Consider the following 56,380-nt stretch of genomic DNA (forward strand, 5'->3'; position numbering starts at 1 on the left):
GAAGATCGCGGAGTCGGCTACGCAATCCTTCGGGAGTTTCAGGCCGGGCTTCCGGTCGACGTATCCTCCGCTGATCCGCACGTCGGCGCCTTCCAAGAGCACGGGTCCGTTGCCTGGGAGGCGTGCGCCTCGCTTCCCGTCCTCCAGGAGCGGCTCGGTGCCCTCCGGCCAGAGGGGCACGACGATGTCCGGGTTCTTGACCACCAGGCACTTGGTCGCCGATATGTAGACGAGTTTCCCCGTGAGAAGGGCCTGCATTCCGATCTCGGAATGGGGGTGGATCAGAATCCGCGGGTCACGGCCTGCAACGGTGATGCGATCCGGATCGGATTCGCCGCTGGCGGCAAAGCCGACCGCGGCGGCAACGATCACGGGTAACGCCAGCCAGCTCATTATCCTTTTGATGCGTGGCTCCCTACGTAGGACTGTGCGTACGGCGTGGGTTCTGCCCCCGAGGCGCAGTCGAGTCTCAGGTCTCTGGAGGTGCCGTTCATGCGCTCCAGGAAAGCGAAGGTCCGGAGAGAGTGGCGCTGATCAGGCGCGCAGGGGTGAAGCGCGAGGTTTGCTCGGCGCCATAATCACAGAGGCCGAGGTGAATTCCCCAGGCGGTATTGTACTTGTACCACGGTCCGCCGCTGTCTCCGCTGATGGTGATGGATCCGTCCATGACGATGACGCCGGCTGATCGTGGATAGGAAACATCTACTTCTTTGATGTTCGCGCGGCTGCGTATTGCCGGACGTGCCCATAGTTGCAGATAGCCAAAGCGTCAAGTGAGACCAGACATGCAGTCGCCCTGCGTCGGGAGCCAACAGCCAGGGTGGCTATTCAGCCTAGGTCGGCCCGAGGCGGTCGGCCCGAGGCGGTCAGGCCGTTGCGGGCGAGTGGTGAGAGCGCGGGTGGCAGCCATGGTCGTCCGGTGGTGAACCGGGGTGGTGAACGGCATGCCATCGAATTGATGCGATCATGCAATGCCGGGAACCGCCGGCAGCGAACGTCCATCCGCGGATCGTGGTCGAGGCGATGATGCTGGCCTACATTTCCGACCCTGATCGTCAAGCGAGGAGTGCGGTGAAGCGCTGGTTACGGCGCATGGCGGGCGCGGCCGTCGTGGCGCTTTCAGGAATGACCGGGCCGGTCATGGCCGCCGAGGCGGGGCCGACCTCGGAGATCAACGTCAGCGACGACTGGGAGATCGCGGTCTTCCTGTGTACACCGTCCGCGGACGGGTGCCACAAGCGGTACGCCACGGCGAAGCAGAGGCGGGACGTCGAGACGTTCCTGAAGGGCACGCCTGAGGTGACCGAGGTGCGCTTCGTGAGCCGGGCCGCGGCGTACGCGAGCTTCCGCCAGGAGTTCGCCGGCCAGAAGAAGGTGCTGGCGAGTGTGCGTGCCAAAGACATGCCGGAGTCGTTTCGCGTGCGGGCCTCGGGAGCGGCCGACCGAACCCGGATCGCGCTCCTGGCGAACCGGCGGCCAGGGGTAGGGCTCGCCGTCGATCAGGCAAAGCATCACGTTGATGCTTTGTTGACGCCGGAAATATCGGTATTTCTATGCATGAAGAAGAGCACGGATAGGCCTGCCTGCCTGCATGGACGGGGCAAGGCGAGCAAGTCGGCGGTCACGGTCAAAGAGAGGAAGGCGATCGTCGCCGTCATCGAGCGGGTCCCCGGGCTCAAATCGTACGTATACGAAGACCAGCGGACGGCGTACCGGAACTTCGCCAAGGAGTTCGCGGACAACAAAGCACTCCTCGCGGCCACCAGAGTGTCGGACATGCCCGTGTCGTATCGGCTGTCGATGCGGCCCAAGGCCGACACGGAGGCCCCGAGCCGTCGGCTGGCGCGGATGCCGGGGGTGAGCGAGGTGTACGACGTGCGATGCCTGTTCCTGGAAGCGCGACTGTGGTCGGAATATGGGCTCCAGAAACTCGGCTCCCAGAAATGCGGGTAAGAGCTCCCGTCAAGAACCGCTGCTAACTAGCTGGCACGGCGGTAGACAGCGGCGGCGATTTGCCGGAATGAGCGGATGAGCGGGCTGGAGTCGGTGCTGTTCCAAGCGACCACCAGACGGCTGGGCGGCATGTCGAGCAGCGGAACCGCGACAAGACCCTCCGGAAGGGCGTGGGCGAGCGTGGTCAGCCCCACCGTGCCGTTCCACAGCACCGCCTGCAGGCACTCGTGGACGGTTCGCACCACCGGACCGTCCTGGCCCAGGCCGGCTGGGTGGCTCCAGAAGGCCCGCCAGACGGGGTCGATACCTTCCGGTAGCTGGAACCAGCGGCGGTCGGCGAGGTCGTTCAGGTGCAGGTGGTTACGGTCGGCCAGCGGGTCGTCGGCGCGGAGGACCACGCCGACCGGGTCGGCGCGCAGGACGTGGGTGGTGATGCCGGTTTCGTCGAACGGTGCCCGGGTGAGGGCGACATCGACGAGGCCGGAGCGCAGTCCGGTGGTCGGATCGGTGAAGTCGGCTTCGCGGATGCGGACGTGCAACCCGGGATGGCGCTGGCGAAAGGCGGCGGCGAGTTGGGTGCCGGCCTGTTCGGCGCTGTCGGCGAGGGTGCCGATGGTCATGGTGGCCGTGCCGGCCGCTGCGGCGACCCTGGTGCGTGCTTGATCGGCCTGCTCCAGCAGGGTGCGGGCCTCGTCGTAGAGTGCTGCTCCGGCCGGCGTGAGTGAGACTCCGGTGGGTGATCGGTGCAGCAGGACGGCGCCGAGGTCGGTCTCCAGTTGCTTGATGGCCCTGCTCAGTGGCGGCTGCGTCATGTGCAGGCGTACGGCGGCGCGGCCGAAGTGGAGCTCTTCGGCGACGGCCACGAAGTAGCGCAGCGTGCGTAAGTCCATCAGCGGCGACGATACCCGTACGGCATCGGGCGTGCGGAATCGGTGTTGGACGCCTCCGAGCGTCTCGCGATGGAGTGGGGAGACCGAAATCTGCCGCTTCTGAGGAGTCCGTATGGCCGAATTTGTGTTGCCCGACCCCGTTGTACAGGTCACGGACGTACAGGAGCTCGCCCGCGATCTGGTGGTGATTCCGAACCGGCGAGTGCCGCTGGTGCCGAACATCGGTCTCATCGGTGGTACGCATTCGGTCCTTGTCGTCGATACCGGTATGGGCACGGCGAACGCCGAAACCGTGTTGAAGTTCGCGGCCGACTTCGCTAACGGGCGCAGGCTGTACCTGACCACGACGCATTTTCATCCTGAGCACGCGTTCGGCGCTCAGGTGTTCGCGGGGGAGGCGACGTTCCTGATCAACCAGGCGCAGGCCGAGGACCTGAAGGTGAAGGGGCCTGGCTATATCGAGATGTTCAAGGGGCTCGGGGAGTCGGTCGCGCGTCGGCTTGAGGGGGTCCGATTGGCGACTCCCGATGTGGTCTACGACCATGAGTACGACCTGGATCTGGGCGGTCGGGTCGTGCGGTTGCGGGCCACCGGCCGGGCTCACAGTAAAGGCGATCAGGTGATCACGGTCCCGGACGAGGGGGTGATGTTCACCGGTGATCTGGTGGAGGCCGGGCAGTTCGCCATTTTCCCCTGGTTCCCGCCGCATGACACCGATGTGTCGGGCATCCGCTGGCTGGCGGTGATGGAGCGGCTGGCCGCCGAGAGGCCGCAGGTGGTGGTGCCCGGCCATGGCGATGTGGGCGGGCCTCAGCTCCTGGCCGACGTACAGGACTATCTTCAGCTGCTGCGTGACGAGACCTGGGTACGCCGTGACTCGGCTATGAGCGAGGACACGATCGCCGAAGAGGTGGCCGCCCTGATGATCGCGCGGCATCCGGAGTGGGACGGCCAGGAGTGGATCGAGAAGGGGGTCGGCTGCCTGTGCTCGGAGCGCGCCGCCTAGGCGGCGCGCTTGGGCAGCAGCGCCTCAGCCAGTCGCCGCCATTGCGGCATGGCCGATTGGCCGGGTTCGATGCCGAGAACCTGGATGCCGACGTGGTCGGCGCCGGCGTCCAGGTGGCCGTGCAGCTTGCCGACGATCGTGTCGAGGTCGCCCCAGTACACGAGGTCGTCGACGAGACGGTCGCTGCCACGGCCGCCGTCGATGTCGGCCTCGGTGTAGCCCAGGCGAAGGAACTTGGCGATGTTGTACTTCGTCGTGAAGTACACGTGCAGATGCTCGCGCGCGATCGCCCGCGCCTTGTCCGGGTCGCTTTCCAGGAGCACCGCCTGCTCGACGCCGAGGAACGGGCCGTCGCCCAGCACCTCCCGCGCCTGCGCCGTGTGCCGCACCGTCACGTGGTAGGTATGGGCGCCTTCGGACCGATCGCGGGCCATCTCGAGCATCTTCGGCCCGTACGCCGCCAGCAGGCGTCGCATCGGCGCCCGCGGCGCGGGATTGGCGCTCGTCGTCGCGTCCATCTCATCCAGATAGTCGCTCATCGCCTGCAGCGGCTTGGTCCCGGGCCGCTCACCCCCGAAGCCGAGGCCGAGCAGGTGGCGATCCGGGTAGGCGTCGGCCAGGAGCAACGCCGCGCCCTGGGTCCACCGCGGCTGGCGGGACCAGATCCGCGCGATGCCGTTGATGACGCTGATGCGTTCGGTGCACGACAGCAGGAATCCGGCGTGCGTCATCGCCTCACGTCCGTCCCGCTCCGGGATCCAGAACGCCGGCCAGCCGAGTTCTTCGAGCTCCTGGATGGACTCGCGCATCATGCTCGCGGGCTGGTCCTCGAAGTCGAACGTCCAGACCCCGAAGCGCCCTAGATCCATTCCATCGATCGCGCCCATGTCTCCTCCTGCTATCCGACGGTCATCAACAATCAGGAACGCAGCGAAGTATCGCATATTGTCGATATGAGGCAAAACGTCGCTGCGCAGAGAGCGTTTGGTGGGTCGTCAGAGCGAGTGTCCGAGCACGTCGACGAGCCGGGCGATGCGCTCCTCGTCGCGCCGGTAGTGCGTCCACTTGCCGACGCGAGTGGCGCGGACCAGCCCGGCACGCTGCAACGATGCCATGTAGGCGGAGACGGTCGACTGCGCGAGCCCGGTCTTGGCCTGGATGTGGCTCACGCACACGCCGACCTCGTGCGGGTCCGCGATCGCCTGCTCCATCGGGAAATGGTGCTCGGGGTCGCGCAGCCACTGGAGCACCTGGAGCCGTACGGGGTTGGCGAGCGCCTTGAACACGTCCACCAGCTGCGCGGAGGCGTCTTGTGAGGGTTCGGCGTGTGTCGTCATAGGTCGTCGAGCCGATTATAGGGTCAAATCACGAGGAAGTGCCGGGCGCGGTCCTCGCCCGGCCACAGCGTCAATCGGGCGGGATGACGGCGTCTCGGGGGCCTCCGTACACGGGGTTCTTGTCATAGCGTTCTGCCGTGACGAGCAGGCGAATCACGCCCTTGGCGTTCTCCTCCGCCTCCCAGACGATCCAGTCGTCGCCGACGGGCTCGGTCTGCGTACGCTCCTCGCCGTAGCCGCCGGGGTTCCCCGGCGGGATGGAAATGATCAGGAAGATGACCTTCTTGCCGCGCCGCTTCAGCTCCGGCAGTACCTCGCCGACGGTCTTCTCATCCACGCGGAATCCCTCGAGCGACCGTCCCTTGTCAGTCGCGGGAACGAATTCCGGCTTGTACCTCTTCGGCTTGGGAGCGGCCACGGGTTCGCAGGGCGCCACCGGGCCCTCCATGAGGTAGGTGGAGGTGCCGCTGCTTTCCCCGTTCGCATTGGCGCTGAGCGTCCAGACGAAGGTCTGGCCGGGTCTGAACAGCTTGGTGTCGATCCGCATCTGCCAGCCTTCCGTTTCGCCGGGAATGTTCTCCGGGAGGCTGTACAGACCTTGGGGAATGTCCATGACGAGCTTGCCGCGCGGTTCGCGGCACATCTGCCCGTACGGAACCTGATCGACGATGGCGGGAACCCCGAGAGCCCGCAGCCGCGTCCGCAGGCCCGCGGCATCATGGAAGTCACGGATCTGGATGGTCACCATCCCGTCGGCGGTCTTGGTGACGGCGTAGGACGCCGGCACGCCGGAACCGTCCGCCAGCATGACCGGGCCCACCACCACACCCGCGGCGAGCGCGACCACGGCCCCCAGCCCCAGGGCCAGTTTGCGGGGCTTTCTGAGCTTGCCGGGCAGCGCGCCGGGCTCTTCCGATGTGATGGCGGCCAGCAGCGCCCGCGCCCCCGCGTCGGACGGGCTGCCCCCCTGCCCACCGGGCTCGATCCTGGCCAGTGGCTTCATCGCGTCGATCTCGTCGATGTTCTTCACAGTGGCCTCTCCGCCGGAACGAACCGGCTCTCTGACGTGAAGTGGACATCCGCCTCGGCGAGCGCCCGGGAAAAGCGCTTGCGGGCGCGATGGAGCCTGATGCGTACGGCATTGCGCGACAGCCCGAGCGCCGTCGCGATCTCCTCGCGGTCCAAGCCCTCCCAGGCGACCAGCGACAGCATCTCCCGGTCATCGTCGGACAGGCTCTGGAGGACCTGACCGATCGCCGCGAGCTCGACCCCGCTGTCCGGCGACTCTCCATAGAGATCGGCCATCTCGGCATCGAGCTCGACGCTGCGCGCCCGCCGGCGATTGTCACCTCGGTAGTGGTTGGCCAGCACCTTGCGCGCCACCCCGTACAGCCAGAGCGTGGCTTCCTCTCCCTCCGGTAACTCCTCCACCCGACGCCAGGCGACCGTGAAGGTCTCCGCCACCACATCGGCCGCGTCCTGCGGCGACTCACAGCGGCGAACGGCGTATGCCGTGATCTGGCCATAGGTGCGGTCATAGACGGCCTCGAACCTGGCCAGCCGCTCGTCATCCACGGGCGGTTCCCATCGCAAGTCTCCTTATCAACTCACTTGACGGACAACCATGCCTATGTACGCGACTGGCCCATCATTTCCAGACATAAGGAAAAAGACGGTGGTGGGGACTTGCGCCTGTCAGGGCCATCGACAAAACGGGTGGATCATCGGCGTCCTGCCGTCCTACCGTGAGCCATGGAACCTCACCTGCACCGGCTTGGTCCCGCCCCTCAACGAGTTGGGCGACTGGTCTTCCTCAATGGAACCCCGAGCGCCGGGAAGACGACCGTGGCGAAGGCCCTGCAACAGGAACTGGCCGAGCCGTTCTTTCACCTGTCGCTGGACGAACTGCGTGGTGGCTACCCGCGCCAATGGTGGCAACAGGACCACGGAGGCGTGCTCTTCCGCCGACTGCCGCCACTTGATGAGCCGGTCCATGCGCATGGCTGCTATGACCTGGAGGTGGATACCTCCGTCCAGGGGCCGGCGGAAGTGGCCAAGCTGATCGTTGCCGCGCTGGCGGACCCGCCGGTGGTCTCGGCCTTCGATCGGTTGCGTACGGCTAACGAGTTCCCCCGCGCTTGAAACGGGGTCGCCGAAGTGGCATCGAGTCCGAGACCGAGTATTTCGGCTCCCACGCCCAGCAGGCGATGCTCAGCTTCCGTGTCCGCGACCTGGATGCGATGCTCGCGCAACTGCGCGCCAAGGCAGCGGGCGTGGACAAGGAGACTCAGGACCTGGAGGGTGTCGGCCGATTCGGCTGGGTCACCGAACCTGACGGCAATCGGGTCGAACTATGGCAGTCCAGCTGAAAGCGTCTTCACGCAGGTGGTGACGTGCTGGTAGCCGAACGCCGGTCTTCGTCGTATCCGTACTCGTCGATCCATATGTGAGCTCCGGCTTTGTGGAGGAACCCGATGGCTTCTTCGCTGAGGATGAGTCCCAGGCGGGTGGAGGCCGGCCCCGGCTCGAATGAGCGGAACATAACGAGGCCGACGCTGCACGGTCCTGGACATCGTTCGGGAACCTACTGATCAGAAGGTTGCTGGTCGGTTCGGCTCCAGATCTGCGTGCAGCGGGGGAGGTCTTCGATGCCGCCGCCTTCCGGGATCATGCCCCAGAGGAAGGGGATCAGGTATTGCGGCGGTTCGCCCAGGAGGCCGGGCAGTTCGTCCTCGGTAACGGTGAGGGTGAATGGTGCGCCCCGTTGGCTGGAGTTCCATCCCTGTTCGAGGGCTCGCTGGACGCATCCGGCGACGAGGACGGGGCGGATGGTGATTGTTCGCTCTCCTTGCCAGTTGTCCGGCCGGGCGCAGGGGAGGGACACCACAAGAACGTTCCCCGGCTGCTCGGCTCGCTCAACGGTGAAGGTGAGTGGAGACCAGGTGTCGCCCTGGCGGTAGGTGGGCTTGTGGCGGACGCGCCAGCGGAAGGCGGCGCCGCCGACAGTGATGAGCCGTGATCCCTTCTTGGGCATCGCCACAGCGGTCTCCAAGCTCCGTCCTGGTCCGTTGCCGCTCCGTCGGAGTACCGGAATCGGCTTGCTGCGAGCGTACGAGAAGTGATGCGAGACGTCGGAAGCATAACCGCCGCTCGTTCACGCTCATGTCGATCGTGAACGCGAACAGCTCCGTTTTTGCTACGTTGAATGTAGTATGGTCTTGCCGGTGAGACCCATGGGGCTTACGAGAGAACAGTGGCGTACCCGGAAGGACGAAGGATGCTGATGCGCACGAAACTTGCTGCCCTGGCAAGCACGGCCATGGTCGCTGCCTCGCTGATGGCGGGGGCCACGCCGGCCGATGCGGCCGGTCCTTGCGGCAGTGGGTACAGCAGGGTCGGCGTCTACGCCATCCCGGAGACCGGTGCGAGGGTGGGCACTCTGGAGGTCCACTACAACTCCAGCTCAAACGAGAACTGCGCCCTCACCTACGGCTACGGCTCCACGGCGGGGACCACCACCTGGAAGTCGGTGAAGATCATGGTTGCTGGTGCCGGCTGGTGGGCCGACGTCGACGCGGGGAATTATCCGCAGTACGCCGGGCCCGTGTACGTCTCGGCTCCCGGCAAATGCATCACTGTCGAGGCGGGCGTCAAGGATAAATCTCGCCTCTTGTCTGGTGTGCACTGCGGCTGATGATGCCTTGGGCGGGACCGCTGACGATCGCAAGCGGTCTCGCCCGCCATGCCCGCCCCGGTGGATCGTGCCCGGTTGACCGGCGGATAGGACGGCTCGTACGGCGCCGAATCGGAGGGGCCCCTAGCGGCGGCGTCTACGGTCAGCGCGCCGCCGCGTAGGGGTCCCAGGAGAGAGCGGCTCAGTGCTCCTCCACGGGTACGCCGGCGCTGCCGAAGAAGTCGACCATGGCGCGCGGCGAGTCCGGGGCGAAGCACATGTCCAGGCCTCGGGCGGACCCTTCGGCCGAGGCGGTCGCGCGGGGGAACATGGCCGTCTCGTACTGGGTCAGCGCGGCCTCCACGTCGTCCCCATGGGCGACGATGGCCAGCGCCAGCTCGGCGCCGTCGAGCAGGGCGAGGTTGGCGCCCTCGCCGGCGTACGGCGACATCACATGCGCGGCGTCGCCCACCAGCGTCACGCCGGGGGTCCGGGGCCAGGAGTGGCCGGTCGGCAGGGCGTAGATCAGTCGCGGGACGATCGTGTCGTCACAGTCGCGGATGAGGTCGGTCAGTTCGGTGCTCCAGTCGGCGAACTCCTTGAGCAGGGCTTCGCGGGCCGCGGGCGCGTCGGACCAGTCGACGCCGCGGGTGGTCGTCCAGTCCTGCGGCACCCGTAGTGAGGCCCCCAGGTGGATGTCGGTGCCGCCGTGTCCCATCAGGGCCTTGTCGTCGGACAGGGCGAACATGATGCCGGGACCGACGACGGTGGCCGATTCAGGGTGGTGGGTCGCGACATCGGTGAGTTGCAGCTCCAGATAGGAGATTCCGCAGTATCGCGGGGTGGCTGCCGAGACCAAGGGGCGTACCTTGGACCAGGTGCCGTCCGCGCCGATCAGCAGGTCGGCGGTGGTGCTGCCGCCGTTGGCGAAGGTCAGCCCGTGTCGGCCGTCGGCGAGCCGGTGGGCCGCGGTGACCCGGTGGCCCCAGGCGATGCGGCCGGGGTCGAGGGACTCGATGAGCAGGTTACGCAGTGCGGTCCGGTCTATTTCGGGGCGCCCGCCATAGCCGCCCTCGGGTTCGTGGTGAATGAAGACCGTGCCTGCTTTGTCCAGGACGCGCAGGGTCTCGCCTTGTGGGTGGGTGAGCCGGTGGAACTGTTCGTAGAGGCCGGCTTCGCGCAGCGCGTACTGGCCGGACTCCTCGTGCATGTCGAGGATGCCGCCCTGGCTGCGGGCATCGGCGGACGACTCGCCCTCGTACACGGTGGACTCGATGCCGTGCATCTGCAGGACGCGGGCCAGGACCAGGCCGCTGAGGCCGGCGCCGACGATCGCGATGGAACGTGCTGACATGCTGGGCTCCTACGCGTGAGGGGTGTTGGCGGCGAGGATGCCGTCGACCAGGACGTGGAACGCCCAGTCGGAGCGGCTGGCCCCGTCGCCCGAGATGAGCTCGTCGCCGAGTCCGGCGATGTTCGGGTAGTGAGCTGGATCCGCGGCGGCGATCTGCGCGCCCAGTGCGGAGAGGTCGGCGGCCTCCTGGGCCGCCGATCTCGGGCTGTGCTCGACGGCGGCGGCGGTCGGATACAGCAGCAAGAGATCGAGGCCCCACGCCGCCGCCCGGCCGGTCACGCCGCCTTCGCCGAGCAGGGCGAGGACCGCCTCGACCAGGGCCATGTAGTTGGGGCCGCTGGGCTGGGTGGAGAGCGCCATCCTGGCGATGTCCGGATATTGGAACAGCACGTCGCGGTAGCTGTTCAGCAGGGCCTTGAGGCGGTCGCGCCAGGTCCCGGCATCGGGGGCGGGCACCGTGATCGAGCCGAGCAGGGCGTCGAGGATCTGGGCGTGCAGGTCCTCGGTGTTGCGGACGTAGACGTAGAGCGAGGCGGGCCCGGTGTCGAGGGCGATGGCGATACGGCGCATCGTCACCTTGTGCAGACCCTCGTCACGCATGATCGTCAGCGCGGCGTCGATGATCCCCTGCCTGGTCAACGCGGGTTTGGCCGGGCGTTCGCGGCGGCTGCGGGACGGCTGCTGGGCGCTGTCGCTCGTACTCATGAAGAGCACAGTACCACGAACGCGTTCGTAACGAACATGTTCGACGCATCATCCAGGCGGTGTCGAGCCCTGGCCAGGCGTTCCAGGTGATGGTGGCTTATCACCTCACCCCATTTGACCTGCCCCGCAAGCAGACCGCCCATCACGGACATCGCCGACCCGCAGAGCACCAATCGCGCCGTACTGTCCCGCCCGCTGCCTCCCGGCCCTAGCTCCCGCTGGATGATCGACGGCAGCGCCGGCGAGGTTCGGGACAGGAATGGGAAATCACGGACCCGCGGCTGGCCGTACTCGTGCACACGATTCTCGGTGGGACGCCCGTCCTGAACGCTGCCGAACCCGACCTGGCCGAATCCGACGGGCCGACCGAGTTCGTCAGGGGCGAAGCGGTGTGCCCATTCGCGAGCGAGCTCCTCGAAGTGGGGGCCGAGAATGTTGGATCTGAAGGTGGGCGCGGCTTCTCGCCAAACGGGGTCGACACGGCCCAGTTCGAGTTGGCCGAGGTTGATGTCTGCGCTTTGTTCAAGCTTCGGACGCCTATTTCGCGAGGCGGCCCCGATCGTGGCCGACGCGAAATCAGGTCAGCTCAGCCCGTACAGCCGCTTCAGATCCACGAGCACCGTGTCGGGGCGAGAGCCCGCTGCCTCAACGAGGTCGGGAGTGAATCCGGTGGCGGAGAACAGGGCGATGACCGTCTCGGTCGTGCCCCAGCCTTCCCGCGTCAGCAATTGGCGGATGCCGTCGAGGCGTTCGAGGTCGGAAAGTCCACGACGAGCGAGTGTCGCCTTTGCCTCACCGATCAGGCGGACGCGGTCACCGTCGGTGGCGAGCACATCGATGTCGTGTTTCGCGCGTCCCCGGTCGTCCTGAACGCTGCCGAACCCGACCTGGCCGAATCCGACGGGCCGACCGAGTTCGTCAGGGGCGAAGCGGTGTGCCCATTCGCGAGCGAGCTCCTCGAAGTGGGGGCCGAGAATGTTGGATCTGAAGGTGGGCGCGGCTTCTCGCCAAACGGGGTCGGCACGGCCCAGTTCGAGTTGGCCGAGGCGTGGGGTCGTGATGAGACGGTCGAAGCGGATGATCGGATCACAGACCGAGATCGTCGGCTTTCCGTTGCGGAGCAGGTCATGTGCTTTGGTGAGGTAGCCGGCGGACTCCAGGACACTGATCGGGTAGCGGACGGCGTTGTTGTCGCGGCCGATCGCCGCGCCGATTTTCGCCGGAGTCCGGGCGCCCTGTGCGACGGCGCTCAGGATGTCGCAATACGTCGAACGTGCAGTGATGCGCGGATCTTCGCGGAGCAGGTAGTCGACCTCGGTGTGGGTGAACACGCCGATGCCGACGGACAGCAGGTTGTCGGTGACCCAGCCGTCGAAGTCATCCGCTGTTGTCGGAACGCTGGTCATCAAGGGCCGATAGCCGGGAATTCCTCCCACGCAGGCATGCACCCTGAACGCGACCTCTGGGTCCTGGATCTGCCAGAGCTGAGCAGCTTCGCGGTAGTCCAGGGCATTGAGGCGCATGTCCATCATGGCGCGCCCGCGCAGCGGCTTCGTCCCCGAGAGGAGCGTATGCATGACGCTCAGAGCCGATCCGCAGAGGATCAGCCGCCCTCCCGGCCCGCGGCCTTGCTGGGATTCGTCGTACAGGTGCTGGATGAGTGAGGGGAGTTGAGGCGCGTTGGCCATCACATACGGAAACTCGTCGATGACCACCAGCGGAGGGCGGCCCGCTGGAGCGACGCGTGCCGCGGTTTCCAATGCGGCCCTCAGCAGCCGCTCCCACGATTCGGGTGCTGCCTGGATCGCGTTGCTCAGCCCGGCGTGCCCGGCGACGGCCGAAGCGAATCGGCGCCGCGCCGCGAGGTCGCCTTCGTCCTGCACACAGGCGATGTAGAGACCGCCTACTGCCTCGCAGGCGGCCGTCAGGAGCTGTGTTTTGCCCGTGCGGCGGCGGCCCGACACGAGACCGAGTCGCAACGAGTCGCCCTGCGCGTCGCGAGGGCCGCTGTCCAGCAGGAAGCGTTCCATGGTCCGCCACTGGCGGTCCCTGCCCACGATGGCGGCTGGTTTGCGCATGTGTGACTCTCTTGCTGGGCGTGATCCAGAGGGTTAGCGTAAACCAGTTTACGGAGAACAACGTAGATCGACTTACTGAAATAAGTGTAAATCAATTTACGCCTCTGGCGCGCGCACAGCCCCGCCGGTCGGAGGGGGCCCTACTTGGCGAGGATCCGTACGTCTCCCGTGCCGCTTCTCGCGACGATGGTCCGGTCGCTCTCCGTGCTCTTGATCTCCGACCGCTCGCGTCCGTCCTGGCTCTTCGTTGTGACCCGGTAGGCCCCGTCGGGTACGGTCGCCGTCACCCAGCCGTCCTTGGACAGGAGGTCCAGGTTGGTCGGGGGTGTGGCGAAGGACAGGTCGATGGCGCCGGTGTTCGAGCGGACGCGGACGTTGGGGGATTTGAGGCGTTCGCCGGAGATGGTGGCGTCGTCGCTCAGGAGGCGGAGCTTGCCGGAGGTGTCGTACGCCTTGATCGAGCCGCCGTTCGAGACGTCCACGTCCTGGGTGAGGTTCTGGAGGATGATGCCGTCGTCGTCCCCCTCTACGACGAGGCGCATACCGGGCGGCACCTTGACGTGGTAGCGGGCGCCGCAGTCGCCGAAGACCACCGTGCAGTTGGCGCTCAGGCGGAGGATGCCGTCCCTCAGGGACCACGACGCGTTGCCCTCGTTGGTCGCCTTGCCGCGGAGCCAGCGTTCCACCTGCACGGTCGCGCCGGTGCCGGGCATGATGCGGAGGCCGCCGAGCGAGGACTTGATGGTGAGCTGGGGGCCGCTGTAGGGGAAGGACTGGGCGGTGTGTACCTCTTTGGCGTCTAGGTCTATTGAGCATCCGGTCAGTGCGATGGTCAGCCCCGCCAGCGCTAAGACGGCCAGGGGCGCCTTGGGTGTTGCCGTGATTCGCCTCATGTAGCGATCGTGGCGTGGCGGCCGGGCGTCGCCATCGGCCATTCGACTGATTGGGCATCCGCCGTTCGGCCGCCTTCTGCGTATACTTCGTTTAACGGTGTATACTCCCGTGCCATGATCAAGAGATCCACTCTGGCACTCGTGGGGCTCGGCCTCGTCGCGGGCTGCGCCGCCGCCCCGCCGGTGGCCCCGGCTGTCGTGAGCGGCGGTAAGACCGACCAGCCCCGGCAGATCCAGACAGTCGTGGCGGACTGCATGAAGCAGCGCGGTTTCAAGTACGTCGCCTGGGTCCCGGAGGTGAAGATCTCCGAGGATGCCGGCAAGGCCTATCTGGGCGACTACGAGGCGATGAAGAAGGAACGCACGGAGCAGGGCTTCGGGATCTTCGCCGGCTTCGTCCACCCCGAGCAGCGGGAGAAGCGTGCCCTCTGGCGCGAGTCGGACAGCCCCAACTTCACCATCAAGAACCAGCTGTCGCCCGCCCAGCGGGTCGCCTACGGCAAGGCGCTGACCGCGTGCAGATCGCAGGGACTCCAGCGGGTCACCGGCAAGGTCGTCACGTCCGACGAGGACCGGGCCAAGCAGGAGAACGAGCTGATCGCCCAGCGCCTGGACCGCGACCTCAACGCGGACCCCAAGCTCGTCGGGCTGGCCTCGGCCATGGGCGACTGCCTCAAGGGCAAGGGACACCAGGTGGCCTCCCTCAGGCCGGTGGACATGAGTCAACGGGGTGGCGAGGAGTTCGAGGCCCAGAAGAAGCGGATCGCCCTGAACGATGACATTCCCGATAAGGGGCTGCCCGCCGGGCAGTACTACGAGCCGCGTATTCCAGTGGGCACCGCTCGGCAGTACCTGAGCAGGGAGATCAAGGCCGCGCTCGACGACCTGGAGTGCGGCAAGGACTTCTACGCCGCCTACCTGCCCAGGAGCATGGAGATCGTGCGGCGGGTGCAGGGGGAGTTCGGCAGCGGCGGCGACAACAGCTGACGTACCCAAGCCTCCAGGCCCCAAGATCCTTACGGCAATGGCGCTACAAGGCCGCCAAGAGTTTCGTCACATGTGACAGCGGATCCGCGCCGAACGGTCGTACCGCCACCGTCTGGGCGCCCGCCGCCCACATCTGCCGCACCATGTCGGCGGCCTCCGAAGCGGAGCCCCTGGCCATGACGACCTCCTCCGGCCGCACCTTGAGGAACCCGGCTTGTTCCACCGCGACGTCCCAGGTGGCCTCGCGCGCGTCGGGGCCGATGTACAGGTGGATGAAGGACACCACCTCGTGGTCGGCCGGGGCGCCGATGTGGCCCACGAGGGCGGAGAACTGCTCGGGGCTGAAACCCTCCGGGAGGATCGTGCCCTGCGCCACCCGGCCCGACAGGGCGAGGGAGCGCGGGCCGAGGACGCCGGCCAGGACCGGAGGCGGTACGGCGGGCGGATGGACCAGGGAGACGCCGTCCAGGTGGACGGAGCGGCCGTGCAGGGTCACCGTCTCGCCCCGGAGCAGGCCGCGGACCGAGGTGATCGTCTCTTCCAGGAGCGCCAGAGGTGACGGGGGCGCGGCGCCCACCTGGCGCATCCAGTCGCGCACGCCGTGGCCGATCCCGGCGGCCAGGCGGCCGGGGTGCAGGCGGGCCAGGTTGGCCAGCTCCATGGCCAGGAGCATCGGGTTGCGCAGGGGAGCGGGGGTGATGCCGATGCCCACGCGCAGGCGGGACGTGGTCGCCAGGGCGGTGGCGGCCGAGGAGATGGCGCCGGTCCAGCCCAGGTCCTCCACCACCCACAGGCCGTCGACCGCCGTGCCGTCCAGCTCCTTGGCGAAGGGGATCAGCTGCTCCGGCGGCAGGGCGCGGTCGAACATGACACCAAGTTTCAAGATCTCCTCCAGTAATAGCGGAAAAGCCGGCCGACCTCTGAATAGCCCGCGCGCAGGAACGCGCCGGCCGTGGGTCTGTTGCCCACGTCCGTGGCCGCCACGATACGTTCGACGCCCGTCTCGGCCAGCGTCGCGGTGCCCTTGGCCAGCAGATCGTTGACGTAGCCGTGGCCCCGGTGCTCCGGAACCACGCCGATGTACGCGATGGAATGATCGTCCGGCGCCACCAGCCCCACCGGGTCGTCGCCCAGGTAGCCGACGACGAACCAGTCCGGCTTGCCCTTGCGGTTGACCAGGTCGTCGTACATCCATTGGGCCTCGTGCTCGGCACCCGCGGTGGCCAGTTCCACCTGCGTGTCGTAGTCGAGTGACCCCTCCGAGATGCGTACCAGCAGGTCGAGCACGGAGGCGGCGTCGAGGCCGCGGGCGGGGCGGTAGGTCAGCCGGCCCGGATCGACCGGTACGTCACTCCCGGCCGCCCACTCGAGCATGAGCCGCTCGACCTCCATCGCGAACCCGGCGCCGAGCAGCGCCTGGTGTTCGACGGCTCGGTCGACGACCGGGGTGAGGCCGGGTTTGAGGGAGATGTCGTGGATTATCTTGTCCAGGCCCATCTCCGACAGGCCGCGGCGCAGCAGACCGGCGGCAAGGCCGGGATCGGGGCCGGGCTCGAACTGCCAGGTGATCACCGGGTCCGCGCCGCGGTAGGGCGCCCAGAACGCGAGCCGCGCCGGGCCTTCCGTGAAACACCATTCCGGCAGCGTCTTGCCCTCGTCGAAGGCCATGGCCAGTTGACCGCGGGCAGGCTCGGGGAACTGATCGAACAACGTGACCGGCCCCCTACGAGACCGCTGGAAGATGCGCGCCGAATGTCTTGAACCCGAAAGTCATGAACATCGTTTAGCACACCTTCGACGATCGTTCGATCTCAGGCCGCCGCCCCGAGCACCGCCCGCGCCTCCAGCAGCGACGAGCACGTCTCGAAGTGCCGGTCGAGGTTGGTGATCGTCAGCAGATGACTGATCATGCCGGGAGCGAGAACCAGGATGAACCTGCCGTGCGCGTGCCGCACATGGCTGTGGGTGGCCACCAGCACACCCAGCCCCACGGAGTCGCAGAAGGGCACGTCGGTCAGATCCAGCACCAGTTTCGGGGGGTCGGCGGAGGCCAGCACCTGATCGAGCGCGGCTTGGAGGCGCGGAGCGCCGGCCACGTCGAGGTCTCCGACGGCATGCAAGACGGTAAGCGGTTCCTCTCGCCACGACCTGACCACCATGGCTGTCAGGTGCCCGAATGGAGGGGGGATATGCCTATTTCTTACAGATGTTCTGGGTCGCCGTTTTAGTAACCGGTGTAGTGGTGGGCTTGGCGCTTGGCGTGGTCGAGGCCTTCACTTTACCGATCTTCGGCTGGTCGCTGCCGACGATCACTTCGATGCCGTCCTCGTCCATCTGAACCAGATCGGCCCCGGGGATGGCCGCGGCGACCGTGCGGGCCGAGTCCTCGCGACCGGGCCCATACCGTACGACCGTCTTCTTGTAGTCCTTGCGCTTGGTGTTGCCCGGGGTGCCGGTCACCTGGAACCCGGCGGCGACCAGCGCCGTCTTGGTGCGGGCGCCGAGGCCGGTGATGAGCGTGCCGTTGAGCACCTTGAGCGCGATCCGATCCGCCGGGATGGTGGGTTTGGCGGAGGACGAAGCGGACGAGCTGGGAGCGGGGCTGGGCTTGGACAGGTCCTCGTCGGCCTTGATCCGGTTGAAGAGGTCACGGGACGCCTGCTTGTCCCAGAGCACCGCCGACTCCCCGGTGGGAGCCTTGAAGTCCACGTTGGCCAGCGGCACGTCGGCGAACTTCACGTTGTCCAGCGAGACGTCCCTGAGCTGGGTGGCCAGCCCGATCAGGTCGTCGTCGGGATCGACCTTGATCGTGCTCAGCGTGGAGCTGACGAACGAGTTGAGCCGGGCCGGGTTGGCCAGCGTGCCGGCGCTGAGCGCGCGGTTCAGCAGCGCCGAGATGACCTGCTGCTGCCGGTCGATGCGGTCGAGGTCGGAACGGGCGGTGGCGCGGGTGCGGGCGTAGCCGAGCGCCTGGGTGCCCTTCAGCTCGTGGGTGCCGGCCGCGAGGTCCAGCCCGGCCTTGGGGTCCTTGATCGGCACGGGCGTGCAGACGGTGACGCCGCCGAGGGAGTCGACCACGTTGATGAAGCCGAGGACGTTGACCTCGATGTAGCGGTTGATCCGCAGCCCGGTGGCCTGCTCGACGGTCTGGCGGGCGAGCTTGGGACCGCCGAACTGGTAGGCTGAGTTGATCTTGTGATCGCCCTTGCCGGGGATGGTCAGCCAGGTGTCGCGGGGCAGGCTCACCACGGTGACCCTGCTGTGGTCCTCCGACAGGTGGATCACCATCATGGTGTCGGTGCGCTGGCCCGACTCGCGGCCCAGTTTGAGCTCGTTCTGCTGCTTGCGGGTGAGGTCGTCGCGCTTGTCGACGCCGACGAGCAGGATGTTCATGGCGCCGCGGGGGGCCGACTCGGTCACGCCCGCGTCGACCGTGCCGATCTGCTTCGGCGTCGCCCACACCACACCGGTGCCGGCCAGGACGCCCACGGACAGCACACCCGAGAGGATCAGATTCCGGCGCCGGGCCTTGGCGCTCTTGAGCGGCCTGCGCGTGCGCCTGCCCACGAGCTTGACGCCGCCGTAGGCGTCGCCGCCCACGTGTACTCCAGCGTCCTCCTCGCCCGGGTCGCGCATGCCCTGCCCCCCTCGTGCCACCGCGGGATTGCCGTCCTCCCCTGCTCGTACAGTAGCGTGAGCCCCGCCATGAAGCAGTTCCCCGACTCGCCGCACGCGCCAGCGGAGACGCACGGCTGGCCGCCCATCTCCGTCGTCATGCCGGTCCTCAACGAGGAGCGGCATCTACGCGAGGCCGTAGACATGGTCCTCGCCCAGAGCTACCCAGGTGAGATCGAAGTCGTTCTCGCCGTGGGGCCCTCACATGACCGTACCCAACAGGTCGCCGACGCCATCGCGGCGGCCGACCGGCGGGTGACCGTGGTGCCCAACCCCACAGGTCGCACGCCCAACGCGCTCAACGCCGCCATCGGCGCCTCCCGCAACGGCATCATCGCCAGGGTCGACGGGCACGCCATGCTGCCCTCCGACTACCTGCGCGTCGCCGTGGAGACGCTGAGGGAGACCGGCGCCGACAACGTCGGCGGCGTCATGGCGGCCGAGGGCATCACGCCGTTCGAGAAGGCCGTCGCGTGCGCGATGACCTCCAAGATCGGCGTGGGCGCGGCCGCCTTCCACGTGGGCGGCACGGCGGGCCCCGCCGACACCGTCTACCTGGGGGTGTTCAGGCGCGCGGCGCTCGACCGGGTCGGCGGCTACGACGAGCACTTCCAGCGGGCCCAGGACTGGGAGATGAACCACCGCATCCGCCAGACCGGCGGGCTGGTCTGGTTCCAGCCGCGCATGCGGGTCTCCTACCGCCCCCGGCCCAACGTGAAGGCGCTGGCCAAGCAGTACTTCCACTACGGGCGCTGGCGCCGGGTGGTCTCGCGCACCCACGAGGGCACGATCAACCTGCGCTACCTGGCGCCCCCCGCCGCGGTGCTGGCGATCGTGCTCGGCCTGCTCGTCTCGCCGTTCTTCCCCCTCGCGCTGATCGCGCCCGGCGGCTACGCCGTCGCGATCGTGGCGGGCTCCGTCCTGACGGGCAGCGGGCTGCCGGGGGCGGTGAAGGCCAGACTGCCGATCGTGTACGCCGCCATGCACATGTCCTGGGGCTGGGGCTTCCTCACGAGCCCGCGCAGACTCGCCCGACCCCCGCGCTGAGCCTGGTCAGTCCCTCCGGAAACTCCGGCCTGAGCGGGTCAAGCGTCGTCCAGGCGCACGTCTATCACTTGCCCGGTCAGGTCGGAGATGAGGACGTCCAGCGAGGTCTGGGCGACCGCGCGCGGTGAGAGCAGGGTGTGCGGAGGCTCTTCGCCGAACGCGCGCTCGCGCGTAGGCGTGCCGGTGGGCTCGGGGTTGACGCAGTTGACCCGGATGCCGTCGGCGGCCCACTCGTCGGCGAGCGCCTGCGTGAGGTTGACGACGGCGGCCTTCGTCGAGGAGTAGAGGCTGTAGCCGGCCCGGCCCCTGGTGTAGCTGGAAGAGGTGTAGAGCAGCAGGCGGCCCGCGCTCTCACGCAGGTACGGGTAGGCGGCGCGGGCCACGTTGACCGGGCCCAGGTAGTTGACGCCCACGGCCTCGGCGATGGTCTCGTCGGTGACCTCGGCGAGCTTGCCCATGTGCAGCACGTCCGCGGTGTTGACCACGTAGTCGACCCGGCCCACCTGCGCCAGCGCCTTGGCCACCTGGTCGTAGTCCTCCACCCGCACGCCGTTCTGGGTGCGCGAGAAGGAGTGCACGCGGGCGCCGTGGCCGGCGGCGAGCTCGACGACGTCGGCGCCGATGCCGTAGCCGCCGCCGAAGACCACCATGGTCCGGCCGTCGAGCGCCTCCCGGTAGTCCCTCGGGCCGGGAATGGGCGCGCTCGTGGCGGCCAGCTGGAGGAGCTTGTCGGCGATGTACACGTCGACCGGATGGGTGATCTTCATGTTGCGCTCGCTGCCCGGCACGATGTGGATCGGGACGTCGGGCAGGTAGCGCAGCAGCACGCCGCAGTCGTCGGTGGCCGGCCGCCGGTCGAAGTCGGGGTCGGCGAAGGCCCGCTCGTACGCCTCGCGGATCAGCGACAGCCGGAAGCACTGCGGTGTCTGGACGCGCCGCAGCCGGGATCGGTCGGGAATGTCGTGAATGGTCTCGCCATGAGGCCCAGGGGCGGCCACCACGACGGTGTCGGAGCTCGGGATCGCCACGCCCACGGCCGCATGCGTCTGCAGGGCCCTGACACACTCCGTGATGATCCGGGGCTCCAGGAGGGGCCGTACAGCGTCGTGCAGGAGCACGTTGCACTCCCTCGGGCCCAGGGCCTTGAGCGCGCGCCAGGTGCTCTCGGGGCGGCTCGCGCCGCCCTCGACGATCTGGCTGACCTTGTCGAAACCGCCCCTTTCCACGATCTCCTTGACCGTGTCGGCGAAGCCGGGAGTCATCAGCACCACGACCTCGTCGATGTCGGGCGAGCCGTTGAACAGGGCGAGCGTGTGCTCCAGAATCGTCCGACCGGCGAGCTTGATGAGCTGCTTGGGGGTGTTGAGCCCGACACGCTGACCCACGCCGCCTGCCAGGACCACCCCTACGGAGCGCAGCCGAGATTCCATAGGGGGAGCGTAACGGTCCGGTTCCGTGATATCGCGTTGCCCTGTCGCTACGCTGTGTCCACGCACTCCCTCGCGACCGGGAGGAGACCTGCGCCGTGACCGATTCACTGACCCGCGAGAGCACGACCACCTCGGTGGTGCTGCTCGCCACGACACCCGCCTGCCGGCTGTCCTGTGCCGACGGCACGCTGCTCGACCGGCTCAACGGCCAGCTGGCCGAGCTGTCGGTGCTCGACGTCCAGGTGGTGTCGCCGAACGACGGGCTCGGCGGCCTCAGCACCGACCTGCGCGGCGTCGCCAAGCTCGCGCGCGCCGCGCCGGGGACGCTGGTCGTGCTGCCCGCCGACCTCGTCACCCACACCGAGGCACTCTCACTGCTCCTGGAGCATCCCAAGCGCGACACGAGCGCCCTGGTCTCCTACGACGCCACGGCCGCGCCGATGCGGCCGCCGGTGCGGGTCGAGGGCGGCAGGATCGTCGCGGCCGGCAGCTCCTTCCACCTCGTGCCCGAGGCCAACGCCACCTTCCGCGGCGTCCTCCAGGCCGGTCAGGCCGACCTGAACGCGCTGGCCGACGTCGCCGAGGAGCTGGCCGACCTGGCCGAGACCGGCAAGCTCGGCCCGGTCACCACCGTCGAGGCGGTCGACCTGCTGCTGGTGGGCCTGGTCAGATCGGGGGTGAAGGTACGCGCCGCCGGCATCGGGCAGCTGCACTGCGACCGGGTGACCGGCCAGGTCTCGGCGGACACCGCGGTCAGCAGGCTCGCCGACGTCGACGAGTCCCAGGTACGCCTCAACACCTCGGTCAAGGCGGACGACGGCTTCGTCAGCACTTACCTCGTCTCGTCCTGGACCCGCCATCTCATCCGTCCCGCCGCCCGGCTGAAGCTCACGCCCAACGCCGTCACCGGCATCTCGATCGGCCTGGCCGTGCTGTCGGCGGTCTGGTTCGGGGCGGGCAACCGCTGGGCGCAGCTCGCCGGGGCCGGGCTGCTCTACCTGTCGTTCGCCTGCGACTGCCTCGACGGCCAGCTGGCCCGCTACACCCGCGCCTTCACGCCGCTGGGCGCGTGGCTCGACAGCATGGCCGACCGGCTGAAGGAGTACGTCGTCTACGTGGGGCTCGCCTTCGGCTACGCCGCCGGGCTGCCGTTGAGCGAGGGCGGCCCCGACGGCATCTGGTATCTGGCCGTCGCCGCGATGATCCTGCAGACGGTACGGCATTCGATCAACTACTCCTTCGCGGCCGGCGTGGCCGACGCGAGCCGGGCCGGCGCCCTGGGCGCCAAGCCGGTGAGCTCGCTGCTGAACTCGGCCGAGGGAGAGCACCACGGCGTACCCAAGCCGGGAGTCCTCCGCCTGGCGCACCGCATGGAGCGAGAGAAGGTCCTCCGGTGGATGAAGAAAGCGATCGTGTTGCCGATCGGGGAGCGGATGGCGCTGATCGCGATCACCGCCGGCGTGTACAACGCCCGGGTCACCTTCGTCGCGCTCCTCGGCTGGGGGGGCGTGGCGACCGTCTACTTGCTCGTCGGCCGGATCGCGAGGACCGCGCGATGACCGCGGTGCAGATGACGCCCGTGCCGAGCAGCTATGTCGTGGCCTACCGCGACGACGGGCCGCTGTCGCGCGGCATGGGCGCGCTGGTGTCCGGGCAGCTCCCGCCGCTGCCTCCGCTGATCGCCGGGGCGTTCGTGATCGGCGTGCTGCTGCTGATCGGCGTGGCGGGGTCCGACGGGCTGGCGGTCTTCGCGCCCGCCGTGACGCTGCTGCTGGCCGGGCCGGGCAGCTCCCATCCGCACGACGGCCGCCTCGACTGGCTGGTGCCGCCGATCCTGCGGCTGATCGAATACACCTTCATCGCGGCCTGCGGGTTCGCCCACGGGGTGCCGCCGGTGCTGATCTTCGCGCTGCTCGGCGCGCTGGCCTTCCACCACTACGACCTGATCTACCGCCTGCGCCAGCGGGCCTATCCGCCGCCGTGGCTGAGCACGTACGGGCTGGGCTGGGAGGGCCGGATGATCGTGATCTCGCTGGCGGCGATCGTGGGCGCGGTGACCGGCGGATTCGTGCTGCTCGCCGCGTATCTGTGGGTCCTGTTCGGATGGGAGAGCCTCACCTGCTGGCTCGCCACCTCTCCCTCCGGGGTGGCCGCGACCGCCACGGAAACGCGAGACTAACGGTCGATTACCCGCTGAGGGCCAAAAGCCAACTAACCTTTGGGTCCTACGGAGTAGATGCTCGACTGAGGAGTGCACGTTGCTGGGAATGGTGCTGGCCGCTGGAGCCGGACGACGCCTGCGACCGTACACCGACACGCTGCCGAAGGCATTGGTGCCGGTCGACGGTGATACCACGATCATGGACATCTCGCTGCGCAACCTCGCCGAGGTGGACCTGCGCGAGGTCGTGATCGTCGTCGGTTACGCGGCGCAGGCCGTACACGAGCGGAAGGACGAGCTGGAGAAGCGGCACGGCGTCAAGCTCACCCTCGTGCACAACGACAAGGCCGAGGAGTGGAACAACGCCTACTCCCTGTGGTGCGCGCGCGACTACTTCGCGCAGGGCGCGCTGCTGGTCAACGGCGACACCGTGCACCCCGTCTCGGTGGAGAAGACGCTGCTGTCGGCGCCCGAGACCAGCGACATCCTGCTCGCGGTCGACAACGTGAAGCGGCTGGCCGACGAGGAGATGAAGGTCACCCTCGACGGCGACGACCTCAAGCGGATCACCAAGCTGATGGACCCGGCCACCGCCTACGGCGAGTACATCGGCGCCACGCTCATCCGCCCCGGCGCCGCCGAGCGCCTGGCCGACGCGCTGCGGGCCACCTTCGAGCGCGATCCGCAGCTCTACTACGAGGACGGCTACCAGGAGATGGTCGCGCGCGGCGAGCGGATCCACGTCGCCCCCATCGGGGAGGTCGACTGGGTCGAGGTGGACAACCACGACGACCTGGCCAAGGCTCGTACCATAGCCGTTCGCTACTGAGGAGGCGGGCATGCCGCTTCTAGCGCGGATGCTGCCCGCGCCCCTGGCCATCATGGTCAGGCGGGGCGCGGTGGCGGAGCTCGGCGCATTACTGGCCGACACCCGGGTGGCGACCTCCGGCCGGGTCGCCGTCGCCGTGGGCCCGGGGCAGGGCGACCACATCGAGGGCCTGATCGCGCCCACGCTCGGCGAGGCCGAGGTGTTCAGGGTGTCCGACGGCTCGGTCGACGCGGCCGTCTCGCTCGGCGCCGACCTGCGTAAGGGCGCCTACGAGGTGGTCGTCGGCGTCGGCGGCGGCCGGACCATCGACGCGACCAAATACGCCGCCTCGCTGGCGGGCATCCCGATGGTCGCCGTGGCCACGAACCTCTCCCACGACGGCATCTGCTCGCCCACGGCCTCGCTGGTGTACGAGGGCGGCAAGGGCACGTTCGGCGTGCCGATGCCGCTGGCGGTCCTGGTCGACCTCGACTTCGTGCACAGTGCGCCCGAATCGCTGGTCCGTTCGGGGGTCGGCGACGTGGTCAGCAACCTGTCGGCCATCGAGGACTGGCAGCTCGGCAACGTGGAGCGCGGCGAGCCCATCGACGGCTTGGCCTGCTCGATGGCCCGCATGGCGGCCGAGGCGCTGGTCGGCCGGACCGATTCCATCGAATCGGATGCCTTCCTGACCGTTCTGGCCGAATCGCTGATCCTGTCGGGCATGTCGATGGTCATCGCCGGGTCGTCTCGGCCCGCGAGTGGTGGAGACCATGAGATCCTTCATGCCGTGGATCAGCTCTTCCCCGGCACCTCCAATCACGGCGAGCTCGCCGGGATCGGTGCCGCCTTCTGCTTCTTCCTCAGGGAGGACGCCGCCCGGCTCAAGCAGGTCACTGACTGCCTGCGACAGCACGAGCTGCCCGTCGTCCCGGCCGACATCGGCCTGAGCGGCGAGCAGTTCGCCGAGGCCGTCACGCTGGCGCCCGCCACCCGTCCCGGCCGCTACACGATCCTGGAGCACCTGCGCATGTCGGAGTCCGAGGTCCGCGATCGGGTGGGGGACTATGTCCGGGCCTTCGGTCGCTGAGATCCGGCGGGTCGCCCAGCCCGCCGGACACCTGGAGCGCAGAAACGGCGAGCACTGGGCGGGCGTGCTCTACATGCGCCGGCTGTCCATCTACGTCACCTGGCTGACGGCCAAGACCTCCATCACGCCCAACCAGCTCACCTGGGTGATGACGGTGGCCGGGATCGTGGCCGGGGTCGTGCTGGCGCTGCCGGGCCTGTGGGCCGCCGTGGGCGCCGCCCTGCTCGTCCAGGTCTACCTGCTGCTGGACTGCTCCGACGGTGAGCTGGCCCGCTGGACGGGCCGCACCTCGCTGGTCGGGGTCTACCTCGACCGCGTCGGCGCCTACTTCACCGAGGCCGCGCTGCTGATCGGGCTGGGCTGGCGGGCATCGGCCGTCCTGCCTGACTGGTACACCGTGCTCGGCGTCGCCGCCGCGCTCGGCGCGATCCTCATCAAGGCCGAGACCGACCTCGTGGACGTGGCCAGGGCCAAGGGCGGCCTGTCGAGCGCCAGTGAGGCGTCCGTCGGGGAGTTCCGGTCCGGGCTGCTGGGGCTGGCCCGGCGGGTGGTGGGGGCGACGAAGTTCCACCGGATCGTGCAGCCGATCGAGCTGTCCATGCTCGCGGTCGTGGCCGCGGTGATCGACGCCGTGGCGGGCGATCTGCTCGCCTCGCGCGTTCTGCTCATCGCCTGTTTCGTGGCCGCGGTCCTGCAGACCGTCCTGCACCTGGTCAGCATCCTGGCATCGAGGCGGCTTGCGTGAAAGTACATCGGAACCGGCGGAGCCCCTCGCTCGTCGTATTGATCGGACGTCCGCAGTTTGGCGGGGGTTCACCTTCGGTTCCGATACGCTTGGCTCCACCAATATCAGGAAATATGCATACCAGCAGACTCGGTGATCATGAAAGAATGCTCCGCTCGTGTTCTCGACGCGTCAGGACGATGACCCGTTGAAGATCTCGTGCGTCATCCTCACCATGGGCAACCGGGTCGCGGAGCTGAACCGGGCGGTCGAGTCCGCGCTGCACCAGATCGACGGCGACGTCGAGGTGGTGATCGTGGGTAACGGCGCCGACGTGCCCGAGGTGTCGGCGACGCCACCCGTTGGCTCGTCCGCGACCGTGAAGACGGTCCGGCTCGAACGCAACACCGGCATCCCGGCCGGCCGCAATCGCGGCGTCGAGGAGTGCTCCGGTGATGTCGTGCTGTTCCTCGACGACGACGGCTGGTACGCCAACCAGAAGGTCGTCTCCCACGTCCGTGACCGCTTCGCCACCGAGCCCGACCTCGCGGTCATCTCCTTCCGGGTGATGGACCCCGACGGCGGCATCGGCCAGCGGCGCCACGTCCCGCGCCTGCGCGCGGGTGACCCCGAACGATCCTCGCCGGTCACCACCTTCCTCGGCGGCGCCTCGGCGATCCGCCGCTCGGCCTTCCTCCAGGTGGGCGGCCTGCCGGAGCAGTTCTTCTACGCTCACGAGGAGACCGACCTGGCCTGGCGGCTGCTGGGTGAGGGCTACCGGATCGAGTACGACGCCGAGACGGTCATGTACCACCCGCAGGTCCCGCCGACGCGCCACGCCGAGTTCTACCGGCTCAACGCGCGCAACCGGGTGTGGCTGGCGCGGCGCAACCTGCCGTGGCCGCTGGCGGCGCTCTACCTGCTCGACTGGGTGGTGCTGACGCTGATCCGGGAGCGCCGGTCCGGGGTGGCGATCAAGGCGTGGTTCACCGGGTTCTTCGAGGGGCTGCGGACGTCGGCCGGCGAGCGCCGCCCGATGGCCTGGCAAACCGCGTGGCGCATGGTGAAGCTAGGACGCCCGCCCATCGTCTGAGGGACCGGTCAGTCCTCAGACATCTGATGACTGTTGATAGCCTGCGCAGATGGATCCTGTTGCCGGTGGGCCCGTTCTGCGCGCGATCGAGGTCGATGTGGTGCGCGACGGCACCTCCCTGTTGCGCTCGATCTCTCTGACGGTCGGGCAGGGCGAGCATTGGGCCCTGCTGGGGCCCAACGGGGCCGGGAAGAGCACGCTGCTCGACCTTCTGGGGGCGGTGAAGCACCCCACGCGAGGGGTCGTCGAGGTCCTGGGGCATCGGCTCGGCCGGGTCGACATGCGCGAGCTTCGCTCCTTCCTGGGGCACGTCAATCCACGGCATTCGCTGGAGTCCGGCCTCCGGGTGCGCGACCTCGTGCTGACCGGGGCCACCAACACCATCGAGCTCGTTCCTCGATGGCAGCCCACCGCCGAGCAGGAGGAGCAGGCCCTGCGGCTGATCGGGATGATGGGGATGGCGCGCAAGGCCGAGGCGCGCTGGCCCTACCTGTCCCAGGGCGAGCGGGGCCGGGCGCTGATCGCACGGGCCCTCATGCCCAGGCCGCGGCTGCTGCTGCTCGACGAGCCCGCCACCGGGCTGGACCTGGCCGCCCGGGAGCAGCTGCTCGCCAGCCTCGACGTGCTGCGCCGGGAGCACCCGGCGCTGGCCACCGTACTGGTGACCCATCATCTGGAGGAGTTGCCCGCCAGCACCACCCACGCGCTGCTGCTGCGGGAGGGCGAGTGCATGGCCTCGGGGCCGGTGGACGAGGTGCTGACCACCGACCTGGTGAGCAAGTGCTTCGACCACCCGGTGCGGATCAGCCGCGTCGACGGACGGTGGAGCGCCCGGGCCTAGATGGCCATCGCGTCGCCGAAGGTCATGGCCGCGTGGGCGACCGTGGTGGTGAGCAGGGGGCGCTTCGGCAGGCCGAGCTCGCTCAGCTCCTTGGCGATCGGGTGGTTGCCCAGGCGGATGAGCGCGCCGCCGGGCCGTACGCGGACGCCCCGGGCCGTCACCGACCACGGGACGCGGCGTGTCACGCCCTCCCGATGCGTGAAGGCGTCCAGCGGCACCAGCGCGCCCGCGCCCGGCGCGGGCAGACCCGGTCTGAGCAGCAGGTCGAGCACCAGCCGCCCGTCCCTGCGCAGGACACAGCGCTTGTACGCCGAGTCGAGCCGCAGGTCGATGTCGGCCAGCTCCTTCGGAAAGCCCCAGATGCGGCGGCCCGCGTCCAAGGTGAACTCCTGGTCGACCGGTAGCCAGTGGATGAACACCCCGGCCCGCCGCAGATCGCCCAGCCCGACCGATTGCGCCACGCCCGGCGGACGTACCAGGAACGCCACGCCGACCTCGTGGTAGGCGTCCAGATCGCTCTCCCGGTAATCGACGAACACCAGCACGCAGATGGCCTTGCCCGGGAACACCTCGGCCACGTCCAGCCCCGAGTAGGCGATCACCGCCCTGGCGGCGTCGGCCCGTACGGGATACATGACGCTGCAGACCATGGCGTCTCTCACCTGGACGGGCATGCTCACCGTGCGGCCCTGGATCAGATGCGAAGACATGAGTCCAGTACATCAACCGGAAAGCCGTGTGACCATTCCTGCCCGAATCGCGTCTGCTCTGTTGTGACAATCGCAAGAACGCGGAGGGCATCATCATCGAGGAGCTGTACCGAGAGCACTGGGCGCTCGTGTGCGGGTTCCTGTTACGCCGCACCCGCGACCCCCACCTCGCCGAGGACCTGGCCCAGGAGACATTCGTCAAGGCGACCCGGGCGCTGCTCGGCTGGCGCGGCGAGAACGCGGACTTCTTCGGCCACGTGGGCAGGCTGCCGCTCGGCAACGGCGCCGACACCACCCTGAGCAGGGCCCTGGCCAACGTGAGCACGGGCAACCAGCCCAAGGGGGACAGCCGCAAGGTCCTGGCCAGGCTCCCGGAAGAGCTCAACGCGCTGGCGGTGATCGAATTCGCCAAGCCGCTCACCACCGATGAGCTCAGCTCCTTCACCGCCAGATACCGGAGCTCCGTCGACAAGGTGGTGTACGAGCGGCGCCCCAGTTCGATTCCCATAACGTGGGGCGGGATGACGACGTGGGACAGAGCCCCGATGCCCGAACTGACGACCAAGAAGGTCCACGTGATCCAGCCCGACGAGGCGATCAAGCTGGACCTCGCGAACTTCCGCCGCTGGGTGGGCATCCTCAAGGACTACGACGACGACAACCTGCACGACTTCGACCTGAGCCTGGCCCGCCTCCGTAAGGCCGCGAACGACGGTCTGGCCTACGCCTATGTGGACTCGCTGGCCACGATCGGCGAGTTGCGGAAGATCAGACGGTCAGGAGCACCTTGATGGCGCGTCGCTCGTCCATCGCCTTGTAGGCGTCGGCGGCCTCCTCCAGAGGCAGTTGGAGGTCGAAGACCTTGCCGGGGTCGATCTCGCGGTCCCAGATCAGCTGGATCAGCTCGGGCAGGAACCGGTGCACCGGGGCCGGGCCGCCGAGCAGGTGCACCTGGGCGAAGAACAGCTCCTCCCCGAGGAGGGTGACGTCGTGGTTGACGCCCACGAAGCAGACGTGACCACCCGGGCGGGCGGAGCCGATGGCCTGCCGCATCGATTCCTGGGTGCCGACCGCCTCGACGACCGAGTGCGCGCCCAGCCCGCCGGTCAGTTCCTTGATCTTCGCCACGCCCTCGTCACCGCGCTCGGTGACGATGTCGGTGGCGCCGAACTCGATGGCCAGCTTCTGGCGCGCCTCGTGGCGGCTCATGGCGATGATCCGCTCGGCGCCCAGCTGCTTGGCCGCCAGCACCGCCAGCAGGCCGACCGCGCCGTCGCCGACGACCGCGACCGTCTTGCCGGGACCGGCCTCGGCGCCCACCGCACCGAACCAGCCGGTGCCCAGGACGTCGGAGGCGGCCAGCAGGCTGGGGATCAGGTCGGGTTCGGGGGTGCCGGGAGTGGCCACCAGGGTGCCGTCGGCCCAGGGGATCCGAGCGCGCTCGGACTGGGTGCCGACCTGGCCGACGAACACCCGGTGGACGCACGAAGAGGGGTAGCCCGAGCGGCAGATCTCGCAGGTGCCGTCGGCGGCGACGAACGTGCCCACGACGAACTGACCGGGTTTGATGATCTTGACTTCGCTGCCGACCTGTTCGACCACGCCGACGTACTCGTGGCCCATCGGCTGCTCGTGGACCTCCTCGACGCCGCGATAGGGCCACAGGTCCGATCCGCACACGCAGGTCGCCGTGACGCGGATGATCGCGTCGGTCGGCTCGATGATCCGCGGGTCGGCCAGGTCCTGTACGCGAACGTCGCCGGGGGCGTGCATCACCACACCACGCATAGCCTTCACTCCTTCAGTTTCTCGCCAGGCAGTAGCCACTACCCATCAAAAGCGCTGGTCAGGCTGGGTGGAAGGCACTGGCTAAAGGTGTAATGACAGGGCACCCCTCCCAAAGGCAAGGCCGCCTAACCTGGAAAAGTGGACAACCGCAGCGAGATCCGTGAGTTCCTGACCTCACGCCGGGCCAGGATCAGCCCGCAGCAGGCGGGGCTGCCGTCCTCCGGCAGGCGGCGGGTGCCCGGCCTGCGCCGCGCCGAGGTCGCCCAGCTGGCCGGGGTCAGCGTGGAGTACTACTCCCGCCTGGAACGCGGCGATCTGTCCGGGGTCTCCGGCAGCGTCCTGGACGCCCTGGCCCGCGCCCTGCGATTCAACGACGAAGAACGCACCCATCTGGAGGACCTGGCCCGCACCGCCGGACCCGGCTCGCGCCGCCGGCGCCGCCCCGCCCCGCACACCGTGCGGCCCAACGTGCAGCGGCTGCTGGACGCCATGACCGAGGCACCGGCCTTCGTCATGAACGGCCGTGGCGACGTCCTGGCCACCAACCTGCTCGGCCGCGCCCTGTACGCCCCCATGATCGAAGCCGCCCGAGGCGCCACCCCCAACCACGCCCGGTTCATCTTCCTCGATGCCCGATCCCACCAGTTCTGGGGTGACTGGGAACGCGCCGCCAACGACACCGTCGCCCTCCTGCACACCCAGGCCGGCCGCGACCCTTACGACAAGACCCTCACCGATCTCATCGGCGAGCTGTCCACCCGCAGCGACGACTTCCGCGCCCGCTGGGCCCACCACGACGTCCGCCAGCACCACAAGGGCGCCAAACCCTTCCACCACCCCGTCGTAGGCGATCTCCATCTCACCTACGAGTCCCTCGCGCTGGCCGCCGACGACCTCACCCTGGTGGCATACGGCACCGAACCCGGCAGCGACTCCGAGGACAAGCTCCGCCTGCTGGCCAGCTGGGCCGCCACCCACACGTTCGTACCCGGCACCGCGGCACCGCCGGCGTGATCGTCACTCCCGGCCTGTCTCCTAGCCTGGCGTGAACGTCGCCCCTGGGCCGGCCTCCTAGCCTGGCGTGAACGTCACCCCCGGTCCTGCCCCCTAGACGGCCAGGGAGTGGGCGGGCACGCTGACCCCGGCCCACCGTTCCATCCTGGCCACGAACTCCGCCGCGTGATCGGGCCAGTGGTGCCGCAGGCGGGCCTCCGCGTGGCCGCGCGCCCCCAGCGCCGCCCGCCGCGCTGGGTCCTCCTTGAGATCGAGTACGGCGTGTACGAGCGCGTCCACGTCGAGCGGCACCACGAGCCCGCACCCGACACGCTCGGCCATCGAGCCGTGCGGGGTGGTGATCACCGGGAGCCCCCGGCCCATGTAGTCGAGGATCTTGGTCGGCGTCCTCGGGCCCGTCTCCTCCGACAGGGCCAGGCCGGCCAGGGCGCCCTCGGCCATGCGCAGGGCATGGCGGTTCGGGACGTACCCGAACCAGTCGAGCAGCCCGACCCGCTGCGCGTCCCGCAGCAGCGGCCGGATCTCCCGGTCGCTGGCGCCGATCAGGTCCATCCGGATGCCGTGCGGGACGAGTCGCTCGGCCAGCCCGATGAGCTCGGAGACGCCGCGCCCGGCGGACAGGCGCCCGATGTGCACCACCCTGGTGTCACCGGGAGGTGGAGGCTCCGCCGACACCAGGGTGGCTTCCGGCACCACGGCGGAGGTGATCACGTGGTGACGCCTCTCGGCCCGGGCCATCTGCCTGGCGGTGACCTGCTCCCGTACATCCCAGACAATGGGCGGGTGGTGGAAGGGCAGGGCGTGCAGCAGCCGGTGGTCGTGCAGCATCAGCAGGTCGGCGCGCTTGAGGCCGCGCCTGAGCGCCGCCCGCGCCCGGCCGTAGCCGGCGTCGCGCGGCACGTCGATCGCGGTGACGCCCATCGCGGGCGTCACGTTGTAGTAGGTGAAGGGCGCGACGTAGGTCACCTCGTGGCCCGCGTCGAGCAGCGCCCGGATCTGCCTGTGCATGATCCGGGCGTCCTCGGGATGGTGGACGGTGGTGGCGACGCAAACCCGCATGCGGTCGATGCTGCGCGGTCACCCGGTCAACGGCGTAAATGCAGGGGGAATTGCCGCTTAACTTCCTGAAGGGCGGCGGTACAGCCAGGTTAGGCGGGGTTCAAGGACCCACTTGAACAGCGTGCGTGTCTCGGGAAGGCACAGCACGATGGCCAGGGCGAAACAGCTCGCACTGATCGCCAGCACGCCGAGCGGGCCGTGCAGCCAGGGCAGCTCCAGCCACCCCTGGTCCTTGGCGATGAGGACGGGGATGCCGTGGAGCAGGTAGCAGTAGAGGGTGCGGGTGCCGAGATCGGTGAACCACGTCTCACGCCTGGGCACCAGCGCCAGGACGGCATAGCTCATGGCCAGCCCGCAGATCAGCAGCCCGGCGCGCACGCCGAGGCCCATCCACCAGGACAGGTCCATGTCCTGGAAGCTGTGCTTGTAGTAGAAGGGCTTGAGCGGCGCCTTGGGCGCGATGAAGATGGACACCGCGGCGGCGCCGAGCACGACGAACACCGAGACGATCTTGATCCACCGGCGGTCGAGCAGCTCGAAGTGCTCGGGCTGCATCACGAGCCCGATGACGAAGAACGGCATCAGGCCGAAGAACCGGTCCATGCTGAAGTCACCGGAGATCTGCGAGAACCCGGCGAACAGGTAGATCGCGATCGCCACCGGGATCGGGTGCTTCATCCGCTTCCACACGGGGGTGGACAGTCGCCAGAACAGCAGCGCCAGCAGATACCAGTTGATCCACGCGGGGTCGATGATCGTGAGGCTCCACTTCTGCCCCAGACCAAGCCGGACCAGCGCGTAGCCGACCTCCACGATCACGTACGGCACCACGAACGTGTCGACCAGTTTGTTGGTCTTCGCGTTGGAGTTCCAGAAATTTCTGGACAGGTAGCCACTGACGAGCACGAACAGCGGCATGTGGAAGGTGTAGATGAAGATGTAGAGCGACCTGGCGGAGTCGGTGTTGAGCGTCGGCACCAGCGAGTGGCCGACGATCACGAACGCGATCAGGACGAACTTGACGTTGTCCAGATAAGGGTCGCGCTTGCGTCTGGGCGCCTCGGGCTTGGGCGACGGCTTCGGCTCCGGCTCGGGGTTCTCCTGCCCCGCCTCGGGCGGGACGGTGCCGTGCGGATCCGTCTTCTCACTCCAGAAAGCCTCCTCCGGCAGCGGCCACTGCGCTCCTGTGCTCGCGGGACCGGTGGCCTCTTCGGCGTCACCGGGACCCTTGGGAGTCGTGGTCGGTGGGGAGTGCTTCGTGTCAGACACTACGGAGTCGCTCAGCTTCACTCGGGGTCGGGGGAACGCGACAGGCAGCACGCGGCACGCGTCCTTGATCGCGTGGGGCGAACCCGCGTCGCCGACCCGCAACACATTATCCCGGCCGCGAGGCTCCTGTCTCACTAGCGGTGTGAGAACACCCGGTTACACAGGGAACTTGGAGGTCAGGTGCAGACGTTCTTCTGCTTGTCCGCGGAGATCGTGCTGTTGGTGACGCTGTCGGGGAGCTTGGTGACCTTGACCGACTTGAAGTCCTCGCCGATGATCAACTGGATCACGGGCGGGTTGGCCGTGGCCGGGGTCGTCGAGGGCGCGGGCACCGGAGGGGTGTAGACGTCGGTGGTGGTCGGCTTGAGCTTGCCCGCCGTCGGGGCCGGCTTGGGCTGCATCGCCTTGATGAGCACGTCGCTGTACGTGGTGCCGTCGGCCGCCTTCTTGGCGTAGCGGACCTGGGTGTTGGCCTGGCTCTTGCCGTCGGCGGCCAGGTAGTTGCCCACGCCCGTGACCTTGAAGCCCTCCTTGCTCAGCAGGTCGGCGACCTCGCGGGCCTTGCCCTGCGTCGTCGTGCCGTTGAGCACCTGGACCTGGACCTGCTCCGGCTTGACGTTGATCTTGGGCGTGGTGGCGGCGGTCGTCGCCGCGGGCTCGGGCAGCTCGACGTCGCTCTTGATCGCGTTGAACAGGTCGTTGGCGTCGGGCTGCTTCCAGACCACCCGGTTCTTGTCCTCGGGGTCCGGCTGCCACGGGATCGTGGTGAACTTGACCCCGCCCGCCGTCATCTTCTGCGCGCTCTTGGCGATGTCGATGAGCTGAGCGGTGTCGTTGGCCAGCTCCGGGTCCATCGTCACCGACTTGGCCGTGGCCTTGATGAAGCTCGTGAGCTTGCCGATGTCGGTGAGGAGCTGGCTGCTGGTGGCCTTCTGCACGACCTTGCTCAGGAAGATCTGCTGGCGCTTGATCCGCTGGATGTCGCTGCCGTCACCGTAGTGGCGCAGCCGGACGTAGCCCAGCGCCTGCTCGCCGTTCAGCTTGCTGTTGCCCGGGGGCAGCTTCAGGTGGGAGTTCTTGTCGTCGACGCCGTTCTGGAGGCAGATCGTGATGCCGTCGAGGGCGTCGACGATGGCCTTGAAGCCGCTGAAGTCGACCTCGACGTAGTGGTCGATGCGGATGCCGGTGAGGGTCTCCAGCGTGGACATCGTGCAGGCGACCCCGCCCGAGCTGTACGCCGAGTTGATCATGTCGCGGCGGCTCGGCATCTCCTGCTTCGTGGTGTCGTTCTTGCACCTGGGGATCTGCACCATCGAGTCGCGCGGGAAGCTGATGAGCCGCGCCTGGTCCCGGTTGGGCGAGATGTGCATGAGGATGATCGTGTCCGTGCGCTTGCCGCCGGCGTCGGCCGTCCTGGCGAGCTTCTGGCCGTATTTCGCGTTGCCCTTGCCCGCACGGGTGTCGGAGCCGACCAGCAGCACGTTGAGCGCGCCGGTGTCCGGAGGCCGGGGGGTGAGGATGTCTTCCTTGAAGCCCTTTTGGTTGATGTTGCTGAAGGCGTCGCGGTAGAGCGTGTATCCGGTCAGCGCGCCGGCGACCATGAGCGAGGTGGTCGCGATGCTGATCCAGGCCAGCACGCGCATCTTGTTGCCACCACCGTTACCGCCGCCGCGGTGGCCGCGGGGCGGCAGGTCCTCGGGTGGCGGCGGAGGAGGAGGGTTCGACGCGGCCGCCCGGCGCGACATCCGGCTGCCGGGCTGTGTAGAGGCGACCCTGCGGTCCTCCACGGACACGCTCCAATGGTCACTCATGCGCCCCCTCGCCCAGTCCGGTCGGCTCGGTCGTTCTGCGCCACGAGACTAGGTCACCGGCGGCGTGCCCGCAGCCATGACCAAGAGAATCGACCGTGACTCAGGCGTGATGTTACCGGGCAAAAGCATACTCAGAGCTGGACATATCGTGGAATATCCTGGGCAAACTCTTAGGATTTGCCCAGGTCGGCGCGGGTGGCGAGGGCCGCCGCCAGGCAGGCCAGGGGCACGACCGGCAGGACGTACCGGTAGTCGAACTCGGCCACGGCGGCGGGCAGCACCAGCAGAAGTACCGACGTCGACCAGGGCAGCAGCCACGCCGGCGGCTCATAAATCCCTCTCACGGACCTGGAGCGTCGCCGCCTGATCGCCAGGGCGGGCGGGACGAGCAGGACGGCCAGCAGCACGCTGCCCGGCAGGCGGGCCACGTCCTGGTAGGCGCGCGTCCAGCCGGCGTACGGCTCGACGACCTCGGTGCCGATCGGCCCCTGCTCGTAGCGCTTGCCCAGGTCGACGCCCAGCTGCGCGGCCCACCGGCCGGGCGGCGGCGGCGAGGTGGCGGGGAACTCGTAGTAGTCGTAGATCTCGTGGTCGGGGTAGACCGGGCGGCCCCAGACGAACGAACGGCCCAGCTCCGACAGCACGGAGGCGGCGTAGTCGAGCGGCTGCTCACGGATGGCCAGCGAGGCGAACCGGCCCGCCAGCTCGTCGGTCCGCTGGGTGAAGGTGATGTCGGGCAGCGCGACGAGCGGGGAGTCCTTGGCCCAGATGTACTCCTGCGAGGGCGGCCGCTGATCGGGCGGCCGGGGGTCGCAGAGCACCTTGAGGTCCGGCGGGGGGTCCATCTGGGCGCAGTCGGCGAACGACATCGTCCGGGCGTACAGGAACACGCCGTTCGCCCCGACGATGCCGACGCGGTGGTAGGTGGCGTAGAACCAGCCTCCGTACGCGAGGATCGGCGCCAGCGCGGCCACGACCACCACCCCGGCCAGCCCCACCCGCCTGCGCAGCAGGAACCAGGCCGCCACGACCACGATCAGCGGCTGGCCGACGGTCCTGGTGAGCGTGGCGGCGGCCAGCAGCAGCCCGACGGCGATCACCATGGACCGGTCGGCCAGGGTGAGCGCGATCGCGGCGACGATCAGGAACATGAAGAGCGTGTCGGAGACGAGCAGGTGCTCCAGCTCGATCTGGTAGGCGTCCAGCAGCACCGGCACCGTGGCCAGCGTCGCCGCCCACCTGGGCGCCCGGCGCGCGCACCAGTAGACCAGCACGCCGGTGGCCAGGCCGAGCAGGTGCTGCGCGGCGGTGACCGCGCCGAACGAGTGGAACGGTTCGAGCGCCTTGATGAAGGCCGAGTAGCCGGCGGGGCGCACCAGGTCGGGGCGCGGGTGGAAGACGGTGACGATGTAGGTGTAGGAGTCGGGGAACCACAGGGCCGGGCGGAAACCCAGCATCGTGACCACCCGCAGCGCGGCGCCCAGGGCCAGGACCGCCAGGAACCAGCCGTGCCGCCGCGCCAGTGAGGCCGTCCGGGCGGGGTCGCCGGCGGGCGTCGCCTCCTCCACCTGTACGTTCTCCCGCTCCCGCTTCACCGGCACGTCGCGTACGCTACCCGCGTTTCGCACGATCTCGCGTAACCGCCCACACCGGGCGCGGTGCGCGGTCCCACCGCGCTGCCCACACCGGGCGCGGGGCGCGGTCCCACCGCGCTGCCTGCACCGGACGTGCCACGCGGTCCCACCGCGCGCACCCGACGCACCTGACGCGCCGAAGGCCCATGGCCGCGTCACGACGCCCGCGCGTTGGATACGCTCGCGATCACCGATGAGAATCGCCTGGCCGGACCGGACGCGCGGGCCGTCGGCGGGCCGGGTGCTCGCCGTGGTCTCGATCCTGCCTGCCCTGATCGTGGCCGGCTGGCTGCTCGCCGCGCTTCCGCTGCTGCTGGCGGGCTGGTATCAGCCGGTGCCCGCGCTGGTGCTCGGGGTGGTGGTCATCGGGCTGCTGTGCCGGTTCGCCGTTCGCGGGCCGCTGAAGGTCGTCGAGGCGACCGGGCGGCAGGTCGGCGCGGTCGTCGTCGTGGCGGTGGGGTCGGGTGTGTTCAACGCGATCACGCACACCGAGCAGCTGATCGTCAGGCGTGACCCCGCCACGTACGCGCAGTACGCCATCTGGCTGGCCCGGCACGGCTCGCTGCCGATCACCCCGCGGGTGGAGGCGTTCGGCGGGCCCGATCCAGCGCTTCTGTTCGACAGCATCGGGTTCTATCCCGCGGACGGGGCGGTGGTGCCGCAGTTCATGCCGGGGCCGCCGCTGCTGTTCGCCGCGGGTGACTGGCTCGGCGGGCTCGGCGCCATGCTGCTGACACCGGCCGTGCTGGGGGCGCTGGCCGTGCTCACGCTGGCGGGGGTGGTGGGCCGGCTCGCCGGTGGGCGCTGGGCGCCGGTGGCGGCGCTGGCCTTCGCGGTGAGCCTGCCGATCCTCTACACCTCGCGGACCACCTTCAGCGAGATCCCCTCGCTGGTGCTGCTGTTCGGCGGCCTGGCGCTGGTCCATGACGCCCTTGCGCGGGAGGGCAGGTCGCGGGGCTGGGCAGCGGCACTGGGCGGGCTGGTGTTCGGGCTGGCCGTGCTGGTCAGGATCGACGGGCTGCGTGACGTGCTGCCGGTCCTGGCGTTCGCCGGGGCGCTGATCGCCTGGCGGCGCCTCGGCCGGCCCCAGGGGGCGCTCGGGCCGCCGCTCCTGGCCGGGCTCGCGGTTGGTGCGGGGCTGGGGCTGCTGGCGGCGTACGTGCTGGCGCGGCCGTATCTGTCCTACCTGTCCAAGTCGCTCAATCCGCTGCTGGCCATCTGCGCCGCCGTTCTCCTGCTCACCCTGGCCGGTACGCTCGCCGCCCCCCGGCTGGCCCGGATCCGGCTGCCCAGGTGGCTGCCGGACGTGGGGGCCGGGCTGGTCGTGCTGGTCGTGGCGGGGCTGGCGGTGCGACCGTGGCTGCAGACCGTGACGCGGGTGGCCACGACGAAGGAAGACCGGCTCACCGCCGAGTTCATCAGACAGACGCAGAAGAACAACGGACTGCCCGTCGACGGCACCCGGCTCTACTCGGAGCTGTCGCTGCACTGGGTGAGCTGGTACGTCGGCATCCCCGTGATCGTCCTGGCCACGCTCGCCGCGGCGGTGCTGGTGCGGCGGCTGCTCAGGAACGGCTCCCCGGCCGAGTGGCTGCTGCCGCTGGCCGTCATCGGCTGGACCACGGTGACCACGCTGCTGCGCCCGGAGATCACCCCAGACCATCCGTGGGCCGCGCGCCGGCTGGTCCCGGTGGTGATCCCCGGGATGATCCTGCTGGCGGTGTGGGGGCTGGAGTGGGTGCGCACCCGGGCGCCCATGCGCGGGCACGGCCGATGGATCGGCGTCGTGGGCGCCCTGCTCATCCTGGTGCCACCGGCCATCACCTCGATCGGGACCGCGTTCACGCCGGTGGAGCGGGGCGAGCGGGCGGCCGTCGAGGCGATGTGCGCCAAGATCCCGCCGAACGCCTCGGTGCTGATCGTCGAGCGGGTGACGGCCAACCGGTTCACCCAGGTCGTCCGGGGCATGTGCGACCGCCCGACGGCTCGGGTCCTGGTGGAGGCAGGGAAGAATACGGCAAAGGAAGAAGACGTGCGCCGCCTGATCGATCGCGTCCGCGCCGTCGGACGCGTCCCGGTCCTGCTGGCCGCCGAAGAGGGCCAGGTCGCCCCGTACGGCCCGAAGACGCAGGTCATGGCCCTGGTGTCGCGGCAGGACGAGCGCTCGCTCATCGACGCGCCGAACGGCACCTGGGGGTTCGGGATCAGCGTGTGGATGGCCGTTGCCTGACCCGTGTGTGGACTTTTCCCCCTGCTGGGCAGAGTACCCTCGACGCACGTGAGCACGTCTGAGACCCCCCAGAGTGGATACGCCGTGGAAGAAGCGCCATACGTCACGATCGTCCTGCCGTGCTACAACGAGCAGGATCACGTCATCGACGAGGTCGAGCGCATCACCAAGGCGATGGACTCCAGCGGCTACACCTATGAGCTGGTGGCGGTCGACGACTGCTCCACCGACGCGACGCTGGCCAGGCTGCAGGAGGCTGCGCCCCGGTTCGAGCACCTGCGGATCCGCGCCTTCCACCGCAACGGCGGGTCGGGCACCGTGCGCCGCATCGGCTCGCAGGAGGCCAGGGGCGAGATCGTCGTCTGGACCGACGCCGACATGACCTACCCCAACGAGCGCATCCCCGAGCTGGTCCAGATCCTGGAGAAGGACACGACGGTCGACCAGGTCGTCGGCGCCCGCACCAGCGAGGAGGGGTCGCACAAGCTGCTGCGCGTCCCGGCCAAGTGGGTGATCCGCAAGGTGGCCGAGCAGCTCGCCGGGCAGAAGATCCCCGACCTCAACTCCGGGCTGCGCGCCTTCCGCAAGTCGGTGGCCAAGCCCTACCTGCGGCTGCTGCCGCCCGGGTTCTCCTGCGTCACGACGATCACGCTGTCGTTCCTGTCGAACCAGCACGACGTCTACTACATGCCGATCGGCTACGCCAAGCGGGCGGGCAAGTCGAAGTTCAGCTTCGTCTCCGACGCCTACCGCTACATCCTGCAGGTGCTGCGGATGATCATGTACTTCAACCCGCTCAAGGTGCTCATGCCGCCCGCGTTGTGGCTGGTGGCGATCGGGTTCGTCAAGGGGATCTGGGACATGATCCAGCACCCGTTCTACTTCCCCGCCAACACTGTCATGATCTTCCTGTCGGGCCTGCTCATCGGGTCCGTGGCACTGCTGGCCGACCTGATCGTGCGCTCGCGGGGCGAATAGCGTGCGCATCGCCATCGTCGGCCCCACCTATCCCTACAAAGGGGGCGGGGCGCAGCACACCACCGAGCTGGCGCACCGGCTGACGGCGCTCGGCCACGACGTGGTGATCGAGTCATGGCGGGCGCAATATCCGGCCTTCCTCTATCCGGGGCAGCAGACGATAACGGCGCCCGAGGGCACCCCTTTCCCGAAGACGCTGCGCCGGCTCGACTGGCGCAATCCCGGCGGCTGGGTGGCCTGCGGGCGCCGGCTGCGCTCGGCCGACCTGGTGATCCTGGCCGTCCTGAGCCCGGTGCAGGTCCCGGCCTACCTCGGCATCCTGTACGGACTGGGCGGCAAGGCCAGGACCGTCGCCCTGTGCCACAACGTGCTGCCGCACGAGCGCAAGCCCTACGACCGGCCGCTGATGAAGGCGCTGCTCAACCGGGTCGACGCCGTGCTCACCCACTCCGGCGAGCAGGCGGCGCTGGCGGCGTCCCTGACCGGTAAGCCGGTGAGTGTGGCCGGGCTGCCGCCGCATCTGCCGTCCACGACCGGGGAACGCTCCGCCGAGGTGCACGGGCGGTTGCTGTTCTTCGGCATCGTCCGGCCGTACAAGGGGCTGGACCTGCTGCTGCGAGCCCTGCCGGAGGGGGTCGGGCTGACCGTGGCGGGTGAGTTCTGGGGCGGGCTCGACGGGACCCAGGCGTTGATCGGTGAGCTGGGCATCGCCGACCGGGTGGAGCTCAGGCCCGGTTACGTGGCCGCCGAGGACGTGCCGAAGCTGTTCGCCTCGGCGGACGCGCTCGTCCTGCCGTACCGCACCGCGACCGCCAGCCAGAACGTCTGGCTCGGGCACGAGCACGGCGTGCCGGTGATCGCGACCCGCGTCGGCGCGCTCGCCGACCACGTCACGGACGGCGTCGACGGGCTGCTGGTCGAGCCGGACGACGTCGAGGCGCTCAACGGGGCGATCAAGCGGTTCTACGCCCCGGGCGAGCCCGAGCGGTTGCGGTCGGGCGTCAAGGCGGTCGACCCGGAGCCGTTCTGGTCGTCGTACTCCGCGGTGCTCCTCGACGCCTGACGGCCCAGCAGGAAGGCGATGCCCGCGGCGACGGCGTCGCCCAGGGTGAACGCCACCCGTGACACCACCGCCACCGCGTAGGCCGGGCCGGTGCCGAGCAGCGGCGAGAGCACGAGGATCATGGCGCCCTCACGCACCCCGACCCCGGCGGGCACGACGAACGTCAGCAGCCCGGTGGCCCAGGCGAACGCGTAGGCCCCGGTCGCCACCACGTAGAGGTCCCACCTGCCGGACAGCAGCCAGGTGTGCAGGCCGTACACGAACCAGCCCAGGGCGGTCCAGCCCACCGCGACCAGTACGGTACGGCCGGGCAGTACGCTGTCGAGCGGCTCCTTGCGCGCGAGGCGCAGGGCCAGGTTGAGACCCCAGGTGAGCACCTTGGGATGCAGGCACACGATGATCACGGGGACCAGCAGCAGGAGGTACCACGCCTGGCGCACGGCCTGCTGCGTCGCCAGCGTGGCGGCGGCGATCGACAGCGCGACCCCCAGGTTGATCACCAGGGACAGCGAGATGCAGGCGAACGTCCGGCGCGGCGGGCTGCCGTGGTCGCGGCCGAGCTCCATCATGGCCGCGTACGCCCAGACCGAGCCGGGGATGTACTTGCCGAGCTGGCCCACGAACATGATCCGCCCGGCCACCGGCAACGGCAGCGGCGACCCGAGCCCGGCCAGCACCCCGCGCCAGGCGAGCAACATGCAGAACTGCCCGGCCAGCACCGCGGCGAACGCCCCGAGCACCGCCCACGGCGACAGCGCGGTCACGGCCGCGGTGGTCTCACCCCAGTTCCTGGCCAGTCCGTAGCCGAGGAAACCGAGCGCGACCAGCGCCAGGACGACGCGCAGCAGGCGGCGGAGCATTGGCCAAGGCTAACCGCGGTCGGTCACCTATAGCCAGACGATCGGGTCTTCGATCGTTCGGCGCCTCCCGCACCCGGGGTACTGTTGGGCGGCGTGGGTAAGGAACGGGTCGCACAGCTGGAGTACTCCGAGTTCCAGTCGGCGATGCTCGACGAGGAGAAACGCCGGCGCAAGGCCGCGAAGATCATCGCGGTGGTGGAGCACTTCCACGGCCCGCTCGGCGGGCTGACCGTCGGCGACGTCGGCTGCTCGGCCGGGTTCATCGCCGACGAGCTGGCCGGTGCCGGGGCCGAGCACACGCTGGGCATCGACATCGACGTGCCCGGGCTGCGCAAGGCGGCCGACCGGTTCGGTGAGCGGGTGGCGTTCGTCTGCGGCGACGGCACCGCGCTGCCGTTCCCCGACGGCTCGCTCGACGTGCTGGTGTTCAACCACATCTACGAGCACGTGGTCGATCCCGACGCCGTGGTCGCCGAGATGCACCGGGTGCTGTCCGACGACGGCGTGCTCTATCTGGGGCTGGGCAACCGGCTCGGCGTCATGGAGCCGCACTACAAGCTGCCGTTCCTGTCCTACCTGCCGCCCGCGCTGGCCGACCGCTACGTGCGCGCCTTCGGTCGCGCCGACCACTACTACGAGCGCTACCGCACCCGGCGCGGGCTGCGCCGGATGCTGCGGGCCTTCCACGTGTGGGACTACACCTTCCCGGTGCTGGCCACGCCCACCCGGTTCGCCGGATCCGAGCTGTTCCCGGGCGCGCTGGGCCGCGTGGTGCAGGCCGTGCTGGCGCGCACTCCGCGCGCGGTGCTGCGCCTGCTCCTGCCGATCGTGCCCACCTACCTGTGGGTGGCGACGAAGACGCCCCGGCCCCCGGCGGGCGCCGCCCTCCCGCAGCCACCCGAGCGGGTCCGCCCGCTGTGAGGACCATCAAACCCGGCACGTCCGGCAAGGCGCCCGTGGTGCGCAAGGTCGTGCGGTTCGGGTTCCTGCTGGTCGCCCTCGGGTTCGGCGGGTGGGCCGTGGCCTCGCAGTGGGACGCCGTGGTCGCCGGGTTCGCCCGGCTGAGCTGGCCGCTGCTCGCCGCCTCCCTGGTCGGGGTGGTGCTCGCGCTGCTGTGCGCCATGATGACCTGGCGCACCCTGCTGGCCGACCTGGGCTCGCCGCTGCCCCTGCGCCCCGCCGCCAAGGTGTTCTTCGTCGGCCAGCTCGGCAAGTACATCCCCGGCGCGGTCTGGCCGGTCCTGGCCCAGATGGAGATGGGCCGCGACCTCGGCGTGCCCCGCCCGCGCAGCGCGGCCGCGTTCTTCCTGATGATGCCGATCCAGCTGGCCAGCGGCCTGCTCGTCACGCTGGTCACGCTCGGCTGGGACCGGTTCGGCTGGCTGCTGCTCCTCGTCCCCGTGCTGCTGGTGCTGCTGGAGCCCAAGGTGATCAACGGGCTGATCGGGTTCGGGCTGCGCAAGCTCAAGCGCGAGCCCCTCGAACGCCGGCTGACCCGGCGCGGCATGCTCACCGCGCTCGGCTGGGCCCTGGCCGGCTGGATCTCCTACGGCGTGCACCTCTACTTCATCGTGCCGCAGGGCGGCCTGCTCTTCGCCATCGGCGCCTTCGCCCTGTCGTGGTCTCTGGGCATCATGTCGTTCGTCGTGCCCGCGGGTGCCGGTGTGCGGGAAGTGGTCATGGTGGGCGTGCTGTCGCCGGTGATGCCCGCGGGTCCGGCCATCGCCGTGGCTCTTTCATCGCGGATCGTCATCGTCATCGGGGACCTGATCTGCGCGGGTATGGCGGGAATCGCAGCTCGGCGCGACTCGGTGTGATTTGGGCCACGATTTGGGGCTCAGTGGTCATAAGCTGAACCGTAGAGGGGGGCGAAAGGTCCCACGTTGATCTTGAGGGGAGAAGATCTTCGTAATGCCTCGAGTGCTCGTCGACGCCGCGGCGGTCCCCGCGGACCGTGGGGCGTTGATCAGATATGTGGACGGGCTCGTCGCCGGGCTCGACCGGGCGGGTGCCGATCTCGCGGTGGTCTGCCAGCGCGCCGACGCCGACCGTTATGGGCGGCTCGCGCCCTCGGCACGGATCATGCCTGGTCCCGTCGCCATCACCAACCGGGCCGCCAGGCTCGCCTGGGAGCAGACCGGCGTGCCGCTGCTCGCCCGCCAGGCGGGGGCGCAGGTCATCCACGCCCCCTACTACTCGATGCCGATCCGCGCGGGCCTGCCCACGGTGGTGACCGTGCACGACGTCACCTGGTTCACCGAACCCGACCAGCACAGCGCGGTCCGGGCGTCGTTCTTCAGGTCCGCCACCCGCACCTCCGTACGTCACGCCACCCGCGTCATCGTGCCGTCCAAGGCGACCAGGGACGAGCTGATCCGGGTGCTCGCCGCCGATCCGACCCGCATCGACGTCGCCTACCACGGCGTGGACCACCGGCTCTTCCACCCGCCCGGCGATGCCGAGATGCTCCGCGCGGCCACCAGGTGCGGCCTGCACGGCCAGCCGTACGTGGCCTTCCTCGGCGCGCTCGACCCGCGCAAGAACGTGCCCAACCTCATCCGCGGCTTCGCCATGGCCGTCAAGAGCCTGGAGCACCCGCCCGCGCTGGTGCTCGGCGGCGGTGTCCACGAAGACGACGTCGACGAGGCCTGCCGGGAGGTCGAGGCCACCGTCAAGGTGGTGCGGCCGGGCTACCTGAGCATCCCGGACCTGTCGGGGTTCCTCGGCGGGGCGGTCGTGGTGGCGTTCCCGTCGCGCGGCGAGGGGTTCGGGCTGCCCGTGCTGGAGGCGATGGCCTGCGGCGCGCCGGTGCTCACCACCCACCGCACCTCGCTGCCCGAAGTGGGCGGCGACGCGGTCGCCTACACCGAGCCCGACGCCGACAGCATCGCCAGGGAGCTGGGCCAGCTGCTCGCCTCCACCGAGCGGCGGCGGCAGCTGCGCGAGGCCGGTCTGGCCAGAGCCCGCGAGTTCACCTGGGAGGCGTCCGTGGAGGCGCATCTCAGCTCCTACCAGCGCGCGATCGAATAGTTAGATAACCTCACCGAGTGATGGAGAGCTCTTTGCCAGACCTCGAGGCGATCCTCCTGGTCGGAGGGCAGGGCACGCGCCTGCGTCCGCTGACACTGGGCACGCCCAAGCCGCTGCTTCCCACCGCCGGAGTGCCGTTCCTGGCACATCAGCTGGCCCGCGCCCGATCATTCGGGGTACGCCGGATCGTCTTCGCGACCTCCTACAAAGCCTCGATGTTCGAGCCCGTCTTCGGTGACGGGGCGGCGTTCGGGCTCTCGCTCGAATACATGACCGAGGAGACGCCGCTCGGCACCGGCGGCGCGATCCGCAACGCCGCCGAGGCGCTCACCTCGGGTCCTGACGATCCCGTGCTCATCCTCAACGGCGACATCCTGTCCGGTCACGACATAGGCGACCAGATCCGTACCCATGTGGACCGTTCCGCTGCTGTAACGCTCCATTTGACGGAGGTCGACGATCCGACCCGGTTCGGCTGCGTGCCCACCGACGACGACGGGCGGGTGACGGACTTCCTGGAGAAGACGCCCAACCCGGTGACCAACCGCATCAACGCGGGCTGCTACGTGTTCACCCGCTCGGTCATCGACCAGATCCCCAGGGGCGAGGTCGTGTCGGTCGAGCGGCAGACCTTCCCGGGGCTCATCGAGTCGGGCGAGCTCGTGCTGGGCTACGCCGACCGCACCTACTGGCTCGACGTCGGCACGCCCGCGGCGTTCGTCCGCGGCTCGGCCGACCTGGTGCTCGGCCGGCTGGCCTCACCCGCGCTGCCCGGCCCGACCGGCGAATACCTGGCGCTCGACGGGGCCGTGGTCTCGCCGGAGGCCAAGGTGCAGGGCGGCTCCACGGTGGGCGCGCGCGCCGTGGTCGAGGCGGGCGCCTCGGTGCTGGGCAGCGTGCTGGCCGACGACTGCGTGATCCACGCGGGCGCGTCCGTGACGGACTCGGTGGTGGGCCGGGGGGCGCGGGTGTGCGCGGGCGCGGTGGTGTGCGACGCGGTGATCGGCGACGGCGCGGTGGTGGGTCCGGGCAACGAACTCCAGGCAGGCGTACGCATCTGGCCGGGTATCGAGCTTCCTGAGCGCGCTGTTCGCTATTCAAGCGACGTCTAAATTCTTCTTTCTTCCTGTACGGCAAGCGGTGGGCACCCGCCACCCGCCGTACAGGGCTGGGGGCCTCCAGGAACACGCCCGCTGAACCCGCACATGGCCGGCCGCCGATACGCGCGCCCCTGACAAGGGACCACCGGCGACCGGAGGCGTATGGGGACGGCAGACTGTAGGGGTGATGGAGCGTTGGTGGGTGCCTGAGGGGGCGCTGGATGTGGGGCTCGTGCTGGGCCCGCACCGGCGCGGCACCGGCGATCCCACCTGGCGCGCCACGCACGACGGCGCCGTGTGGCGCACCTCCCGTACCCCCGACGGCCCCGGCACGCTGCGGGTGAGCGTGCGGGCGGGGAGTGTGTGCGGACAGGCCTGGGGGCCGGGTGCCGGGTGGCTGCTGGAGGCGCTGCCCGCGCTGCTCGGGGCCGATGACGACGCCTCGGGGTTCAGCGTCCGGCACGCCGTGCTGGAGGACGTGGCCAGGAAGCACGCGGGGCTGCGCATCGGCAGGACCGGCCGGGTCATGGAGGCCCTGGTGCCGGCCGTACTCGAGCAGAAGGTCGTCGGGCGTGAGGCGTGGCGGGCCTGGCGGTGGTTGCTGAACCGCTATGGCGAGCCCGCGCCGGGGCCCGCGCCCGACGGGATGCGGGTCGTGCCCGAGACGAGCGTGTGGCGCGAGGTGCCGTCCTGGCACTGGCATCGGGCCGGTGCCGAGGCCGTGCGGGCCAGGACGATCGCCACGGCGGCCTGGCACGCCGCCAAGCTGGAGGCCGCCGCCACCAGCGAGGAGCTCGACCGGCTGCTGCGGGCCCTGCCGGGCGTCGGGGTGTGGACGTCGGCGGAGGTACGCCAGCGGGCCTTCGGCGATCCCGACGCCGTGAGCGTGGGCGACTTCCACCTGGCCACGCTGGTGGGCTACGCGCTGACCGGCGAGAAGACCGACGATCCTGGCATGATGCGGCTGCTGGAGCCCTACATGGGCCACCGGCACCGGGCGACGGTCCTGATCTACCTCACCGGGCTGCGCCCGCCCGCGCGCGGACCGAGAATGCCGGTGCGCGACTACCGGTCCTTCTGATCCCCCTAGGTGCGGGCCGTGAACCCAGCCCGTCGTAGTGTGCCGGTATGAGCCTCGTTACTGATTCCGCACTCCGCCGTGCTCTCGCCCGGGCCCGCGACGGCAAGACCCTCGACGTCACCGAGGCGGCCGTGCTGCTCCACGCCCGCGATGAGCACCTTGACACGCTGCTCGAACACGCCTCCCGGATCCGGGATGCCGGATTGGCGGCGGTCGGGAGGGAGGGCGTCATCACGTACAGCAGGAAAGTGTTCATCCCGCTGACCAGGCTTTGCCGAGACCGTTGTGGTTACTGCACCTTCGCGACCGCGCCGAACAAACTGCCCGCGCCGTTCCTGAGTCCTGACGAGGTGCTGGAGATCGCCGCCCAGGGGGCGGCGATGGGGTGTAAGGAGGCGCTGTTCACGCTGGGGGACCGGCCCGAGGACCGCTGGCACCAGGCCCGCGAGTGGCTGGACGCGCACGGCTACGACGACACGCTGTCGTACGTGCGCGCGATGGCGATCAGGGTGCTGGAGGAGACCGGGCTGCTGCCGCACCTGAACCCCGGCGTGCTGAGCTGGCGCGACCTGCAGCGGCTCAAGCCGGTCGCGCCGTCGATGGGCATGATGCTGGAGACGACCTCGCGGCGGCTGTTCGAGGAGAAGGGGGCGGCCCACTACGGGTCCCCCGACAAGGATCCGGCGGTACGGCTGCGCGTGCTGGAGGACGCGGGCCGCTCGAACGTGCCGTTCACCACCGGGATCCTGATCGGCATCGGCGAGACCATCGAGGACCGGGCCGAGTCGATCTTCGCGATCCGGCGGGTGGCGCGCGAGTACGGCGGTGTCCAGGAGGTCATCGTCCAGAACTTCCGCGCCAAGCCCGACACCGCCATGCGCGGCCTGCCGGACGCCGACCTGCAGGAGCTGGCCGCCACGATCGCGGTGGCCCGGCTTGTCCTGGGCCCCCGGGTACGGCTGCAGGCGCCGCCGAACCTGGTCGACGCCGAGTACGAGCTGATGATCCGGGCCGGGATCGACGACTGGGGCGGGGTGTCGCCGCTGACGCCCGACCACGTCAACCCCGAGCGGCCGTGGCCGCAGATCGACGACCTGGCGGCACGGACCGGGGAGGCGGGGTTCCAGCTGCGGGAGCGGCTGACGATCTATCCGGAGTATGTGCTGGCGGGGGAGCCGTGGCTGGACCCTCGGCTGTTCGCGCACGTGGCGGCTCTTGCGGATCCGGTCACGGGGTTGGCGCGGGAGGACGCGGTGCTCCAGGGGCGGCCGTGGCAGGAGCCGGATGGGGGATTCGCGGCTTCTGGCCGGGTGGATCTGCATGTCGAGGTGGACACGACGGGCCGGACCAACGACCGGCGTGACGACTTCGACAACGTCTACGGAGACTGGGAGGCGCTGCGCGATCGCCTGGACCCCGCCGCGTCCGGGGGGCATACGCCGTCCGAGGTGCGGGCGGCGTTGCGGCGGGCGGAGGCGGATCCGGCGGGGTTGAGTGAGGCCGAGGCCGTGGCGTTGCTGTCGGCCGACGGCGGGGCGCTCGACGAGCTGGCCCGCATCGCCGACGACCTGCGCGCGCAGGCGGTCGGCGACGAGGTGACGTACGTCGTCAACCGGAACATCAACTTCACCAACGTCTGCTACACCGGCTGCCGCTTCTGCGCGTTCGCCCAGCGCAGGACCGATGCCGACGCCTACACGCTCAGCCTGGACCAGGTGGCCGACCGGGCGGAGGAAGCGTGGCGGGCCGGGGCGACCGAGGTGTGCATGCAGGGCGGCATCCACCCCGACCTGCCGGGCACCGCGTACTTCGACCTCGCCAAGGCGGTCAAGGCCAGGACGCCGGGCATGCACGTGCACGCCTTCTCCCCGATGGAGGTCATCAACGGCGCCAGCCGGACGAACCTGTCCATCGAGGACTGGCTGCACGCGGCGAAGGAGGCGGGCGTCGACTCGCTGCCGGGCACGGCGGCGGAGATCCTCGACGACGACGTCCGCTGGGTGCTCACCAAGGGCAAGCTGCCCACCAAGGAGTGGATCGACGTCATCACCACCGCGCACCGGGTGGGCATCCCGACGACGTCCACGATGATGTACGGCCACGTGGACACCCACGTGCACTGGGTCAGGCACATCAAGCTGATCAGGCGGCTGCAGGAGGAGAGCGGCGGGTTCTCGGAGTTCGTGCTGCTGCCGTTCGTGCACACCAGCTCGCCGATCTACCTGGCGGGCGTCGCCCGGCCGGGCCCGACCGCGCAGGAGAACCGGGCCGTGCACGCGCTGGCCAGGATCCTGCTGCACGGCGCGATCTCGAACATCCAGTGCTCCTGGGTCAAACTCCAGGACGACCTGTGTCACCAGGTGCTCCAGGGCGGGGTGAACGACCTCGGCGGCACGTTGATGGAGGAGACCATCAGCCGGATGGCCGGGTCGGAGAACGGCTCGTACAAGACGATCAGTGAGCTGCGCGCGATGGTCGAGCTCACCGGCCGGCCGGTGCGGCAGCGTACGACGGAGTACGGCCGGCCCGACGGCGAGCGGCTGGCCGCGTCGGCGGCGAGCGACGGTGTCTGCCAGAGCGTCAGGCGGGTACTCCCGATGGCGTAGTTATAACAAGTTCTACCGAGTCTTGCGCCAGTCGTGGGCGGCGCTGGAAGAATCGGCAGTCCCCTGAAGAGAGGTGCACCGTGCGGCTGGGTCGACACCGGGCGGCGCTGCCCGCCGAACAGCGCCGCAGGAAGGCACTGCAACGCGGCCTGCTGGCGGGGGCGGGGGCGCTGGCCATCGTCACCGCCACCGTGGTCGTGCTCTTCGGCGGAGCCGGCGCGCTGTGCACGACACGAGAGCCTGTTCTGGTCAGCGTGGCCGCCGCGGTGGACGTGGCTCCGGCGGCCATGGAGGCGGCCGGAAAGTTCAACGACGCCAAGAACTCGATCGGCAGCCGATGCGTGCTCGTCCAGGTCACCGAGCAGCCCCCGGCCACCGTGCTGCGGACGCTGATCGGCGACCGGGCGGGCGTGCTGCGCGAGCGGCCCGACGGCTGGATCGCCGACTCCTCCGCCTGGATCCGGTTAGCCCGCAAGCAGGGCGCGAGCGCGCTGCCCACGGGGGAGAGCGTGGTGGCGACGTCGCCGCTGGTGTTCGCCACGCGGTCGTCGCTGGCGCAGCGCTTCTCCGTCGGCAAGACCGAGATGAACTGGCGGATGGTCTTCCCCTCCACCGTGCGGGGCCGGCTCACGCCCAACGCCAACGAGCCCGACATCGTGCGCGTCCCCGACCCGTCGCTGGCCGGCGCGGGCATCGCCACCGTCGCCGCCGCCAGGGACGTGGTGGGCAACGGGCCCGAGGCGGACAAGGCGCTGACCGCGTTCGTCCGCTGGGCGCAGGCGGGCTCGGCGCCCGACTACCGCTCGATGCTGGCCGCCGTGGACGATCACACGTTCTGGCAGCGGCCGGTGGTCATCGTGCCCGAGCAGTCGGTGTGGACGCACAACCAGCAGCCGTCGACCGACCCGGTCGTCGCGTTGAACCCGCGTGAGGGCACGATCAATCTCGACTACCCGTACGTCGTCACCGCCACCGACCCCACGGCCGCCGAAGCCTCGACGCTCTTCGCCGACTGGCTGCGCGGCCCCGAGGCCCAGGATCTGGTACGGCGGGCCGGGTTCCACTCGGGCGACGGCAAGCTGGGCCCGATCTCGCCGGGGCCGGAGATCCCGACGGTCGCCCCGAAGACCCGGCCCTCGGTGTCGCCCGAGGACATCGACGACGCTCTCCAGGCGTGGAGCAGGCTGGCGCCGCCGACGAACATCCTGGTGCTGGCCGACACCTCCAAGCACATGGCCGAGAAGCTGAAGGACACCACCCGGCTGGGCGTCTCGCTGGCCGCGGCCAAGATCGGGCTGCGGCTCTTCCCCGACACCACGCACATGGGGCTGTGGGAGTTCGCCGACGGGCTCGGCCAGGCCAAGGGCTACCAGCCGCGGGTCAGCCTGGGGCCGATCAACCGCCCCGAGAGCGGTCAGCTGGTCCGCAGGAGCGTACTCGACCAGCTCACCACCACGATCACCGCGCACGCGGACCGGGACAGCTCGCTCTACGACGCGATACTCGGCGGCTTCCACGAGGTCGCGGGCAAGTATCGCGAGGAGATGAACAACACGCTCCTGGTGATCACCGCGGGCAAGGACGACGGCCGCGGCATCAAGCTGCCGGTGCTGATCAGCAAGCTCCGCGAGGAGTGGGACCCGAACAAACCCATCCAGATCGTCATCATCGCCTTCGGCAACGCGGACCGGGCGAGCCTGTCCGACATCACCTCCGTCACGAACGGCTCCCTGCACGTCGCCCAGCAGCCGGACGAGATCATCGACGTCTTCCTCGCCGCGCTCGCCCGCCGCCTGTGCCACCCCACCTGCAAGCCGACCACGTGATGAGGGGGTGCCGGGAAGTCCCGGCACCCCCTCGCTCGCTCACGAGCTCCGCGGACTAGAGGCGCTGCCATAGCGCCGGTACGTTCGGCGGCTCCCATCCGGGGAGTGAGGTGTGCGCCTGGATGCACTTGTACGACAGCCCGGCGTACGTGACCCGCGCGCCCACCGCGTACGCGACATTCGGCGCCCAGGTGCCACCCGGCGTCACCGTCGGGGTCGGCGTGGGCGTCGGGGTCGGGGTGGGAGTCGGCGTGGGCGTGGGGGTCGGGTTCCCGCCGCCGCCGAACCTCAGGTCGACGCAGGAGTAGAAGGCGTTGGACGTGTCGGCGATGTTCCAGATCGCCAGGACCTTCTGCCGGCCGCTGTAGCCGGCGAAGTTCACGGTGTGCGTGACCGTCGCCGGCGGCTGGGCGCCTCCGTCGTTGAACGAGGCGACCCGGGTGTTGCCGATGAAGTACTCCCAGGTGCTGGTGGAGTGCCTGGCGGTGAGTGTCCACCTGAAGGTCACCGAGTTGCCGACCGAGGTGACCGGCCAGGGCTTGGACTCGTCGCTGAGCTGGGCGAACCGCGCGTTGTTGGCGTGGCAGTTACGCAGCCCCTTCGGCCCTTCCACGCTCTGCGGCTCGTAGATGATGTCGCCGCAGTTGGACACCTGACCCTGCGCGCAGAACGCCTGACGGCTGGGTGGGGAGTTGATGTAGCCGTGCGCCAGGGCCGGCTCGGCGACGTAGACCGTGGTGGCGATCGAGATCACCACCACGGTGATGAAGGTGAGCATCCTTCTCATGGAGCGGCTCCTTCACATGGGGGGATGCTCCGAATGTAAAGGAAACCTTATTAACGGTAAATGGCCCTTTGACTGGCTGTCAGCGCGTCAGGATGAAGTCCCGCGGATCGCGGGGCGGACGGTCCCGGGGCGGGGCCGCCGCGTGGCCCACCGCGACGCAGCCCATCGGGTCCCACGACTCCGGCAGGTCGAGCACCTCGCGCACCACCGGGCGGCAGAACATCGTGGACGACACCCACGCCGAGCCGAGTCCCTCGACGGCCAGCTGGATGAGGAAGTTCTCGACGCCCGCGCCCGTCGCCACGATGAACATCTCGCGCTCGGAGGCGTTGCGCCGTTCGTCACGGTAGGTGTGGGAGCCCTCCATCACCAGGCACGGCACGACCAGGTAGGGGGCGTTGCGCAGCACGTCGCCGCGCCTGACCCGCTTGGTGATCGACTCCTCGGTGAACCCGTCGGCCCGCAGGTCGGCGATCCAGGCGTCGCGCATGGCGTCGAGCAGCTTCACCTTCGTCTGCGCCGACTCGACGAGCACGAACCGCCACGGGGTCGTGTGGTGCGGCGCCGGCGCGGCGATGCCCGCCGCCACCGCCCGGCGTACGGCATCGGAGTCCACCGGCTCGGCGGAGAACTCCCTGATCGTACGGCGGGCGAACACCACGTCACGCGAGCCGTAGCGGAACATGTCCTCGTCGGCCGGCCGGACCAGCGCCCGGACGCCCGGCCCGTCCTCCTCGGTCACCAGGTGGGACAGGCCGCGTACGACGGCCACGGGCACGCCCGCGAGCTTGCCCTTGACCAGCTCGGCGGCGGCGGCGATCTCGTCGATCAGGGCGGTCACGGTGGCGTTGAGCGGGTTGCCGTGGGTGTCGGAGCCGCCGCGCAGGTCTTCGAGCGGGGTCACGCCGGCGGCGCCGATGGCCACGTCGGTCAGCCCGTGGCGCCACGGGCGGCCGAAGGTGTCGGAGACGATCACGCCCACCCGCGCGCGGGTCGCCAGGGCCGCGCGGATGCGCTGGGCGGAGGCGTCGGAGTCCTCGGGGAGCAGCAGGACCGTGCCGGGGGTGGTGTTGGAGGCGTCGACCCCGGCGGCGGCCATGACGAAGCCGTGGCGGGTCTGCGAGATGACGGTGTCGCCGCGCCTGGCCACCACACGCTCGGTCTCTTCGGCGATGGCGGCCTGGCGGTCGGGGGCCTGGCGGACGCGGCCCTCCGCCTTGCTCACGATCTTGGAGGTGATGACGAGGATGTCGCCGTCGCGCAGGTCGGCGCCGCCGAGCAGGGCCGCGATGTCGTCACCGGGCCGCACCTCACCGATGCCCTGAACCCCGAACACCTCGACCCGACCGGCCAGACCGCCGGCCGGACTCGCTACGTCGGTGGGCTCGGCCGGGATGGTGGGCTCGATCGGACTCGTGGGGGTCATCGGGCGAGCTCCAGGGCCAGGTCGAGGGTGGCGCGGGCGATGTCGGCCGCCGCGTCGGCGTCGTGCATGATCAGCGGTCGTGACTCCACCCTGACCCCGTCGAGAGCGACGCCGGAGTCCTCCTCGGCGACCAGCCAGCCGTCGATCAGCTCCGCGCCGTAGAGGTCCAGCACCGCCTGGGCGCTGGTCTCGACCCCGATCGCGGTCAGGCAGGCGTCGGCCATGCCGCGCACCGGCGCTCCGCCGATGATGGGGGAGACGCCCACCACGGTCTTGGCCAGCAGCGCGTCGCGGATGCCCGGCACCTGAAGGATCGTGCCGATGCTCACCACCGGGTTGGACGGCGGCAGGATCACCACGTCGGCCTCCGCGATGGCCTCCAGCACGCCCGGGGCCGGCTTGGCGGTCTCGACCCCGACCAGCGCGATCGACTCGGCGGGGATGGCGGCGCGCAGGCGTACCCACCACTCCTGGAAGTGGATTGCCCGCCGCCCGCGCTCGTCGGAGACCACGACGTGCGTCTCGCAGCGGTCGTCGCTCATCGGCAGCAGGCGCACGCCCGGCTGCCAGCGCGCGCAGAGCGCCTCGGTGATCTGGGAGAGCGGGTAGCCGGCCTCGAGCATCTGCGACCGGACGATGTGCGTGGCGAAGTCGCGGTCGCCCAGCCCGAACCACTGCGGCTCGACCCCGTAGGCCGCCAGCTCCTCCTTGACGGCGTGGGACTCCTTGGCGCGGCCCCAGCCCTGCTCCTCGTCGATGCCGCCGCCCAGGGTGTACATGACGGTGTCGAGGTCGGGGCAGACGCGCAGGCCGAACAGGGTGATGTCGTCGCCCGTGTTGCCGATGACGGTGATCTGGGCGTCGGGGGCAGTCGCCCGCAGGCCACGCAGGAAGCGGGCGCCGCCGATGCCGCCGGCGAGGGACACGATGTGCATGCGGACCAGTCTCGCATCGGCCACCGACACACCTGTCTCGGGATGCGGCTTTACAACGCTTCGGTCTCCGAAAAACCCAGCAAACCATGCTTTATGTGGACGTCTGGCACGTAAGAGGTTGCTCGGACATCCGTCGCCAAAGTCAGCGATGTGGCAAACTCCCTTCGGGCCAAAGGGTCCGATGGGGGTACTTGTGAGCAAACTTGACGTAGCCCGGCTGAGGGAGCCGGCCGCCTGGCTCATGCTCGCCGGGGGCGGACTGAACATCCTCGTGGCCATCGGCAAGGTCCTGGTCAGCTCTTCGGGCTCCGTGGTCGCCGACCTCTCCTTCGCGGACCGTGCCTTCAGCAACTTCGGGAACTTCACCAGCCCCGTCACCACGGCGCTGCTCGTCGGCTCGGTGGTGCTGCTCACCAAGGTCGGCACCCCGTCGTCCCAGGCCAAGCCGGTCGCGTTCGGCGCGGCGGCCATGCTCGCCATCGCCACCCTGTTCGGCGCGATCACGCTGATCCTCGGGCTGTTCGCGGGCAGTGGTGCGCGGTTGACGGCGGAGTTCGCGATCAGGGGCGTGCCGGTGCTCGCGCTGACGGCCATCGCGCTGGTCTACCTGCTCCCGCAGGTCCTGCCCGACCGCCCCGCCGTCCAGCCCCAGCAGGGGTACGGCCAGCAGTTCCCCAGCGCCCCTTACGGTCAGCAACCCCCCAGCCAGCAGCAACCGTACGGCCAGCAACCCCCCGACCAGCAGTCTTTCGGCCAGCAACCCCCCAGTTACGGTGGCCAGCCCGAGCAGCCCGGCTACGCCCAGCAGCCACCGAGTCATGGCGGCCAGCCTGAGCAACCTGCTTTTGGTCAGCAGCCGCCGAGTTTCGGTGGCGCGCCTGAGCAGCCCGCCTACGCCCAGCAGCCGCCGAGCTATGGCGGCCAGCCCGAGCAGCCGGGTTATGGCCAGCAGCCACCGAGTCATGGCGGCCAGCCTGAGCAGCCCGCTTATGGCCAGCAGCCGCCCAGTTACGGCGGCCAGCCCGAGCAGCCCTCTTACGCTCCGGAGCCGGCCTCGATCCCCCAGCCGGTTACCGTCGCATTCCCCGCCACGACCGACCGCGACCAGCCAGACCAGGGCTTCCCCCAGCCCCAGCCCCAGCCCCAGCCCGGCTTCGGCCAGACGGATCCCAGCTTCCCCCCGCCCCAGCCCCAGCCCGGCTTCGGGCAAACGAACCCGAGCTTCCCGACGCCCGACGGCGGTTACCAGCCCAAGCCCGAGTACCAGCCCGCCCCATACGTCCCCGCGGACAGCCAGCCGAGCGCCTTCTCCCAGCCGTTCAACACGCCGGACAGCCAGGCGATCCCGTACAACACGCCGGACAGCCAGGCGATCCCCTACAACACGCCGGACAACCAGCTGATCCCGTTCAGCACGCCGGACAGCCA

Annotated in this window: 54 protein-coding genes (2 of these 54 running past the window's edge); 27 read left to right on the forward strand and 27 right to left on the reverse strand. The window is 69.4% G+C overall.

What is annotated here, in order from left to right; genetic code table 11:
• Together AB0B61_RS14410 and AB0B61_RS14415 are read right to left on the reverse strand one after the other, a co-directional pair.
• Positions 1-393 carry the 5' portion of a hypothetical protein gene (locus tag AB0B61_RS14410; RefSeq protein ID WP_358431770.1) on the reverse strand. 30 nt of this gene lie to the left of the window's left edge, so the window shows 393 of its 423 coding nt (coding positions 1-393); the start codon lies at positions 391-393; the stop codon falls past the left edge of the window.
• Between the two features lie 97 nt (positions 394-490).
• The gene (locus AB0B61_RS14415) at positions 491-667 is read right to left on the reverse strand and encodes a hypothetical protein (protein ID WP_358431771.1); all 177 of its coding nucleotides are present in this window, start codon (positions 665-667) and stop codon (positions 491-493) included.
• Positions 668-1,011: 344 nt separating this feature from the next.
• Here AB0B61_RS14415 and AB0B61_RS14420 point away from each other — a divergent pair, with 344 nt between their 5' ends.
• Complete coding sequence (locus AB0B61_RS14420; RefSeq protein ID WP_358431773.1) at positions 1,012-1,953, forward strand: permease-like cell division protein FtsX; 942 nt, start codon at positions 1,012-1,014, stop codon at positions 1,951-1,953.
• A 26-nt stretch (positions 1,954-1,979) separates the two neighbouring features.
• Here AB0B61_RS14420 and AB0B61_RS14425 read toward each other — a convergent pair whose 3' ends face one another.
• Positions 1,980-2,843 carry a LysR family transcriptional regulator gene (locus AB0B61_RS14425; protein WP_358431775.1) on the reverse strand — a complete coding sequence of 288 codons (864 nt, stop codon included), beginning with the start codon at positions 2,841-2,843 and terminating at the stop codon, positions 1,980-1,982.
• A 112-nt stretch (positions 2,844-2,955) separates the two neighbouring features.
• Here AB0B61_RS14425 and AB0B61_RS14430 point away from each other — a divergent pair, with 112 nt between their 5' ends.
• Positions 2,956-3,849: an MBL fold metallo-hydrolase gene (locus tag AB0B61_RS14430; RefSeq protein WP_358431777.1), complete on the forward strand. Its 894-nt coding sequence runs from the start codon at positions 2,956-2,958 to the stop codon at positions 3,847-3,849.
• On the opposite strand, the gene AB0B61_RS14435 is transcribed toward AB0B61_RS14430, so the two are convergent.
• The 4 genes from AB0B61_RS14435 to AB0B61_RS14450 all read right to left on the reverse strand — a co-directional run bounded on the left by AB0B61_RS14435 (position 3,846) and on the right by AB0B61_RS14450 (position 6,779).
• A complete protein-coding gene (locus AB0B61_RS14435) occupies positions 3,846-4,736 on the reverse strand; it encodes a TIGR03620 family F420-dependent LLM class oxidoreductase (RefSeq protein WP_358431779.1) in 891 nt (296 codons plus the stop codon). The two genes, AB0B61_RS14430 and AB0B61_RS14435, sit on opposite strands and share 4 nt — an antisense overlap.
• Positions 4,737-4,844: 108 nt before the next feature.
• Positions 4,845-5,186, reverse strand: a complete 342-nt coding sequence (locus AB0B61_RS14440) for a metalloregulator ArsR/SmtB family transcription factor (protein WP_358431781.1) — start codon at positions 5,184-5,186, stop codon at positions 4,845-4,847.
• A 70-nt stretch (positions 5,187-5,256) separates the two neighbouring features.
• Entirely contained in the window at positions 5,257-6,216 is a 960-nt protein-coding gene (locus AB0B61_RS14445) for a hypothetical protein (RefSeq protein WP_358431783.1), read from the reverse strand.
• The gene (locus tag AB0B61_RS14450) at positions 6,213-6,779 is read right to left on the reverse strand and encodes an RNA polymerase sigma factor (protein WP_358431785.1); all 567 of its coding nucleotides are present in this window, start codon (positions 6,777-6,779) and stop codon (positions 6,213-6,215) included. The genes AB0B61_RS14445 and AB0B61_RS14450 overlap by 4 nt, the downstream gene beginning before the upstream one ends.
• A gap of 159 nt (positions 6,780-6,938) precedes the next feature.
• On the opposite strand from AB0B61_RS14450, the gene AB0B61_RS14455 reads away from it, so the two are divergent.
• Positions 6,939-7,328 (forward strand): zeta toxin family protein, encoded by a 390-nt coding sequence (locus AB0B61_RS14455; protein ID WP_358431787.1) that lies wholly within the window; start codon positions 6,939-6,941, stop codon positions 7,326-7,328.
• Positions 7,325-7,555 (forward strand): VOC family protein, encoded by a 231-nt coding sequence (locus tag AB0B61_RS14460; protein ID WP_358431789.1) that lies wholly within the window; start codon positions 7,325-7,327, stop codon positions 7,553-7,555. The genes AB0B61_RS14455 and AB0B61_RS14460 overlap by 4 nt, the downstream gene beginning before the upstream one ends.
• Before the next feature lie 215 nt (positions 7,556-7,770).
• Here the strand turns inward: AB0B61_RS14460 and AB0B61_RS14465 are convergent, their stop codons facing one another.
• Entirely contained in the window at positions 7,771-8,226 is a 456-nt protein-coding gene (locus AB0B61_RS14465) for a hypothetical protein (RefSeq protein WP_358431791.1), read from the reverse strand.
• Between the two features lie 237 nt (positions 8,227-8,463).
• Here AB0B61_RS14465 and AB0B61_RS14470 point away from each other — a divergent pair, with 237 nt between their 5' ends.
• On the forward strand, positions 8,464-8,880 hold the full coding sequence (locus AB0B61_RS14470) for a hypothetical protein (protein ID WP_358431793.1): 417 nt from the start codon (positions 8,464-8,466) through the stop codon (positions 8,878-8,880).
• Between the two features lie 181 nt (positions 8,881-9,061).
• Here the strand turns inward: AB0B61_RS14470 and AB0B61_RS14475 are convergent, their stop codons facing one another.
• The 4 genes from AB0B61_RS14475 to AB0B61_RS14490 form a co-directional block, all read right to left on the reverse strand.
• Positions 9,062-10,213, reverse strand: coding sequence for an NAD(P)/FAD-dependent oxidoreductase (locus AB0B61_RS14475; protein WP_358431795.1), 1,152 nt, complete (start codon positions 10,211-10,213; stop codon positions 9,062-9,064).
• Between the two features lie 9 nt (positions 10,214-10,222).
• Entirely contained in the window at positions 10,223-10,918 is a 696-nt protein-coding gene (locus tag AB0B61_RS14480; protein ID WP_358431797.1) for a TetR/AcrR family transcriptional regulator, read from the reverse strand.
• A 581-nt stretch (positions 10,919-11,499) separates the two neighbouring features.
• Positions 11,500-12,948 carry an ATP-binding protein gene (locus AB0B61_RS14485; RefSeq protein ID WP_358431799.1) on the reverse strand — a complete coding sequence of 483 codons (1,449 nt, stop codon included), beginning with the start codon at positions 12,946-12,948 and terminating at the stop codon, positions 11,500-11,502.
• A gap of 188 nt (positions 12,949-13,136) precedes the next feature.
• Entirely contained in the window at positions 13,137-13,889 is a 753-nt protein-coding gene (locus AB0B61_RS14490; protein ID WP_358431801.1) for a hypothetical protein, read from the reverse strand.
• A gap of 114 nt (positions 13,890-14,003) precedes the next feature.
• Between AB0B61_RS14490 and AB0B61_RS14495 the strand changes: the two genes are divergently transcribed.
• The gene (locus AB0B61_RS14495; RefSeq protein ID WP_358431803.1) at positions 14,004-14,876 is read left to right on the forward strand and encodes a hypothetical protein; all 873 of its coding nucleotides are present in this window, start codon (positions 14,004-14,006) and stop codon (positions 14,874-14,876) included.
• 43 nt (positions 14,877-14,919) lie between these two features.
• Here AB0B61_RS14495 and AB0B61_RS14500 read toward each other — a convergent pair whose 3' ends face one another.
• From AB0B61_RS14500 to AB0B61_RS14515, 4 genes are all read right to left on the reverse strand, one after another.
• Positions 14,920-15,759, reverse strand: coding sequence for an LLM class flavin-dependent oxidoreductase (locus tag AB0B61_RS14500; RefSeq protein WP_358431805.1), 840 nt, complete (start codon positions 15,757-15,759; stop codon positions 14,920-14,922).
• Positions 15,756-16,586, reverse strand: a complete 831-nt coding sequence (locus AB0B61_RS14505; RefSeq protein WP_358431807.1) for a GNAT family N-acetyltransferase — start codon at positions 16,584-16,586, stop codon at positions 15,756-15,758. The genes AB0B61_RS14500 and AB0B61_RS14505 overlap by 4 nt, the downstream gene beginning before the upstream one ends.
• 101 nt (positions 16,587-16,687) lie before the next feature.
• Positions 16,688-17,035: an STAS domain-containing protein gene (locus AB0B61_RS14510; RefSeq protein ID WP_358431809.1), complete on the reverse strand. Its 348-nt coding sequence runs from the start codon at positions 17,033-17,035 to the stop codon at positions 16,688-16,690.
• A 34-nt stretch (positions 17,036-17,069) separates the two neighbouring features.
• Positions 17,070-18,512 (reverse strand): LCP family protein, encoded by a 1,443-nt coding sequence (locus tag AB0B61_RS14515; protein ID WP_358431811.1) that lies wholly within the window; start codon positions 18,510-18,512, stop codon positions 17,070-17,072.
• A 69-nt stretch (positions 18,513-18,581) separates the two neighbouring features.
• Between AB0B61_RS14515 and AB0B61_RS14520 the strand changes: the two genes are divergently transcribed.
• Positions 18,582-19,598 carry a glycosyltransferase family 2 protein gene (locus tag AB0B61_RS14520; RefSeq protein WP_358431813.1) on the forward strand — a complete coding sequence of 339 codons (1,017 nt, stop codon included), beginning with the start codon at positions 18,582-18,584 and terminating at the stop codon, positions 19,596-19,598.
• Positions 19,599-19,636: 38 nt separating this feature from the next.
• Here AB0B61_RS14520 and AB0B61_RS14525 read toward each other — a convergent pair whose 3' ends face one another.
• Positions 19,637-21,028, reverse strand: coding sequence for a bifunctional cytidylyltransferase/SDR family oxidoreductase (locus AB0B61_RS14525; RefSeq protein ID WP_358431815.1), 1,392 nt, complete (start codon positions 21,026-21,028; stop codon positions 19,637-19,639).
• Between the two features lie 95 nt (positions 21,029-21,123).
• Between AB0B61_RS14525 and AB0B61_RS14530 the strand changes: the two genes are divergently transcribed.
• The 7 genes from AB0B61_RS14530 to AB0B61_RS14560 all read left to right on the forward strand — a co-directional run bounded on the left by AB0B61_RS14530 (position 21,124) and on the right by AB0B61_RS14560 (position 27,745).
• Complete coding sequence (locus AB0B61_RS14530; protein WP_358431817.1) at positions 21,124-22,587, forward strand: CDP-alcohol phosphatidyltransferase family protein; 1,464 nt, start codon at positions 21,124-21,126, stop codon at positions 22,585-22,587.
• Positions 22,584-23,207 carry a DUF5941 domain-containing protein gene (locus AB0B61_RS14535; RefSeq protein ID WP_358431819.1) on the forward strand — a complete coding sequence of 208 codons (624 nt, stop codon included), beginning with the start codon at positions 22,584-22,586 and terminating at the stop codon, positions 23,205-23,207. Before AB0B61_RS14530 ends, AB0B61_RS14535 begins: the two co-directional genes overlap by 4 nt.
• A 79-nt stretch (positions 23,208-23,286) precedes the next feature.
• Positions 23,287-24,018, forward strand: coding sequence for a phosphocholine cytidylyltransferase family protein (locus AB0B61_RS14540; protein ID WP_358431821.1), 732 nt, complete (start codon positions 23,287-23,289; stop codon positions 24,016-24,018).
• Between the two features lie 28 nt (positions 24,019-24,046).
• Positions 24,047-25,087 (forward strand): iron-containing alcohol dehydrogenase family protein, encoded by a 1,041-nt coding sequence (locus AB0B61_RS14545; RefSeq protein ID WP_225296080.1) that lies wholly within the window; start codon positions 24,047-24,049, stop codon positions 25,085-25,087.
• On the forward strand, positions 25,065-25,832 hold the full coding sequence (locus AB0B61_RS14550; protein WP_358431823.1) for a CDP-alcohol phosphatidyltransferase family protein: 768 nt from the start codon (positions 25,065-25,067) through the stop codon (positions 25,830-25,832). The genes AB0B61_RS14545 and AB0B61_RS14550 overlap by 23 nt, the downstream gene beginning before the upstream one ends.
• A gap of 187 nt (positions 25,833-26,019) precedes the next feature.
• On the forward strand, positions 26,020-26,904 hold the full coding sequence (locus AB0B61_RS14555; protein WP_358431921.1) for a glycosyltransferase: 885 nt from the start codon (positions 26,020-26,022) through the stop codon (positions 26,902-26,904).
• 49 nt (positions 26,905-26,953) lie between these two features.
• Positions 26,954-27,745, forward strand: coding sequence for an ATP-binding cassette domain-containing protein (locus AB0B61_RS14560; protein WP_358431825.1), 792 nt, complete (start codon positions 26,954-26,956; stop codon positions 27,743-27,745).
• On the opposite strand, the gene AB0B61_RS14565 is transcribed toward AB0B61_RS14560, so the two are convergent.
• Positions 27,742-28,455 carry an acetoacetate decarboxylase family protein gene (locus AB0B61_RS14565; protein ID WP_358431827.1) on the reverse strand — a complete coding sequence of 238 codons (714 nt, stop codon included), beginning with the start codon at positions 28,453-28,455 and terminating at the stop codon, positions 27,742-27,744. The genes AB0B61_RS14560 and AB0B61_RS14565 overlap by 4 nt on opposite strands.
• A 104-nt stretch (positions 28,456-28,559) precedes the next feature.
• On the opposite strand from AB0B61_RS14565, the gene AB0B61_RS14570 reads away from it, so the two are divergent.
• A complete protein-coding gene (locus AB0B61_RS14570; protein WP_358431922.1) occupies positions 28,560-29,246 on the forward strand; it encodes a sigma factor in 687 nt (228 codons plus the stop codon).
• Here AB0B61_RS14570 and AB0B61_RS14575 read toward each other — a convergent pair.
• Positions 29,224-30,243 carry a zinc-dependent alcohol dehydrogenase family protein gene (locus tag AB0B61_RS14575; protein ID WP_358431829.1) on the reverse strand — a complete coding sequence of 340 codons (1,020 nt, stop codon included), beginning with the start codon at positions 30,241-30,243 and terminating at the stop codon, positions 29,224-29,226. The two genes, AB0B61_RS14570 and AB0B61_RS14575, sit on opposite strands and share 23 nt — an antisense overlap.
• Before the next feature lie 138 nt (positions 30,244-30,381).
• Here AB0B61_RS14575 and AB0B61_RS14580 point away from each other — a divergent pair, with 138 nt between their 5' ends.
• Complete coding sequence (locus AB0B61_RS14580; protein ID WP_358431831.1) at positions 30,382-31,257, forward strand: helix-turn-helix transcriptional regulator; 876 nt, start codon at positions 30,382-30,384, stop codon at positions 31,255-31,257.
• A 93-nt stretch (positions 31,258-31,350) separates the two neighbouring features.
• Here the strand turns inward: AB0B61_RS14580 and AB0B61_RS14585 are convergent, their stop codons facing one another.
• From AB0B61_RS14585 to AB0B61_RS14600, 4 genes are all read right to left on the reverse strand, one after another.
• Complete coding sequence (locus AB0B61_RS14585) at positions 31,351-32,316, reverse strand: glycosyltransferase (protein WP_358431833.1); 966 nt, start codon at positions 32,314-32,316, stop codon at positions 31,351-31,353.
• A 57-nt stretch (positions 32,317-32,373) separates the two neighbouring features.
• Positions 32,374-33,585: an acyltransferase family protein gene (locus AB0B61_RS14590; protein ID WP_358431835.1), complete on the reverse strand. Its 1,212-nt coding sequence runs from the start codon at positions 33,583-33,585 to the stop codon at positions 32,374-32,376.
• A gap of 176 nt (positions 33,586-33,761) precedes the next feature.
• On the reverse strand, positions 33,762-35,396 hold the full coding sequence (locus AB0B61_RS14595) for an LCP family protein (protein ID WP_358431837.1): 1,635 nt from the start codon (positions 35,394-35,396) through the stop codon (positions 33,762-33,764).
• Between the two features lie 170 nt (positions 35,397-35,566).
• Entirely contained in the window at positions 35,567-36,997 is a 1,431-nt protein-coding gene (locus AB0B61_RS14600; protein WP_358431839.1) for a hypothetical protein, read from the reverse strand.
• A gap of 226 nt (positions 36,998-37,223) precedes the next feature.
• Here AB0B61_RS14600 and AB0B61_RS14605 point away from each other — a divergent pair, with 226 nt between their 5' ends.
• The 3 genes from AB0B61_RS14605 (at position 37,224) to AB0B61_RS14615 (ending at position 41,301) form a co-directional block, all read left to right on the forward strand.
• Positions 37,224-39,260, forward strand: coding sequence for a hypothetical protein (locus tag AB0B61_RS14605; protein ID WP_358431841.1), 2,037 nt, complete (start codon positions 37,224-37,226; stop codon positions 39,258-39,260).
• An 84-nt stretch (positions 39,261-39,344) separates the two neighbouring features.
• A complete protein-coding gene (locus AB0B61_RS14610) occupies positions 39,345-40,238 on the forward strand; it encodes a glycosyltransferase family 2 protein (protein ID WP_358431843.1) in 894 nt (297 codons plus the stop codon).
• Between the two features lies 1 nt (position 40,239).
• Positions 40,240-41,301: a glycosyltransferase family 4 protein gene (locus AB0B61_RS14615; RefSeq protein ID WP_358431845.1), complete on the forward strand. Its 1,062-nt coding sequence runs from the start codon at positions 40,240-40,242 to the stop codon at positions 41,299-41,301.
• On the opposite strand, the gene AB0B61_RS14620 is transcribed toward AB0B61_RS14615, so the two are convergent.
• Positions 41,202-42,161 carry a lysylphosphatidylglycerol synthase transmembrane domain-containing protein gene (locus AB0B61_RS14620; protein WP_358431846.1) on the reverse strand — a complete coding sequence of 320 codons (960 nt, stop codon included), beginning with the start codon at positions 42,159-42,161 and terminating at the stop codon, positions 41,202-41,204. The two genes, AB0B61_RS14615 and AB0B61_RS14620, sit on opposite strands and share 100 nt — an antisense overlap.
• Positions 42,162-42,254: 93 nt before the next feature.
• Here AB0B61_RS14620 and AB0B61_RS14625 point away from each other — a divergent pair, with 93 nt between their 5' ends.
• From AB0B61_RS14625 to AB0B61_RS14655, 7 genes are all read left to right on the forward strand, one after another.
• The gene (locus tag AB0B61_RS14625; protein WP_358431847.1) at positions 42,255-43,082 is read left to right on the forward strand and encodes a class I SAM-dependent methyltransferase; all 828 of its coding nucleotides are present in this window, start codon (positions 42,255-42,257) and stop codon (positions 43,080-43,082) included.
• Complete coding sequence (locus AB0B61_RS14630) at positions 43,079-43,978, forward strand: lysylphosphatidylglycerol synthase transmembrane domain-containing protein (RefSeq protein ID WP_358431849.1); 900 nt, start codon at positions 43,079-43,081, stop codon at positions 43,976-43,978. The genes AB0B61_RS14625 and AB0B61_RS14630 overlap by 4 nt, the downstream gene beginning before the upstream one ends.
• Before the next feature lie 94 nt (positions 43,979-44,072).
• Positions 44,073-45,191 (forward strand): glycosyltransferase family 1 protein, encoded by a 1,119-nt coding sequence (locus tag AB0B61_RS14635; protein ID WP_358431850.1) that lies wholly within the window; start codon positions 44,073-44,075, stop codon positions 45,189-45,191.
• A 20-nt stretch (positions 45,192-45,211) separates the two neighbouring features.
• Positions 45,212-46,303, forward strand: a complete 1,092-nt coding sequence (locus AB0B61_RS14640) for an NDP-sugar synthase (protein ID WP_358431851.1) — start codon at positions 45,212-45,214, stop codon at positions 46,301-46,303.
• A gap of 175 nt (positions 46,304-46,478) precedes the next feature.
• Positions 46,479-47,372, forward strand: a complete 894-nt coding sequence (locus tag AB0B61_RS14645) for a DNA-3-methyladenine glycosylase 2 family protein (protein ID WP_358431923.1) — start codon at positions 46,479-46,481, stop codon at positions 47,370-47,372.
• A gap of 47 nt (positions 47,373-47,419) precedes the next feature.
• Positions 47,420-49,978 (forward strand): bifunctional FO biosynthesis protein CofGH, encoded by a 2,559-nt coding sequence (locus AB0B61_RS14650; RefSeq protein WP_358431852.1) that lies wholly within the window; start codon positions 47,420-47,422, stop codon positions 49,976-49,978.
• Positions 49,979-50,058: 80 nt separating this feature from the next.
• The gene (locus tag AB0B61_RS14655) at positions 50,059-51,804 is read left to right on the forward strand and encodes a substrate-binding and VWA domain-containing protein (RefSeq protein WP_358431853.1); all 1,746 of its coding nucleotides are present in this window, start codon (positions 50,059-50,061) and stop codon (positions 51,802-51,804) included.
• A gap of 55 nt (positions 51,805-51,859) precedes the next feature.
• On the opposite strand, the gene AB0B61_RS14660 is transcribed toward AB0B61_RS14655, so the two are convergent.
• The 3 genes from AB0B61_RS14660 to cofD form a co-directional block, all read right to left on the reverse strand.
• Positions 51,860-52,591, reverse strand: a complete 732-nt coding sequence (locus AB0B61_RS14660; protein WP_358431854.1) for a lytic polysaccharide monooxygenase — start codon at positions 52,589-52,591, stop codon at positions 51,860-51,862.
• Positions 52,592-52,670: 79 nt separating this feature from the next.
• A complete protein-coding gene (locus tag AB0B61_RS14665) occupies positions 52,671-53,945 on the reverse strand; it encodes a coenzyme F420-0:L-glutamate ligase (RefSeq protein WP_358431924.1) in 1,275 nt (424 codons plus the stop codon).
• Between the two features lie 68 nt (positions 53,946-54,013).
• Positions 54,014-54,952, reverse strand: a complete 939-nt coding sequence (gene cofD, locus AB0B61_RS14670; protein ID WP_225295970.1) for a 2-phospho-L-lactate transferase — start codon at positions 54,950-54,952, stop codon at positions 54,014-54,016.
• Positions 54,953-55,145: 193 nt separating this feature from the next.
• On the opposite strand from cofD, the gene AB0B61_RS14675 reads away from it, so the two are divergent.
• A protein-coding gene (locus AB0B61_RS14675) for a hypothetical protein (protein ID WP_358431855.1) crosses the window boundary here: on the forward strand, positions 55,146-56,380 show its 5' portion. Its footprint extends 793 nt past the window's final position; only the first 1,235 of its 2,028 coding nucleotides appear in the window; its start codon is at positions 55,146-55,148; the stop codon falls past the right edge of the window.

The sequence above is a fragment of the Nonomuraea sp. NPDC049158 genome (assembly GCF_040648335.1).
GTDB lineage: Bacteria > Actinomycetota > Actinomycetes > Streptosporangiales > Streptosporangiaceae > Nonomuraea.

Bases quoted from the DNA above. Each gene is read 5' to 3' on its own strand.
- AB0B61_RS14510 (WP_358431809.1), bottom strand. From the start codon at position 17,035: ATGGTGGTCAGGTCGTGGCGAGAGGAACCGCTTACCGTCTTGCATGCC.
- AB0B61_RS14660 (WP_358431854.1), bottom strand. From the start codon at position 52,591: ATGAGAAGGATGCTCACCTTCATCACCGTGGTGGTGATCTCGATCGCC.
- AB0B61_RS14520 (WP_358431813.1), top strand. From the start codon at position 18,582: ATGAAGCAGTTCCCCGACTCGCCGCACGCGCCAGCGGAGACGCACGGC.
- AB0B61_RS14440 (WP_358431781.1), bottom strand. From the start codon at position 5,186: ATGACGACACACGCCGAACCCTCACAAGACGCCTCCGCGCAGCTGGTG.
- AB0B61_RS14470 (WP_358431793.1), top strand. From the start codon at position 8,464: ATGCTGATGCGCACGAAACTTGCTGCCCTGGCAAGCACGGCCATGGTC.
- AB0B61_RS14490 (WP_358431801.1), bottom strand. From the start codon at position 13,889: ATGAGGCGAATCACGGCAACACCCAAGGCGCCCCTGGCCGTCTTAGCG.
- AB0B61_RS14575 (WP_358431829.1), bottom strand. From the start codon at position 30,243: ATGCGTGGTGTGGTGATGCACGCCCCCGGCGACGTTCGCGTACAGGAC.
- AB0B61_RS14595 (WP_358431837.1), bottom strand. From the start codon at position 35,396: ATGAGTGACCATTGGAGCGTGTCCGTGGAGGACCGCAGGGTCGCCTCT.
- cofD (WP_225295970.1), bottom strand. From the start codon at position 54,952: ATGCACATCGTGTCCCTCGCCGGCGGCATCGGCGGCGCCCGCTTCCTG.
- AB0B61_RS14425 (WP_358431775.1), bottom strand. From the start codon at position 2,843: ATGGACTTACGCACGCTGCGCTACTTCGTGGCCGTCGCCGAAGAGCTC.
- AB0B61_RS14645 (WP_358431923.1), top strand. From the start codon at position 46,479: ATGGAGCGTTGGTGGGTGCCTGAGGGGGCGCTGGATGTGGGGCTCGTG.
- AB0B61_RS14480 (WP_358431797.1), bottom strand. From the start codon at position 10,918: ATGAGTACGAGCGACAGCGCCCAGCAGCCGTCCCGCAGCCGCCGCGAA.
- AB0B61_RS14565 (WP_358431827.1), bottom strand. From the start codon at position 28,455: ATGTCTTCGCATCTGATCCAGGGCCGCACGGTGAGCATGCCCGTCCAG.
- AB0B61_RS14535 (WP_358431819.1), top strand. From the start codon at position 22,584: ATGACCGCGGTGCAGATGACGCCCGTGCCGAGCAGCTATGTCGTGGCC.
- AB0B61_RS14455 (WP_358431787.1), top strand. From the start codon at position 6,939: ATGGAACCTCACCTGCACCGGCTTGGTCCCGCCCCTCAACGAGTTGGG.
- AB0B61_RS14545 (WP_225296080.1), top strand. From the start codon at position 24,047: ATGCTGCCCGCGCCCCTGGCCATCATGGTCAGGCGGGGCGCGGTGGCG.
- AB0B61_RS14515 (WP_358431811.1), bottom strand. From the start codon at position 18,512: ATGCGCGACCCGGGCGAGGAGGACGCTGGAGTACACGTGGGCGGCGAC.
- AB0B61_RS14550 (WP_358431823.1), top strand. From the start codon at position 25,065: ATGTCCGGGCCTTCGGTCGCTGAGATCCGGCGGGTCGCCCAGCCCGCC.
- AB0B61_RS14585 (WP_358431833.1), bottom strand. From the start codon at position 32,316: ATGCGGGTTTGCGTCGCCACCACCGTCCACCATCCCGAGGACGCCCGG.
- AB0B61_RS14560 (WP_358431825.1), top strand. From the start codon at position 26,954: ATGGATCCTGTTGCCGGTGGGCCCGTTCTGCGCGCGATCGAGGTCGAT.
- AB0B61_RS14495 (WP_358431803.1), top strand. From the start codon at position 14,004: ATGATCAAGAGATCCACTCTGGCACTCGTGGGGCTCGGCCTCGTCGCG.
- AB0B61_RS14430 (WP_358431777.1), top strand. From the start codon at position 2,956: ATGGCCGAATTTGTGTTGCCCGACCCCGTTGTACAGGTCACGGACGTA.
- AB0B61_RS14415 (WP_358431771.1), bottom strand. From the start codon at position 667: ATGGACGGATCCATCACCATCAGCGGAGACAGCGGCGGACCGTGGTAC.
- AB0B61_RS14635 (WP_358431850.1), top strand. From the start codon at position 44,073: ATGCCTCGAGTGCTCGTCGACGCCGCGGCGGTCCCCGCGGACCGTGGG.
- AB0B61_RS14475 (WP_358431795.1), bottom strand. From the start codon at position 10,213: ATGTCAGCACGTTCCATCGCGATCGTCGGCGCCGGCCTCAGCGGCCTG.
- AB0B61_RS14485 (WP_358431799.1), bottom strand. From the start codon at position 12,948: ATGGAACGCTTCCTGCTGGACAGCGGCCCTCGCGACGCGCAGGGCGAC.
- AB0B61_RS14605 (WP_358431841.1), top strand. From the start codon at position 37,224: ATGAGAATCGCCTGGCCGGACCGGACGCGCGGGCCGTCGGCGGGCCGG.
- AB0B61_RS14435 (WP_358431779.1), bottom strand. From the start codon at position 4,736: ATGGGCGCGATCGATGGAATGGATCTAGGGCGCTTCGGGGTCTGGACG.
- AB0B61_RS14525 (WP_358431815.1), bottom strand. From the start codon at position 21,028: ATGGAATCTCGGCTGCGCTCCGTAGGGGTGGTCCTGGCAGGCGGCGTG.
- AB0B61_RS14620 (WP_358431846.1), bottom strand. From the start codon at position 42,161: ATGCTCCGCCGCCTGCTGCGCGTCGTCCTGGCGCTGGTCGCGCTCGGT.
- AB0B61_RS14650 (WP_358431852.1), top strand. From the start codon at position 47,420: ATGAGCCTCGTTACTGATTCCGCACTCCGCCGTGCTCTCGCCCGGGCC.
- AB0B61_RS14640 (WP_358431851.1), top strand. From the start codon at position 45,212: ATGGAGAGCTCTTTGCCAGACCTCGAGGCGATCCTCCTGGTCGGAGGG.